This window comes from Streptomyces mayteni (assembly GCF_054783955.1).
On sequence record NZ_BAAGPR010000020.1, the window covers coordinates 1 to 57,671 of the forward strand.

The following is a 57,671-nucleotide window of genomic DNA, read 5'->3' on the forward strand; positions in this document are numbered from 1 at the left end:
TCGACTTCCCACGGCTTCGGCCGCACCACCCCGCACCCCCACATCATCGACCTCGGAGTGATCCAACCACCTCGAAGATCATTTCGTTAGGAGTTCTAAGCGGGATTCCCTTCGAGCCGTCGCACCAGCCCGCGACGCTGGCCGGCCCGCCGGTGGCAATGAGGGTCAGGCCCACGCCTGCAACCAGCGCGGCCGTAGCCGAGGACGTGGAGAGGATGCGACGCATGGAGGATGCTCCCTTCGCCGACGCACGTGCCGTGCGACACGTGTAGTCGCCGTCCGCCACCGTGGTGCCGTCGGAGCAATCCTGGCCAGGACGGCTTGATCACACGGCCGCACACGATGGCCTGAAGACCTTGGCGGACAAGGGCCACCAGGGCGCAGGCGCAAGAGTGCTCGTGCCGGTGAAACGACAGGCCAACGGCATCCCGCTCGAGGAGAACAATCGCGCCTACAACGACCTGCTTACCCGGCTCCGGGTCCTCGGTGAACGAGCCATGTCCCTACTCAAAACCTGCTGGAAAGCCTTATAACACGTCACGCTCGCCCCCAGTCGAATCAGCGACCTAACCCACGCCTGTCTCGTCCTCACCCACTTCGAACACCACCGAACTCACTGAGAAAACCTCACTCAACTAGCAATCCGCTCCATTGGCAACCTTGGAATCAGACCTTCGAGCGCCCTCGTTCAGTGACGAATACAACAGGCTTGAATACTGCCAAATCACCAGTCTACTTCGAGAGCATTTAATCAACCGAATCACCCTCCGAAGTCGCCGGGGATGATGAGGAGGCGAAGACGTGTGGCGGCGTGGGACGAGGAGCTTGCGCGCTACGTCGCAGTCAAGACGCTGACCGGGTCGTTGACCAAGATTCCCGAGAAGCGCAGGCAGCATCGCAGATACGTGCGCTGGCACACAAGGCGGTTGAAGCGGGCTGCGATCTGCCCCGCCGCCAGCCCGCCCATCCTCGTATGGATTTCCCGCCGGGCATCCAGCTGAGTCAGCGCGCGCTACTGCTCCCGCAGCAGTGCTTAAATTTCCGTCCCGAGCGCATCATGCAGGGGCAAGGGCTGTTCCTGCGGGGTCGCACCACTGTTAGCGGCACGGTGGCGCCGACTGCTTGACCCAAGGCCATGGCGCGTAGGAGGTAGGAGGGATCCTCGGCTGTCATTCCCTGCAGGTTCCTGCCGATCACGACGATCAATGACCCGTCAAAAGCTTTCCGATACCAGTGGGGGTAGAAGTTGAGCGGCCCGGGAGGCAGGAGAAGGCCCTGGGGGCAAGTGATCGAGAGCTTGTTGCCTTCGAGTCGCGCCTCGACGCCGCCGCCGTCGATGCGTGGAATGTTACGGAAGTCCAATAGCTGACCATCTTTGAGCTTGAGCATGCTTTGCAGATTGGTGAACCCTGCCTCAAGGTAGGTTTTGAGGATGAGGTCTTCGACTTGCCTGCCGTCGTCGAATGAGCCCAATCCGCCGTAGCAGTCGGCGATGATCCCGGCTCTGTCCTGGCCGAACAGGATGCACTCAATCTCGGTACTCTCTTCTGGCTGCTTGGGTGCTGCGCCTTTCAGCTGGATCACCCCGGAGAGGATGCAGTGAGGGTGCGCCAGACGCAGTAGAATGTGGTCCATCTGTGGGTGCTGCAAGAAAAGCAATTCCGCTTCTCCGGTCTCGTCGATCAAGAGATTGCAGGCTGCGCATGTCTGCCGTGAGTTCCCAAGACGGATAATGAGTGGCTTAAGGTCAACTCCATCCAGTTCCTCCAGCACGGCGCCCGAGACATTGATCTTTCGCATGCCAGCGACGGCGGTCGAACTACCGTTCTCCGGATAGGTTTTGACGACGGAGTCCCCCTCAGACTGGTAAGCGCGGGCGCGGAGGGCCTCCATGACGCGTTCGTCGACTCGCTGCCCATCACCCAGCAGGTCGTTGAATGTGGGCACACCGGCGTCCGGTGCTGCCTCCGATTGCAGCAACCCCAGGAGGAGTAGCGCCTCGCCTGCCTCCGACCAGTTGTCGAGATCGTGGTGAAGGACGAAGGCTTCGCGTGCATGCGCCCGGGAGCTGTCAAAGTCGCCAAGCTCGCGGTCGGCACGAGCCAGGTTGAGTAGACAGTTGGCGCGCATCGGTTTGTCATCGAGCTGTTCTATGAGGCGCAGAGCCGTGCGAAATTCCCTGGCCGCGTTCTCGTAGGCACCGGATCGAGCGTGATGGGCACCGATGTTGGAATGTAGGGCCGCCTTAGCTGACTGCATCCCCAACAGCTCTGCCAGAGGAATGAGCTTGGTCATCGCGGCAACCCCCTGCACCTCCTCACCGATGCGGAGCTGGCAAAGCGCGGCCTGGCTCCGGGCAGTGAGAAGTACATGGAGGTCCTTCTGCTCTCCAGCGAGCTCGGCAGCTTTGTTGTACTGGTCGAGCGCCTCGGACCACTCCTCGTTCCGGGCCTGCACGTTACCCAGAGCCATCCGGCACTGAAGAATTCCCGATGTGTCGCCGGCTCGTTCGCACTGATCGAGCGCCTTGGTGATCGTGGACATGGCTTCCCGGTGGAGGCCCCGACGTGAGTAGAGCATGGCCAGTGCGCGGTAGGCCCGGGACTTGGTGGCAGGGGAGGCATGGTCGGACACTTCGGAGACGACAGACTGCAGGGTCTTGGCGCCTTCTTGCCATCGTCCCGCAACGATGAGAGCTTCCCCTAGAGCTGTCTTGATCTGGGCCATGGCCCGATTCTCCTCGGTGGCCTCCAGGTGGCGAGCCGCTTCGGTTAGATGGCTGACGGCTTCGCCGATTTGACCCCGGTGCCAGAGGTACTCGGCTCTCTTCTGCAGAGTCCTGGCGAGTACGCCGGGGTTTCGCAGATGCCGAGCCGTGTCCAGTGCGTCCGCGAAGCACGTCTCCGCTTCGTCGAGATGTCCGATACCTCCATGGTAGGAAGCTAGGTAGACGAGTGAGCGTGTGGCGTGCTCATAGTCGCCGATCTGATGGGCGAGGTTGGCGCATTCGCCCAGGAGTTCGGCTGCCCGGTGGATGTCTGCTTTATCTGCAGCCCGGTCGCCGAGTCGAAAAAGCGCCCGAATCTGGCCTTGGACGTCGTCTGTGTCGCGGTAGATGGCTAGTGCGGCCTCCAGAGGTTGGGCCGGAGCTGAGTCCGGCCGTTCCTCAACAGGTGTTTCCGCGAGCTCCATCAGCGCCTTGGCTTCCCACTCCCGGCTCCCGACAGCACGAGCTCGCTGGATGTCCTGCAAAGCCTCCCGCGCAGCCTCAGCCATGCGGCCCGTTCGGCGCAGCAGTGCGGCGATTACCCCGCGGTTCGACAGGTCAGCACGACTGCCCGCCTGGGACAAGGTCTGGCTGTTACGAAGGTATTGCTCAGCCCGACGGAGGCGGCCGATGGCCATGTGCGCCTGACCCAAGTTCCCCAGAGCTTGGGCTAGCGCTTGGTGATCCTCGACGATTCGCCAGAACCGCAATCCGCTGCGCAGAAATGGGATTGCGTCACGGGCTCGCCCGAGGTTGATGAGCAGTGATCCCAGGGCCAACTGCGCCAAATACATCTGGTGCGGATTGCTGGCGTCATGTGCCGTTTCGGCGCCGCGCTGATATAGGTCAACCGCGCGCTGGCTGTCGCCTAGATGGCTGGCAACCATTGCCAAGTTATGCAGAGCCGTCGCCATCCACTCGGGTTTCTTGGACTGGGTACCCGCTTCAAGCACGCACTTGTAGACGCGTTCCAGATCGCTCCAATGACTCCCCTGCCACAGTGAATCCGTCAGGTCCGATACAAGCAGGACGAGCGGCTCCCACACTTGGTATTGCCGGGCCATCTCGGTCATGGCAACGGCTCCTGGGCGATCTGCATTGAGGGTGCGCAGGGCGACCACATTGCTCTGCGCAGGTACCGTTGCTTCCTGATCTACAAAGCCGATCGACTCCGTTGCGGACCGTGCCCGGATGGCCAGCATGAGGCATGTCTGGCGGATAGTGGCTTCCCGTCGCTCTGTTGTGATGGAGGCAGACTTAAGTCGCGCGAAGCGATGCAGAATTTTGTGGAGGACGAACCGGTCGTCGTCGATTTGCTCGATGAGGCTGAGTTCGAACAGCGAGTCCAACAGGTCCGTTACTTCGTCGACGTGATCGTAGTCGAGCTCGCTCAGCGACGCTGTGGCGGAGGCGATGACGTCCGTGGTGATGGACATGTGGGGCAAGATGCCAAGCGTGGTGAAGAGATCTGCCTGCTCAGGGCTGAGCGCGGCAAAGCTTCGCTCGAGCACGGGCTCCAGTGCGGTCTGGCCGGCTCGGAGGACCCTGACCCCACGGTCAGGGCTGGTGATGTCATCGAGGAATCGGTCAAAGTTGACCTTGGGGCGGCGTGCCAAGTAAGCGGCTGCGACATGGAGCGCGAGCGGATGCCCGGCACAGGCTTCGACCAGGGAGGTCGTCTGCACCTCCGTCAGACGATCAGGGCCAGCGACCTCTCGCACCAGTTGCTCGCTGTGCTGGGCCGGCAACGTGTCGATCTCGATAAGGTGAACCAACCCGGTGAGCCCGCTAAGCTTGGAGCGGCTTGTGCACACCAGGGCGAAAGGCCCATCCATTCGAAGCACGTCAAGGAGCGCCTGCTCCGAGACGACGTCGTCGATGAGCAGTAACACTCTGCTTTGGGAGAGCGTTGCACGCAGAAGAGCCAGTTGTTGCGCACGCCCTTCGGGCAGCGGCGCACCATCGGGGCACAGTGTGTGTAGGAGCACCGGCACCAAATCTGCATGGTTTCCCTCGCCGGCAGAGAGGGCAACGTCGATATGGAACTGCCCGTCCGGGTAGACGTCGGCCACGAGCCGCGACAGACGCAGAGCAACGACGCTCTTCCCAATGCCTGGCGGCCCGGTCAGCACGACTGCCGCCCTGCCCTCACCATCCCGTTCCTCGACCAACCTCCGCCCTTCGGCGATTTCAGCCTCGCGTCCATACAGCGGACGCAACTCTCTGGGAAGGCCAGGGATCGCGTGAGGGACGGGCGCAGTGCGCGCCGTCTCCAACTGGCTTACAAACTCGTACAGACGGCCAAGTACATCCCCGGACAGTACGGCGTCGGCGTTGGCGTGACGAACGTCCTTGCTATCGTCCAGGAGCCGGCAGATCTTGTCGAAGTGCCAGATCTCCAGTCCTTTCAGCGGAAGGTGGAGTGCTCGCGCGTGTTCCTGCAGTTCCGCCTTGACCCTGTCGATACCCCCGCTGCCGGGGGCCGATGAGAGGACGACATTGCTGGTGATCAGCAGGTAATCCGGCACGCGCCCCTTCCGGACGCGATTTGAGTCCGGGTCGGCCCACGCGCCCAGCTCGGCGGTGATGTGGCGGATCAACCAACGTGCATTGTTGGCGGGTTCCTCCGGGCGCTTGCGGAACTTGGCCTGCAACACCCCGTAGCCACTCCAGGGATCATCAGGCGAAGGAAAGCTGCTTAGACCATGAAAAGAGGCTTCGCGCCCACCGTCAGGGCCGTCTCCGAAGATCTCCACGGATGGCCCCAGCACCCGAAGGGCCAAAGCCTGGGACAGTTCCTCGAACCGGTGCGGCCCAAGATTGGTGAGGGCGTAGTCAGTCACGGCGAACATTGTGGAGTACGGCACTGACAACGAGACGCCATGCTTCGGACGGTGGTGTACCGTCCCCCTGCTGACCTGCGCCAGTCCCGTCTACTCAGGTCTCTCGCGCATGACCTGGGGGAAGGGCTGGTACGCACAGGTGGGATCCGGACAGCGCGCTCTCGGCCAGGCTCGCATGAGGCCGAGGCGGTAGAGGTGCGCGTGGCCTCACTCGGCCAAGAACAGGCACATCGCCAGCACGAAGTGCACCACCACGCGCGCCGGCAGCAGCCGGTGACGCTGCTCGACCCGCGCGCACTCCGCGACCACTTCATCGACTGACAGCGGCCGTGCGAAGCTCCAGGTGGGCGGCCAGTTGAGTCCCGGCCGATGGCCTCCAGAAATCCTGGTGGGCGGCCTTAGAGGTCGTTTTCATCTCTGATGCCCTGCTATTTCCTGGATTTCGCGGTGCCGGGTCGTGGGGCTGATGGGCGTGGTGGTGTGGGTTGTGTCTCGGTGGTTGGGTGGGGTGACGGGTGGGGCGGGAGGTGGCTTGTGCCTGTCTCGTCCCAAAGTGCCGGCGCGGGACTGTGCCCCACGACCGAATCCCGCACGCCTGGGCGCACTCGCTGACGGGCGGTATGCCCGGGTCATGGCTGAGCGTCGCCCGTATCCAAGCGATCTGTCCGATGCCCGTTGGGCGTTGATCGAACCAGTGCTGACCGCCTGGCGGGCCGAGCGGCGCCGGCACGCTCTGAACATCGGCCGCCCGCCCGAGCATGACCTGCGCGAGATCATGAACGCGATCTTGTACGTGGACCGCACCGGCGTCCAGTGGCGCTACCTCCCACACGACTTCCCACCCTGGGAGACGGTGTACGGCTACTTCGCGAGATGGGAGAAGGGTGGCGTGTTCGCCCAGCTCAGCGGCCTGTTACGTGGCCTGGTGCGGCAGAAGGAGGGTCGGAACGGCGAGCCGTCGGCCTGCGTGATCGACGCGCAGAGCGTCAAGACCGCCACCAGCGTTCCCGTCTCCAGCCAGGGAACCGACGCGGGGAAGAAGATCGTGGGCCGGAAGCGGAGCATCGTGACCGACACCCTCGGCCTCCTCCTCACGGTGCTGGTCACCGCGGCCAGCGTCCAGGACTCCGTCGCCGGCACCCGGCTGATCGACCACGTGGCCGCCAACCATCCCGGCATCCACAAGGTCTGGGTCGACGGCGGCTACCGTCAGCACCTCGTCGAGCACGCCGCCGCCCTCGGCATCGACATGCAGATCGTCCAACGCACAGCCGGGACCAGGGGATTCACCCCACTGCCCAAGCGCTGGACGGTTGAGCGGACCTACGGATGGCTCATGCTCCACCGCCGCCTGGCCCGCGACTACGAGACCCTGCCCGCCCGCTCCGAAGCCATGATCCACCTCGCCATGACCGACCTCATGGCCCGTCGCCTCGCCGGCGAGGCGACGACCTCCTGGCGAGACCCGACACCACCGGACCAAGCTCCCATCACGGGATAAAACATCGAGAGAAAACGACCTCTTACAGTAACGCGGAGCGTCTATGCGTGGTCCCCGGGTGGGGGCTGGATCATGCGCACGTTCGAGATGCCACCCTGGTTCACGCAGTCCCGGGCAAGGTCGTGAACGTGCCAGTAGAAGTCAAGATCGGATTCGACGGCATTTACGGTGGTCTCGACCGGTGCGTAGGTGTGCAGGGGAGTCGAGACCCCGTCGTAGGGATAACCGAAGTTGTCCTTCGTCAGGATCTTGAGTGGCTGTCCGCCGGTCCATTCGATCCCGACGCGCACGTCGTACTCGTCGTTGTCGGTTGCTTCCGCCGCAGCTCGGATGAGCGCCATGAAGTCGGCGATGGCGCACTCGATGGCGGAGGACTCGACCTGCTCGCCTCCAAGGTATGCGTCGCGACTCACGGGATGCCCGCCAACCGCGGCCGCCACGGTGACCGAGCCGTCATCGTGGATACTGACCCACGCTTCCTTCCAAGTGGAGTGCTCGCCCGTCGCCGTGTTCGCGGCGACCGAGCGCCGGAGTCCAGGTCGGGGGTTCAACCGGTCCACACTCTCCAGTGGATGGATGCCGCCGCGCCCCGCATACACCAGCGCAAGGTCCGCGGCTCTTGACAGCACGGCTCGGACTCCGTCACGGCTCAGGCGATCCCGGAGGCGAGGGATGCGGGGGTGGGCGACCGCGGTCAGCCATGCTCGTTTGGCGGTGTCGCGGCCGGCGGATGCCTCGGTGAACAGCGCGTCCAGCGCCTCGGTAGCGTGGCGACGTTCCTCGAAACGCGCGCGGTACATGGCCTCGATCTGCCGCTCCTTCATCCACACCGTGTCCGAGTCGTTACGCACGGGCGCGCCGAAGTACTCGTTTCTGTAGATGAGATGTGGCCCGTCGACACTTGCGGGCACCTCGACAACGACGGCACGGTCTCCCCGCGCCCCGAGTCGATGGATACCCAGGCTGAAGACTGGCGGGGAGATAGCGGTGATCGCGGCGCCACGCAGGGCACGCTCGTACGTCTCCCCGAACTCGCCCACGTCGACGCGTCCAGTCGCCGCCTTCTGAGTCTCGCGCACACCGTAGACGATCAGGCCACCGCCGCTGTTCGCCATCGCAGCCACATCCTTGGGAAAATCTGTCTGTGGCAACCCTTTTGCAGGCGGGAGCTCGGCCTTCCAGTCCAGATCGTTCGTCTCCATCACACCGGCAGCCACCGCGGCATCGAGGAGCTCATCGGTCACGGGGCCAGGCGTCGTCCCGAGGGCACGGTGCAGTGCTGTGAAGCTCATGCTCCAAGCCTAGGGATCACCTACGACATCAAGGCGTGCCGCGGACTAACCCCGGGCAGCGGTGTCGGTTCAAGCTCAAAGATACGGACAAAATGACCCGACTCGACCCCTATGACGATCATGCAGTCACAGTGCGCGACCAACAGAAAAGTCGACCTCCTTCCCCGGGACGGCGATTCCCTCCTCGCTAGAGACGGCTCCATCTCGACGCCTCCAGCTCTCCGCAGTCCCCTCCTCGTTCACCTCGGAACGGACCGCGGCCACCAACGCCCGAGATCTCCCGGCTCCCACACCGAGCCGCTTTCGCAGCGTCTCCGCCGAAATCGGCCGCTGGTGGGCCTGCCGATGCCGAGCGTCCTCCTCACGAGCCCGCTCCAGCAGTTCCCTCTCCGGCCGCCCCGTGGTCGATCGCCTCGACCGAGCACGAGGAACGGAAACCGACTCCAACCGCCGTCTCCTCGGAGCCGACCGCGCCCCCGCCGTTCGGCGCGTCAGCCTTTCAACGGGCGCGTCCAGTTCCTTCCCCTCGCGGTCGATGGCGAGCTGCGCGGAGTCGGCGACCAGCTTGGACCCCGTTCTAGACGCATCTTCCGTGTCGGCAATGGCCTGAAGCAGGCCGGGACCGACCTCTGCCCATCCGATCAGCAGCAGTGGACCGACCGCGTCGAACGCCGCCTTGCCGTAGTGCCCCACCAGCAGCGGCTCCGTGACATTCAATGCCAGGGTCATCACGCTGGCCAGCACCAGCAGACGACGAGCCGGACGGATCGCCTCGGGGGCGGCGCCATTCAGCGCGAGGTAACGCACACCCAACAGCAACCCGAGCACCGACAGATCCACAGCAGGAGCCACCAACGGCGCCACGTACGCCGGCACACCCAGCCGCAGCCCCAGCGCCAACACGTTCCCGAACCCGAACAGGAACGTCAGCGCGATCACGGCCGCCATGATCGCAGTCACCCACCGAAGGGTCGCCCGGTACCCGACGGACGCGCCCATCACTCTTCCCCGTTCAGGACAGGTAGCCCACATCGCCTCCCGTTCGGGAGAACGTCAGCACGTGCGCCGGAGCATGTGCTCGCCGCACGGCGCCGCTCCCTCCCCGCCCCCGTGTCCACCGGCCCGAGGCATTGCCTTCCAGCATTCATCGCACATCACCCCACGGCAAACTGCGTTTGCCTGCTCAGGGCGTGGGCGTAGTGGTCGTGTCCGACTCGGACACACTTTTCCCCCGCGAACCGTGTTTCGCGGCCATGCGGAGCCGGCACCCGCCTCCACCCGCCCGGGTGTTCTCGCGTGGCGCGCGGATGCGACACCGGCCCCGATCGCCGTCACCGCACGTCGCGACGTGGCTCTCGCGCCTGGCGATCCAGCAGACGCCGCGGCTCGTCCACAAGCATCCGGTCGATGCGCCGCGCCAGCACGCCGCCCGCACGCAGCGCGGGCGCTATACGTGCCGTCAGGTAGCCGTAGCCGTAGCCGCCGTACGCCTGGAGTTGCGCCTTCGTCCACAGCGATCCGCCCAGGACGTGTCGCGACGAGGAGTGCTCCGCGCAGAACCGGGCGAAGAAGTCCAGGCGTTCGGTGTCGGACGGGTTGCGGACGCGTCCGACGTGGCCGGCCTCCGTACCGAAGCACATCTCGAGCACGGCGCCCGCGGCCGCGAGGTCGGCCCAGTACGCCGCGTCCATGTACTCGTCGGCGTTGGTGAAGACGACCCGCTCGGCCGGCAGGCCCTCGTCCGCGCACAGCGCGAGCACCTCGAGGCCGCGGGTCGCCTCGGGGTCGAGGCGTACCGTGACGGCGGCACCCGCCCGTACGGCGGCTCGCGCCGCCGCACGCAACATGGCGCGCTCCGACTCCGGCAGGTCCGCCGTCGTGCCCATGATGCCGAGGATGCCAGCGCGGTAGCCGGTGCCCGGCACCCGGTCGAGCAGCGCGCCGGCCAGGTGCTCCTCAAGACCGCGCTCGTCGAGTTCGGCGATCCAGCCGGGCAGCGTGGCACGGATGTAGGCGCCGTAGCCGCACACGATCGTCATCCCCGAGCGCCGTGCCAGGTCGGGCAGGCCGGCGTGGTCGGGACCGAGGCCCCACGAGGTGGCCTCGACGAGCGAGCGCTGGCCGAGCGCGACGGCGCGCGCCAGTTCGGCGACGGCGACGCCGGGCTCGTCGAGGCGGAGGTTGTCGGCCAGCGCGAGCATGTTCCAGCGCAGATAGCCGAGTGTCTCGGGGGCCACGCGATCCGCCGAAGGGCCCGGCGGGGCGCCGTCGCGCCGCAGCGTGGAAGCGTCACTGAGGACGTGGTCGTGCATGGACGTGACGCCCAGCCGCTCCGCCGGGATGGGCCCCAGCACGGTCTCGATCACGCTCGTCCCCTCAGTCCCGGATCTCGGCGACGGTGACCATCTCGAACGCGTTGCCTCCCGACAGACTCAGCACGCCGATGCTCGCCGACGTGCCCGCCCGACCTGGTCACCGAAGACCTCGATGAGGGCGGATGCGCGTAGTCGGGGATCACCAGGCCAAGCGCCGCCGCGCGCTGCTCGGGGGTCGGGGTCATCGGCACGGACTCCTCCCCTAGAATGGATCCATTCCAGATGGTATCGGATACATATAGCCTACGGGAGAGTACATGGCCGGTGCGGAGCGGAAGGTCCGAGAGCTCGGGCTCGACATCCCCGACTACGCGCATCCCCCCTACGGCCGGCGGTACGGCCCCATGAAGCCCTTTCACCGCATCGGCGACCTGCTCCAACTCAGCGGGCTGACACCGGAGAACCGGGCCGGCGAGCGCCTGCACCCCGGCGTCGTCGGCGTCGAGGTCACGATCGACCAGGGCTATGCGGCGGCACGGCTGACCGCGATCCACACGCTCGGGATGATCCGCTACGCGATCGGCTCGCTCGACAACGTCGCGAGCCTGTCCCGGGCCCTGTGCTTCGTGGTCTGCCCGCCCGGGTTCGGGCTGCTCCACGAGGTCTCCAACGGCGCCAGCGATCTCTTCATCGAGGTCTTCGGCGCCGAGATCGGGAGCATGGGCCGCGCGTCGATCGGGGCGACGTCGCTCTCGCGCGACAACTGCTTCGAGCTCTGGCTGGACCTGGAGTGCGTACCCGGGTCGACCGCGTCATGACGCCGGAGCGCGACGTCACCCGGACGGTCACCTTCTGGCTCATCTTCGCCGCCTCGGCGCTTGGCGCGATGACGAACGCGGCGAGCACGCCGATCATCCCCGTGTACGTCGAGCGCGTCCTGGACGGCGGCACCACGCTCTCCGGCCTCGTCATCTCGCTCGCGGCGGTCGCCTCGATGGTCGCGATGCCCGTCGCCGGAATGCTGGCCGACCGGCACGGATATCGGGCGGTCGCCCTCGCCGGCGGCGCGGTGGCGGCGCTCGGGATGGTCCTGCTGGCGGCCGTGCCGTCGCTGTGGGGAGCCGGCCTGGGCCGCGTGCTGTTCGGACTGGGCAACGCCGCGGCGATGACGCTCGTCATGACCTGGCTCGTCGCGACGGCGCCCGCGGCGCAGCGCGGCAAGGCGCTGAGCGTCTTCGGCCTGAGCGTGTGGATCGGGCTCGCCCTCGGCCCGCAGATCGGCGCGGCCGTGAACCAGGCGATCGGACCCGCCGCCGTGTTCGTCCTGTGTGCCGTGTTCGAGTTGGCCACCGCCGCGCTCATCGCCTGCCTGCCGCGACCGCCGCGGTCGACGCCGGCCGATCCGGCGTCCCCGAGTCCTCGGCGCGCGGTAGCGGTCCGGCGCGCCCTCCTCGCGGTCTGGACGCCCGGCGTCGTGGCCGCGGCGGCCTGGTGCGGCGAGGGGCTCATGCTCGGCTTCCTCATCGTCCATCTCGAAGCAGGGGGCGTACCGGCGAGCGGCCTCACGGGCGCGGCCTCCATCTTCGTGGTCTTCTCCGTCAGTGTCATCGGGGCGCGCGTCGCCCTCGCGAGCCTGCCCGATCGCATCGGTCCCCTGCGTTCGACCGCGGTCTCGCTGTGCGCGCTCGCGACGGGTCTGGCCACGCTCGGCCTCGCCAGCGGCTTCTGGGTCGCCGCGGCCGGCGTGGCCCTGATCGGCGTCGGCTTCTCACCGCTGTATCCGTCGCTGACGATGCTCGCCACGCGCGGCCTGACCGTCGGGAACAGGGCGCTCGGTCTTGGCATGTTCTCCAGCTTCACGAGCGTCGGCTACGCCGGCGGCGCCCTCATCGGCGGGCTCGTGATCGCCGTCGCCTCGACGACCTGGGCGTTCGTCCTCGTCGCCGGGCTGCAACTGGGGGCGTTGGCAACCGTGACGATCTTCACCCGCGACGGCGCTTCGCACGAGAGCCGCGGCGCCGACGCGCCTCGCGACCCCGCGGCGTGAGCCCGGATGCCGCCCGGTGCCGTCGGAGAGGTCGGAGAGGTCGGAGGATCACGCCGCGACGGGCACCGGCCGCGAGGGCGCGGCGGCGATGACGTGCACGCGCTCGGGGTCGCGGCACGTGACGCGGACACGTGTGCTCACCACCAGGGACGACGCGTCGACGGAGGGGGGCAGCGAGCACACGACCTTGCGCCCCGCGTCGGTCGTCAGCTCCAGGCGGAACCGCGTGCCCTGGAAGCTCAGCAGGTGAATCGTCCCCTCGACGTGCCAGGTGGGACACGGCTCGTCGAGCGGGACCAGTTCGAGGTCCTCAGGTCGCAGCACGGCGGTGCCGTCGACCTCGGCGCCCCGCGGGTCGTCCAGGATGCGCCTGCCGGCCGTGGGCAGCAGATTCGCCTCCCCGAGAAAGCCCGCCACGTACTCGTCGACGGGGTGCCGGTAGAGGTCCTCGGGCGAGTCCACCTGCACCAGGACGCCGTCCCGCATGATCGCGACGCGGTCCGACATCGTCAGGGCCTCCGTCTGGTCGTGCGTCACCGACACCGTCGTGATGCCGACCTCGCGCTGGATGCGGGTGATCTCGACCTGCATCTGCTCGCGCAGCTGCTTGTCCAGCGCCGCCATCGGCTCGTCGAGCAGGAGGACGCCGGGGTTCGCCGCCAGCGCGCGGGCGAGCGCGACACGCTGGCGCTGACCGCCGGAGAGCGACGCCGGGGAGCGGTCGGCCAAGCCCGGCAGCTGGACGAGCGCGAGCATCTCCTCGGCGACGGCACGCCGCTCCTTGGCCGGGCGCCGCGCCGCGAGCAGCGGGAACGCGACGTTGTCGCCGACCGTCATGTGCGGGAACAGCGCGTAGGACTGGAACACGACACCGACATCGCGCTTTTGCGGTGGCCGCCTGCCGACATCCACGCCGTCGAAGGTGAGGCGGCCGCTGTCGACCGTCTGGAGACCGGCGATGACGTTCAGCAGCGTGGACTTGCCACTGCCGCTCGCGCCGAGCAGTGTGACGAACTCGCCCGGCCGGACATCGAGGGACACACCCTTGAGCACATGGTTGTGGCCCAGCGTGACGTGCACGTCCGCGATCGAGAGGGCGATGGTCATGGTGTGACTCCTTCCAGCGCGGCCGACCGCTCGGGGGGTCGCGTGAACGCCACGCGGCCTGCCCGGCGCCGCCTGACGGCATTGCTGACGGGAATGACGGCGAGCACCAGGACGGCGAGGACCGAGACCAGGGTGGAGGCTGCGGTCAGCTCGGGCGAGAATGCCTCCTGCGACGCGTTGAGCATCCGCAGCGGCAGCGTCTGCTCTCCCGGCGGCATGAGGAAGACCGCGAGGACGACCTCGTCGAACACGACGACGAAGGCGAACAAAGCGCCCGACAGCAAGTACGGCAACAGTGCCGGCAGTTCGATCTTCCAGAGGATCAGCGGCCACCGCGCGCCGAGCGTGCGCGCCGCGGGGCGCAGAGCGGGGTCGATCCGGGCGATGCCGCCGGAGACGACGACGAACACGTACGGCAGGGCGATAAGAGCGTGCCCGAGGATGAGTGGGACGAACGTGCCGCGCAGAAAGCCGAGGTCCATGGTGACGCCGTGGAGCCCGACGGCGTAGGCGATCGGCGGCAGGGCGATCGGGAGGATGAACAGCGTGCGGATCCAGCGCCGCGCCAGCGGGTCGCGCACCCTCGTCAACCCGAGCGCACCGAGCGTGCCCAGGACGGCGGCGATGACGGTGGAGACCGTCGCGGTCCACAGGGACAGCCGGAACGACTCCAGCCACCGGCTGTCGGTGAGCACCTCGGCGTACCACTGCGGCGAAAAACCCTCGGGTGGGAACAGGATGAAGCTGCCCTCGGTCCAGGAGGTCGCCACGAGGACGAGGAACGGGACGATCAGGAGCAGGCTCGCGAGCACCGCCACCACGACAACGGGCACCCGGTACCAGCCGAGACTACGGGCGACGATCGTGCTCATCGCATCATCCCCACTTCTCGCTGACCCTGAACAGACGGTCGGCGATGAGGTAGACGATCATCATTCCTCCCACAAGCAGCATGCTCATCGCCGCACCGATGTCCGGCCGGTTGGCCTGGCTCATCTGGGCGTTGATGACGCCGGACACGGTCATGTTGCCGGGCCCGCCGAGCAGCAGCGGCGTGACGTAGAAGCCGAGCGACATGACGAAGACGAGGACGCCTCCGCTCAGCACGGACGGCAGGATCTGGGGCCAGGTCACGGCACGGAACGTCAGCCACGGACCGGCTCCGAAGATCGTCGCGGCGTTGAGCTGCTCGCGGTCGATCGACTGGAGCGCCGACAGCACCGGCAGCACCGCGAACGGCAGCATGACGGCCACCATCGCCGGATACATGCCGAGCGTCGTCTGGTAGAGCTCGATCGGCTCGTCGGCCAGGCCGAACAGGCCAAGAAGCCAATAGATGGCGCCCCGGGGCAGCTCGAGCAGCATCCAGCCGAACGAACGCACCATGATCGACGTCCACAGCGACAGGATCAGCGCGGCGAGCAGCGCGAACCGCAGCCAGGCCGGCGACGCGACGACGGCCAGGGCATAGGCGGTGCCCTGCACCATCGTCAGGACCATGACGACGACGGCCATGATCACGGTCCGGGTGAGCGAGCCGGCGAAGGCTGGCACGTCGAACGCGTCGGCATACGCCGATCCGCCGCCCTCCAGCGACCGGGTGACGAGGGTGACGAGCGGCCAACCCAGCGCGAGCGCGAAGAAGATCAGCGGTGGCCACAGCAACCACCGGGACTCGGCCTTGGTCATACCCGGCGGCCGGCGCGCCGGGGCCTCTCCGCGTACGCGCGGCACGGCCATCACCGGCTTGCTCACGTCCTCACGTTCCTGATCAACGGTGCTCGGGTGTTTCGGGGTGGTCCGCGCCGGCGTCGTCATCGGTGCCTCGTCAGCCGGCCAGCCAGGCCGTATAGGCCGTCAGCAGGTCTTCGTAGTTCTCGCCGCGCCATTGGTCGTCCCAGCGCAGCATCTGATCCTCGTGCTCGGGCGAGTTCACCAGATTCTCCGCGACATCGTCGGGGAGGTGGTCGAAGACCTCGGAGTTCACCGGGCCGTACAGCGTGCGTTCGGTGAAGCTCGCCTGCCGCTCCGGGTCGTTCATCCAGCCTGCGAGCGCGATGACGGCGTCCCGGTCGCTCGACGCGCTGGGGAACGCGAAGCCTGACGGCACGACAAACGCCTGGTTCCACTGGATCGTGACGTCTTCGCCGGCATTCATGAGAGCCGTGTACTGGCCGGTCACGGTCACGGCGATGGCGGCGCTGCCGCTGACCAGCAGCTGCTGCACCTCCGGGTAGGCCTGGTAGAACACGAGGTCGTCGCGGATCGTGTCGAGCTTGGCCTCGGCCCGCTCGATGTCGAGCGGGTACAGGTCCTCCGGCGCCACACCGTCGGCCAGCAGCGCGATCTCGTACGACGCGTCGAAGCTGCCCGGCGCACCCGGCCAGGCACGCGTGCCGGGATATGCCTCGGTGTCGAAGAAGTCCGCCCAGGTCTGCGGGCCGCCGTCGGGGAAGGTGTCGGTGAGCCAGCCCTGCGCGATCCCGAAGACGAAGCCGCCGACGAAGTACGGGCGCAGTTCCTCGGGCAGCAGATCGCCTCGTACGTTCTCGGGGAGCTCGACGAGGTTCTCGACGTGGCTCAGTGTCTCGGCGGCGCTGGACTGGAAGACGTCGTACTCGCCCTCGTCGCCGCTGAGCATGCCCATGTAGATCGCGTCCTCGATCGGGACGGAGACGACCTCGACGCCGGTCTCGTCCTGGAAGTCGTCGAAGTACGCGGCCTGCCGGCTCTCGTTGGTCGGTCCGCCGAAGTCGGCCCAGATGATCTCGCCGCTGAGTCCCGACGCCGTGTCGCCGGAGCCGGCGCAGCCGGCCGCGAGGGCGGTGACCACTACGAGCGCGGTACCGGCCATCGCGGCACGGCGCATGCGGATGATGCTTGCCATGGGAAGCGGGTCCTCCTCGGTGACCAACAGAGCGATGGATCCAATCTAGGTATCGGTGGATCCTTATGGGTGTCCGAGATGTTTCGCCTCTGCAACATCCCCCTGGCTCCGGATCGGGCCGCCAGGCCCGCCCCAGGTCGGGCGGTGGTGAGGTGGCGGTTGAGGCAGCCGGTCCGGGCCCGTCACCAGCCGCGCTGGCGCTTCGCGGGGAGCAGCTCGGCCGCCGTGACGGCCATCGTGTCGTCGCCGCGCGTCACCCACACACGCGCCTCGGGCCAGTAGTCGCTGAGCAGCTCGGCGCACACGCCGCACGGCTCGATCACGTGCTGGGTCCCGATCGGACGACGAAGCACGCTCACACAGCTCACCACCGCCGCCGGGGCGGCGCCGGTCACCGCGGCGTGCGACACGGCGTTCCCGGCGGCGACGCCCTCGGCGCACACCGCCCCGCGCCGCGAGGACGCGTCGACGTGCACGCCGAGATGCACGGACCCGTCGGTGAGCCGCATCGCGGCGACAACCTCGTGCCTGCCGGTCACGTACACCCGGTCGAGGAGGGCGAGGGCCGCCTCCACCAGCTCGGCGTCGTCGTCACTCATCTCCGGCGGTCGAGTCAACGGCGGCCTGCTCACGGGGGTGGCCGCCCTACCCGGTGATGCCGAGAAGCTTGGCGTAGTTGCCACCTTCGACAAGGGCGCGGTCGGCCTCGTCGCGAATGGCCTTCCTGATCTTCAGCCGCTCGATGTCGAAGTCGGAACCGGGCCACTCCGTGCCCATGAGGATCTTCTCCGGACCGAGCCGCGCGTAGGCGCGTTTGACGTCGGCCATGAGCGTGGCCGACGTCTCGAGGTAGACGTGCGGCTGGCGTTCGGCGACGGTGACCGCCTCGGGCACATTCCAGACCGCGCCCATGTGGGCGATGATCGTGGGTACGTCCGCGTGATCCTTCGCGATCTCCTCGATGGCGAAGGGCGCACAGAACGCGTCGTCGAGCGCGTTGATCAGCACGACCATCCCGTGTTCCGCGCACTGACGGAAGACCGGATCGAGCAGGCCATGGTCGGCGACGTGATAGCCATGCAGGCTGGGATGCAGCTTGAGCCCCCGAATGCCCGCCGCGGCGAGGCGGCGGATCTCGTCGAGAGCGTCGTCCGACTGCGGCATGACCTGACCGAAACCGATGAACCGGTCCGGGTACGCATCCTGCATACCGATGATGAAGTCGTTCTCGATCCGCTGCGAGAGCGAGCACACCATGGCCATGTCGACGCCGGCGGCGTCCATGCTGTCAAGGATCCGCCGCGGGTCGAAGGGCACGTACGCGGGCGGCTGCTCACCCGCGCGGACTCCGGTGAGGTAGTCCGAGCGCCCGCGGACATCCTGGGTCGTGTTGTACGCGTCGATGATCATCAGCCGGCCAGCCACTCCGTGTAGGTGTCGAGCATCGCCTGCTTGTTGTCCGCGCGCCACTGCTCGTTCCACGGGATGACGAGACCATCATGCTCCGGCGAGTTGGCCAGGGTCTCGGCGAACTCGGGGTCGAGGACGTCGAACACCGCGGAGTTCACCGGGCCGTACCCCGTGCGCTCGACGAACGTCGCCTGGTTCTCCGCGTCGTTCATCCATTCGGCGAGAGCCGCCACGGCGTCGGAGTCGCTCGACTCCGGTGGAATGACGAAACCCTGCGGCGTCGTGAACGCCTGGTTCCACTGCACGGTGACATCCTGGCCAGCGTTGCGCAGAGCGTTGAACTGGCCGGTCACCGATACGGCGATCGACGCGCTTCCGCTGACGAGCAGTTGCTGCACCTCGGCATAGGACTGATAGAACACGAGGTCGTCGCGGATCGTGTCGAGCTTGGCGATAGCCCGATCGAGATCGAGCGGGTAGAGGTCCTCGGGCGCGACGCCGTCGGCCAGGAGCGCGATCTCGTAGGACGAGTCGTAGAACGCCGGCGCACCCGGCCAGGCACGCGTGCCGGGATAGGTCTCGGTGTCGAAGAAGTCAACCCAGTCCTGCGGACCGCCGTCCGGGAACGTGTCCGTCAGCCACCCCTGCGCCATGCCGAGGTAGAAGCCGCCCAGCAGATAGGGACGCAGCTCGTCCGGCAGCAGGTCGGACTGGGCCGACTCCGCCAACTCCCGCATTCCGTTGGGATAGTTCAGAACCTCGGCGGCGCTGACCTGGAACGCGTCGTAGTCACCGGCCTCGCCCTCGAGCATGGGGTAGGAGATGGAGTCCTCCGTGGTCACCGAGGTCACCTCGGCACCGTACTCGTCGGCGAACCCGTCGAAATACGCGATCTGACGGCTTTCGTTGGTGGGGCCGCCGAAGTCGGCCCAGATGATCTCGCCGCCGATGCCGCCGTCGGCGGTGTCTCCCGACGTACTGGAGCAGCTCACGGTCAAAGCACCGACGCTGATCAGCGTGAGGCACGAGGCGACGAGCCGCCCACGGAAACTGAGGGTCATGTCAACGTGCTCCTCCGAAGCGACCACCGGGAAAGTTGGATCCAAACTACACTCTCTTGGATCCTTTGACTACCGTCGACGTTCACATCGGGGGACGGCGGCCGACGTGGCCGAGCACGGCCTCGATTCCCGCCGTGGCGCAGAGCAGAGCGAACTCACCCCGGTGACGCCCGACGGCCTGCAACCCGACCGGCAGCCCCGCGCTGAATCCACCCGGTGTGACGACAACGGGGTGCGCTGTGACGGTGAATCGGTTCGCGAGCATCTGCCAGCGGAAGTACCGGTCGTACTCGACACCGCCGACCCGGTCGACCCATTCCACCTCGGCGGGCGGGGCGACGACGGGCGTCGCGGGCGCGATGAGCACGTCGAAGTCGTCGAACAACCGCTCCGTACGGCGGAAGATCTCGGTGCGCGCACGCAGCGCGTCCGCGAGTTGGCCCGCCGTGAGCCGCTCGCCCTGCCGGATGTTGCGCAGCAGGTCGGGGCGCATCACGTCGGGATGCCGCGCCGCGTCCTCGCGGCCGAAGGCGAAGAAGTTGAACATCTCGATCGTCTCCCACGCCTCCTCGGCGTCGGCGAGCTCGGGCTCCAGGTCGGTGATCGGATACCCGGCGGCTACGAGCGCGTCGCGGGCGGCCGCGTGGGCGGCGGCGACCTCCTCGCTGATCGGCACGCCGCCCGCCGTCGCACTCCAGCCGATACGCACGTGCGGCGGGGCACTCGAGGCGACGTCAAGGAAACGCGCGGGATCCTCGGGGATCGAGATCGGGGCGTAACGGTCGGCGCCGCTCATCGCCGCGAGGCCGAGCGCCGCGTCAAGGCTCGACCGTGCCATGGGGCCGAGCACGCCGTGTGCGGTCCAACCGTTGTCGGGGCGTCCACTTGCCACCCGGCCGGGTGTCGGGCGCACGCCGACGACGTTGCAGAACGCCGCGGGGTACCGCAGGCTGCCGCCGCTGTCGGAGCCGTCGGCGATCGGCAGCATGCCGACCGCGAGCGCCGCGGCCGCGCCGCCGCTCGATCCGCCCGCGTGGCGCGAGGTGTCGTACGGGTTGCGGCAGACGCCGTGCAGCGGGTTGAACGTCAGGGTCCCGAGCCCTTGCTCGGGCGTAGCGGTCTTGCCGATGATGATGGCGCCCGCCTCGCGAACGCGGCGCACCATGAGGGCGTCCTGGGTCGCTGCCGGAGCGTCGGCGTAGGCGGCAGAGCCGTGGCTCGTCGGCAGCCCCGCAACGTCCATGAGGTCCTTCACGGCAGTGGGGAGCCCGTGCAGGACGCCCACCTCCTCCCCCCGCGCCACCGCGCGGTCGGCCTCGCGAGCCGCCGCCAACGCCTGCGACTCCGGGACCATCGAGACGATGGCGCCTACCGTGTCGTTCGTCTCGGCGATACGGTCCAGGTGGGCGCGCATCACCTCCTCGGCGGAGATCTCGCGGGTGCGGATACCGCGCGCGAGATCTGCGGCGCTCCACCAGTGCAGCGGCCTGTCGGTCGTCCCGGTCGTCATGTGGGTGTATCCGTTCTGTCTAGCCAGCCAGCAACGCGGCGGGGCACGCGATGAGCATGTCGTCGATCCTCCGGGGCGCGACGCCCATCCGGGCGAGGGCGGGAGCGACACGACGAACGACGTGTCCGTATCCCATGCCGCCGTAGCGGGAGAGTTGTCCTTTGGTCCATACGGAGCACGTCAGGGTGACCGCGGCGGAGGGGCGATCGTCGAGGAGGGCGCAGAGGAACTCGACGCGCTCGGCGTCGGTGGCGTCTCGGGCGCGGTCGGCGAAGTAGTGTTCGCTGCCGAACGCGAACTCGACGGTCACTCCGGTGTCGACGATCTCGCGCACGTAGGTACGGTCGAGCACCTTGTCGATGTTGCAGAAGAGCACGCGCGACGGGTCAAGACCCTCGGACGTGAGGATCGCCACGACCTCAGGACCGCGGCGGGCCGCGGCGTCGAGGCGAACGCTCACGGCCGCGTTCGCGGCCGCGGCGGCCCGTGCGGCGGCGCGCAACGCACGGTGCTCGGCCGGCGTGATCTCGGCGCTGGTGCCGAGCAGACCCAGCAGGCCCGCGCGGTATCCGGCGCCGGGGACGGCCTCGGTGAGCGCCGTCGTGAACGCACGCTCCATCCAGGCCTCTGTCTTCGTGGCCCACCAGCCCGGCAGGGTCTTGTCGATGTAGCTGCCGTAGGCGGCGACGATATGGACTCCAGCGGCGCGCGAGATCGCCGGAAGGTCGGCGTGGCGTGGCCCCATCCCCCACGACGTCGCCTCGACGATCGCGCCGAGACCCGCCTCCGCCGCGGCGGACAGTTCGGCGACTGCGGTCTCGGGCGAGTCGAGCGTCAGGTTGTCGGGCAACGACAGATAGCTCCACCGCAGGTCGCCGAGGACCTCCGGGCGCATCGGCCCCTTGAGCGTCCCGCCTTCGCGCGTCGGCCGCACCAGGTGCCGCGCATCGGTGAGCACATGCTCGTTCGTCGCGACCCGGCCGAGCGCCGAGGCCTCGATCGGACCGAGGACCGTCTGGATCACGCGCCCACCTCGTCATACACGGTCTGGCCGCCGACGACGGTGCGGCGTACGGTCAGCACGCGCAGGCGATCGATCGGCACCGCTGTGGGGTCCGCCGACCACAGGGCCCAGTCGGCGAGGCGACCGGCCCGCAGCATGCCACGGCTGGATTCGGCGAAGGCGGCGTACGCCGCGCCGGTCGTGTAGGCGGCCAGCGCTTCCTCGACCGTGATCGCCTCGCCGAGGCTCAGCGGCTCGTCCTCGCCGCGCACCCGCCGGGTGACCGCCTGCCACATGAGATGGCGCGGATCGAAGGCGAAGAATGGCCCGTCCGAGCCGAACGCGACGACGGCGCCGGCATCGAGCCAGCTGCGCACGGGGTTGGCGCGCTCGGCGCGCTCCCCCAGCGCGACGCGCAGCCCCGCGCCGTTCTGCCAGATGATCGACGGCTGCAGTGACGCGATGACGCCCGCGCGGGCGGCGGTCGCGATCGTCTCCGCGCTCGGCTCAAGGTACCCGTGGATGATCTGGAACCGGCGCCGCGCCACCGCGGCGCCCGCGGCGGCGTACTCGCGCGCGACGAAGGCCATCGCCGCACCGCCGACGGCGTGGGTGCCCACGCCCCAGCCGTGCTCGGCGCAGAAGCGCACGAGCCGCGCGAAGTCCTCGTCGGAGATCCGCCGCAGTCCCCGGTAGCCGCTCTCGTCCCACGGCTGGTCGAGCAGTGCCTGCCCCTTCAACGCCTCTCCGTCGGCGTAGACCTTGATCGGGCCGATCCGCAGCTGGTCGTCGCCGAACCCGGTGGACACGCCGGTGCCCTCGAGGTGGGCGATCACGGCGTCGACGTCGGGCGTCGCCGTGGAGCCGATCTCGAGGTAGGGCATCGCGACCGTGCGCATCGTGAGCGCGCCACGACGGTGTGCTTCCTGGTAACCGCGCATCTCGTCGATGGTCGAGGCCGGATCGACGACGCCGGTGAAGCCCAGCTGATGGAAGAGCCGCTGTGCGATGCCGATGGCCTGGACACGCTGCTCGAGCTCGGGCGGCTCCTCGTACGGCCAGTCCTCGTCGTGGAAGGTGCGATCCATCGTCTCGATGAACTCGGCGAGACCCGCCCCCTCCGGCAGGTACGCGAGCGCCTTGAGGCCGCCGCGCTGCATGTGGAGGTGAGCGTCGATCAGGCCCGGCAGGATGACGCCGTCGTGCGTCTCCTCCGGTGTTCCCGAGGGGACGGCCGCGCGCACGTCGGCGAGCCTCCCGGCCGCGACGATCCGGTCCCCCGCGACGGCGAGTGCCTCGGCCCGGGGATTGCCGGGATCCATCGTGAGCACCGGCGCGATGTGGATCCGCGGGTCCAGCGGCGGCGCGCCGATCACGCGACCACCGCCTGGGCCGGCTGCCGCGGGTCGGCGGCGGACTCGAGGAACCCCGTCCTGGCGTTGCGGTAGATCGCCTCGACGGCGGCCGCGTCGCGGGTGTAGGGGGGCCAGCGCCGCACGTCGTGCCCCCGTCGTTCAAGACCCGCGTAGACGGCGGGGTCGAACCGGTCCTCCAGGAAGACGTGCGCCGCGAGGTAGTCGAAGGGCGCGAACGAGTTCGGGAAGCTCCAGGTCGAGAAGCGCGGCGCGTTCACGGCCTCCTGCAGTTCCATTCCGAAGTGGAAGGCGTTGAGGAAGACCTGGAGCATCGCCTGCACCTGCATGTCGCCGCCCGGGCAGCCGAACGGGAGCACGCTGCCGTCGTCGCGCACGGCGATCGCCGGGCTGGGCGTCAGCCGGGGCCGCTTGCCCGGCGCGACGCCCGCCGGATGCGCGGGGTCGGGCCGCGACTGCAGGCCGCGCAGCGAGGGGACGATCCCGGTGCCGGGGATGACGGGCGAGGTGGAGGCGCCGTCGGACGGCGTCGCGGAGAAGGCGTTGCCCCAGCGGTCGACGACGCACACGTAGCTGGTGCCGCCCTCGCCGATGTGGCGTACCTCGTCCGCGCGGATCGCGTCGGGGAGCACCTGCGACCGGCCGAACAGCGCCGGCGGCAGGCCCGTGAAGGCGCGGTCGGGGTCGATCGCCGCCGCACGCGCGGCGATGTGCTCGTCCCCCAGCAGCCGGTCGAGCGGCACGTCGACGAACTCCGGGTCACCGAAGTGGTGTTCGCGATCGGCGAAGGCACCCTTGAGCGCTTCGATGACCGTGTGCGCGTAGGCCGGGCTGTTGTGTGCCATCCCGTCCAGGCCGTGCCGCTCCAGAATGAGCAGCGCCGCCGCGAGGGTGGGGCCCTGACACCACGCGCCGCAGGTCAGGAGCGTGAAGTCGCGCCAGCGGGTCTCGACGACCGGCTCATAGCGTGAGCGGAACTCCGCCAGGTCGTCGTGGCGCAGATAGCCGCCGTTCGCCTCGTGGTAGGCCACCACGCGGTCGGCGATCTCGCCCTCGTAGAACGCCGCGCGGGCGGCCTCGAGACCGGCGACCCGGTCGCCGCCCGCGCGTTCCTCGGCGTCGATCATGGTCTGGATCGTGCGCGCGAGGTCGGCCTGGACGAATCGCTCCCCCACGCGCGGCGGCCGGCCACCGGGCAGGTAGATCGCCGCGTTCGCGGCCCACCTCCGGTAGCCGGCCTGCCGCTTGGCGATGCCGTCGGCGAGCAGCGGGAAGACGGCGAAGCCGTCCCGCGCCAGCCGCACCGCGGCCGCCGCGACCCGGGCGAAGGTCATCGTGCCGTAGTCGCGCAGCGCCGTGATCCAGGCGTCGGGCGCGGCCGGAACGACGGTGCGCAGGACGCCGGTGGGGATGGTGCCGCCGTGCTCGGTCTGGAACAGGTCGGCCGGTACGCGCCGCGGCCAGACCCCGAGCCCGTCGAGGCTCACGGTGGTGCCGTCGGCGAGGCGGATCATGATGGGCGCGACGCCGGCGAAGTTGACCTCGTCGGCGTGCAGCACGGCCAGCGCCATACCCGCGCAGCAGCCGGCGTCGACCGCGTTGCCGCCCGCCTCGAGGATCGCGAACGCCGCGGCGGAGGCCAGGTAGTGCCCGGAGGACGCCGAGTGCAGCGTGCCTACGAGTGTCGGATTCGGTGCCGGCCAGGTGGGTGGCGTCATGATGAAGTCTTCCTTCGGTATCGGGCACGCCCGTGCGGGACGCTGCTCACCAGTCGAGTCCGTGGTCCCGCAGTCGACGTTCGAGGACGGCGTGCTCGGCCGCGCCCCGGTCGGGGTGGCGCCGCGGGTCCACGAGATCCGGCGGCCGCCCCGGGGTCGCCGCGCGGACGCCGACGGCGAAACCGTCCGCGAGCCGCACGATCAGGTACCTGGGCAGGTCGGGGTCGGGCTGGCGGCGCACGAAGTCCAGCACCTCGGCGATGTCCGGGTCGTAGGGCGGCGCGGGCCGGGCGCGGGCACGCTCGACGAGCTCCGCGGTGACCAGCGCCCGCACCGGTGTCCGCACGATCTCGGCGTCCTGGATCGACAGTCGGGTCGGCTCCTCGCTCAGCACGCGGCCGCCTCCTCCAGCAGCAGCTGGGCGACCTTCTCGCCCATCACGACCGCCGGCATCGCCGTCGTGGCGCGGGGGACCTTCGGCATGATCGAGCAGTCCGCGACACGCAGCCCCTCGATGCCGTGCACCCGCGCCCGCGCGTCGACGACGGACAGGGCGTCGTCGCCGGTGCCCATCCGGCAGGTGCCGACGGGGTGCCAGTAGTTGTCGGGGTTGCGGTACAGGTGGGCGACGAGCGCGTCCCGGTCGAAGGTCTCGGGTCCGGGGTGGATCTCCGCGCCGACGAGCGGCGCGAGTCGCGGATCCGCCGCGAGTTCGCGCAGGATCGCGGCACCCTCCGCGAGCACCGCGACATCGACGCCTTCGGGGTCGGCCAGGAAACGGTGGTCGATGATCGGCTTCGCCTCCGGGTCCGCGCCACGGAGCCGCACGAACCCGCGGGACCGGGGTTGCAGCGCCGACACCCCCACGCTCCAGCGCTTGCGCTCGACGAGATGGGTCGGGCTGTACGGCAGGAAGTGCAGGTCGAACGCCTCGGTGTCGAAGCTCGACGCCGCCTTGCCCATCGCCTGCTCGTCGGGACACCAGCCCGCCGCGCGCGCCCGCTCCATCGCCGCGGTCATCTCCTCGGAGCCCGCCCAGCTCATCAGCAGGAACGGCTGGTCGTGCAGGTTCTCGCCGACACCGGGCAGGTGCTGCGTGAGCGGGATGTCCAGAACCGCGAGCTGCGCGTACGAGCCGATGCCCGAGCGCAGCAGGATCGTCGGCGAGTTGTAGGCGCCACCCGCCAGCACGACCGTCCCGGCCCGCACGGTCGCCGTCTCGCCACGGTGCCGGACCACGACGCCGCTCGCCCGCCCGTTCGTCACGATCACGCGGTCGACGAGGGCGTCGCCGACGATCCGGATGTTCGGCAGCGCGCGCACGGGGTCGAGGTAGGCGAAGGCGGTGTTGACACGTACGCCGTCGACGATGTTGACCGCCTCAGGGGCGAACCCCGCCGACTCGTCGACGTCGTTGAGGTCGGTGAGCCGCGGCATCCCGACGGTGGGCGCCGCCTCGTACCAGGCGCGCTGCCACGGCGTGAGGTCGTCGGCCCGGTAGGTGCGCACGCGCATCCGTCGCGTGCCCTCGGCGAACAGCGGCAGCAGGTCCTCGGTGGCCCAGCCGGTCAGGCCCGCCTCGGCCCAGGCGTCGTAGTCGCGCCGGTGCCCCCAGGTCTGGGTACAGCCGTTGACGTCGGAGCAGCCACCGATGGCGCGGGCGCGCTCGAAGCCGACAACCCACGGGTAGCTGTCGCGGGAGTCGTAGCCCCAGTCGTGCGAGCGTCCAAGCCGCGTCGCGTCGACGAGGTCGGCGGGCCAGGCGGCACCGCCCTCGGGCCCGAAGTCGGGGCCGGCCTCCAGGACGAGCACGTCCAGGCCGGCCTCGGCGAGCCGGGCCGCGACGACGTTGCCCGACGTGCCGCCGCCGACGACGACGTACTCGGCCTCCTCCGGGAGCGCGTGCGCGTGGGCGGGGCCAGGGGTCGGTGTGGAGGGTGTCACGGGCGGTCCAGGAGGCGTCGGGGAGTGTGGACGAGGATCGTGTCGACCACGGTGGTGTCGCCGCCGGCCAGCTCGGTGATCGCCGGGGCGATGCGGCGGAAGAGGTGGTCGTAGCCGTTGCCGCCGTTGCGGCGGAGGTTGGCCTGGGTCCAGACGTCGGCGCCGATGACCAGCTGCGAGCCGAATCCCTCGCCGAGGAGCCATTCGACCATCTGGAGGCGTTCCGCGTCGGTCGGGTTCCGCAGCGTCGGCGAGCCGTAGAAGAAGTCCGAGCCGAACGTGTCGTAACCCAGCAGGGCGCCCGCCTGGGCGATCTCGCGGTGGTACCCGCGGTCCCACCGCTCGTCGAGGTGGCCGATGACGACCCGGTCGGCGGGCATTCCCACCTCCACGAGCGCGGCCAGGACGTCCGTGCCGCCCGTGCCGCGGAAGGAGAGGTGCATGGAGACGGCGCTGCCCGTGCGCGCCCCGGCCCGGCCGGCCGCCCGAACGAGCCGCCATTCGGCAGCCGTGATCGGCCAGCTGGTCCCGATCTCGCCGAGCAGGGCCGGCTTGATGCCGCTCGGGCCGACGCCGTCCGTGAGCTGTGCCACGAGGATCTCGGTGAGCTCGTCGGTCCCCGCCTCGCGCACCCACGCGGGCATGGTCTCCTCCACGTAGTAGCCGGCGCCGACGCAGACGTGCACTCCGGCGCGGCGCGAGATCTCCGGCAGGTCCGCCAGGCGCCGACCCATGCCCTCAAGCGTGAGGTCCACGACGGCGGACGCGCCGGCCGCCCGCACGTGAGCGAGTTCCGCGGCGGCGACTTCCGGGTCGTCGAGGACCAGGTTCGCCGGCATCGACAGCGCGTTCCAGCGCAGGTAGGCCGCGAGCTCCGGGCCCATCGGCACGTCGGCGGGGGGCAGTTCCCCGGGCGGCTTCGCCCAGACGCTCAGGTCGCTCAGCAGGTGCTCGTGCATCGACGTCGGCCCGAGTCGCTCCGGGGCGATCGGTCCTAGCACGGTGTGGATGGGCATGGGATCACTGTCCGAAGATCGCGCGGCGGGGATTGGTGGTGTGGATCAGGTCGAGCACCCCGGGGTCGATGCCGGCCTCCGTGGCGAGCCTCCGGAACTCCTCGAACAGGAAGGTGTAACCGGGGCCGCCCAGTGCGCGCAGGTGCGAGCGCTGGCAGACGTCCTGCGAGAGCAGGATCTGGTTCTGGTAGCCCTTCTCGATCATCGTCTTCAGGTACGACAGCCTCCGGTCGATCTGGTGGGCGATCAGGTCGCCGCCGATGCGACACGTCATGAGGCAGTCGAACTGGACGAACGCGCCGCGCCGCATCAGTTCCAGCGAGTAGTCGACGCTCTTGACCGTGTCGGCGTGGCCGATCACGACGCGGGCCGGGTCGACGCCCTCCTCGATCATGATCTCCAGCTGCGCCAGGCCCGTCGGGAACGACGCCGCGTGGGTGCTGACCATGACGCCGGTCTCGCGGCTGGCCCGCGCGGCCGCACGGAACGAGCGCTCTTCGACCGCTGTGATGTGCGAGAGGTCCGACGCGACCTCACCGATGACGCCCGCGCGCACGCCCGTGCCGGGGATCTCCTCCAGCAGGTCGGCGACGAGGAAGTCCGCGATGGTGTTCGTCGCGTTGCGGTCGAACCAGCGCTTGTCGAGGTAGGTGTCGTAGTAGTGGCCCGTGCCGAGGATGATCTGCGTGCCTGTCGCCTCGGCCATCGCCTTCGTCGCGAGCACGTTCGCGATCGAGCGCGACCCCGACCGGGGGTTCTGCTGCATGACGCGCGGGTCGTCGCTCCAGCCGACGGGCGCCGCGTAGTCGCTCAGCTCGCCGTTGGTCAGGTCGATCAGCGTCGCACCGCCGGCCGCGGCGAACAGCCCGAGCTCGGCCTCCGTCTCCGACCACACGTTGAGGTAGCCGTCCTGCGGCGTCGTCTTCGTCATGTTGATGAAGACGTGCTCGTGCGGCAGCGTGACGCCGAGCTGCTCCGGCAGCAGGGGACCCGTGACGCTCTGGACCGTGTCGACCACTTCCCCGTCCTCTCCGCTAGATCGCGATCACGACGCTCTTGGGTTCACAGAAGCCGCGCAGTCCCTCGTCCCCGAGGTCCCGCCCGAGACCCGAGGCACCGACGCCGCCGAACGAGAGGGCCGGGTCGAACACGTTGTAGGCGTTCACCCAGACCGTGCCGGCGTGGATCGCCGCCGCCATCCGGTGCGCCCGGGACAGGTCGCGGGTCCACACGCCCGCGGCGAGGCCGTAGTCGGTGTCGTTGGCGATCCGGATCGCGTCGTCCTCGTCGTCGAAGGGGATGACGCCCACCACCGGCCCGAAGATCTCCTCGCGCGCGAGCGTCATGTCGTTCGTGACGCCGGTGAAGAGGGTCGGTTCGACATAGAACCCCGGGCTTCGCGTGCCGCCGCCGGCGACCAGCGTCGCGCCCTCCTCGGTGCCCTTCCTGATGTATCCGAGGACGCGCTGCCGCTGTTCCTCCGACACCAGCGGGGCGACGGTGACCCCGCCCGCGAGACCGTCGCCGACCGGCACCGACGCGACGGCGCTCGCCAGGCGCCGCGTCATCTCGTCGAGGACGGACCGCTGCACGAGCAGGCGACTGCCCGCCGTGCACATCTGGCCGGAATGCCCGAACGAGGCCCGCATCGCGGTCACGACGGCGGCGTCGAGGTCGGCGTCGGCGAAGACGATGTTGGGGCTCTTGCCGCCGAGCTCCAGCGTGAGGCGCTTGAAGCCGTCCGCGGCGGTGCGCATGACGGCTCGCCCGACCTCCGTCGACCCGGTGAACGACACCTTCGCGACGCCGGGATGGCGGGTGAGCGCCGCACCGACGCGCCCGTCGCCGGTGAGCACGCTCACGACACCGTCCGGGACGCCCGCCTCCCGCAGGATCCGCGCGAGTCGCAGCAGCGTGAGGGGGGTGTCCTCCGCCGGCTTGGCCACGACCGTGCACCCCGCGGCGAGCGCGGGGGCGAGCTTGAACGCCGCGGTCATGAGGGGGAAGTTCCACGGCAGGACGACGGCGACCACGCCCACGGGCTCCAGGGCCGTGTAGACGTGGTGTCCCCCGCCGTCGACGGGGATGACGGTGCCGACCAGGCGGGAGGGCGCCCCCGCGAAGTGGCGGAACGTGCGCGCGGCCATGGCCGTGTCCGCGCGCGAGCGCTCGATGGGCTTGCCGTTGTCCCGCGTCTCGAGGATCGCGAGCTGCTCCAGGTCGTCCTCGATGAGTTCGGCGACCCGGTTCAGGATCCGTGCCCGTTCCAGGGGATCGAGTCCCCGCCAGCGACGGTCCGCGTGCGCGGTCGTCGCGGCCGCGACGGCCGCGTCCACGTCGGCGTCCGTCGCCTGGGCGACGGTGGTGAGCACCTCCTCGGTGGCCGGGTCGACGACGGCGCGGGTTTCGCGGTCGCCCTGGGCGACCCACACGCCCCCGCACAGGAACGGCTCGTAGTCGGGCAGCGCCGTCACGGCGGTCCTGGTGGTCATGTGCGTCCTTCCGGTGGGCGCGGGATCAGAAGATCCCGAAGTACTCGCGCTGCTCCCAGTCGGAGACATGGCGGAGGTATCGGTCGAATTCGGCGCGCTTGATCGTCGCGTACCACTCCACCACCGTGTCGCCGAGGGCGGCCCGGAAGGCCGCGTCAGCCCGCAGGGCGTCGACGGCCGCGCCGAGGTTCGACGGCAGCCGGTCGGCGTGCTCGGTGTAGGGCTGGAGCGTCGGCGCCGGGGGAACGAGGCCGCGGTCGATGCCGTCCATCCCGCTGACGAGCTGGGACGCGATGTACAGGTAGGGGTTCGCGGCAGGCTCGCCCGAGCGGTTCTCCAGCCGCGTCGCGGGGTCGCCAGGGCCTCCGACGGCGCGGATCATGGCGCCCTTGTTGTCGATGCCCCACGCGATCCGGTCGGGCGCGAGCGAGTACGGCTGGTAGCGCTTGTAGCCGTTCACGGTCGGCGTCGTGAAGGCGGCCGCGGCGAGCGCGTGCGCGAGCAACCCGGCCAGGTAGCCGGCCCCGACGAGCGAGAGCGTCGCGCCGGGCGCGTCGGGGACGAACGCTCCGACGCCCGTCGCGAGGTCGTGGAGCGACTGGTGCAGATGCCACCCGGTCGAGGCCCCCTCGGCGCCCTGCGGCCGGGACATGAACGTGGCGTGGTAGCCGAGGCCGGCGCTGATGCGGCGCACGGCGGTGCGGCACAGGACGATCGCGTCCGCGACCTCGGCGGCGTCACCCGCCTCCATCGTCAGCTCGAACTGACTCGTCCCGAACTCCAGCTCGATCGAGCGCAGCGGCAGGTCGAGCAGCGTCAGGCCGCGGTAGAGGGCGTCCACGAGCGGCTGCATCGTGTCGAGGCCCTCGTCGTGCAGCAGCTGCGCGCCACGGGTGGTGGGCAGGGCGGCCGACGCGGCGCCGGGCCGCCCTGGACCACTGACGTGCTCGGGACCGACCCCGGCGGCCACGTCGCGAAACACGTGGAACTCCAGTTCGGCGCCCACCGTCATGCCGTAGCCGCGGGCGGCGAGCGTCGCGAGCGCGCCGCGCAGGATCGACCGTGTGCAGAACGGGACCGGCGCGCCGTCGGGGAACCGCACGTCGCACAGGAGCATCGCGGTCCTGTCGGTCCACGGCAGAACGCGGAAGGTCGTCGGGTCGGGGACGAGCACGATGTCGCCCGCTCCGCTGAATCCATCGACGCCCACGCCGGTGTCGGCCGCGAAGACCGAGAAGACCGACTGTCCTGAGGTGTCCTTCAGCAGCAGGGAACTCGGCGCCGTGACGCCGGACCGCAGCGCGGCCGACACCGCGGCCCGAGCGAGCGTCTTGCCGCGCAGGATGCCGTGCTGATCGACGAACGAGAACCGCACCATCTCGATGCCGAGCTCGTCGATGACGCGACGCATCTGGCCGGCCGCCGCGTACTGGGCCTCACTCCACAGGTCGTGCCGGTCGATGAAGCCGCCTCGCTCCTCCCGCAGCATCGGCCGGGCCGACACGCCCCCGCCGGCCGCCGCGACGGACCGCTCGTCCGCGTTGCGCTCACGCATCGGCCGGGGTCTCCGCCCGCGCCGTCCCGGCGGCCCATGGCGAGTCGCGCCGCCGCTCCCGCTCACGCTCGACCCACCGCGTCTGCCACACGTCGTTGGCGGCGACCGTGTCGACGGCGAGCGGTCCGGTCAGGGCCGCCGCCTCCGCCTCGCTGACCGGGTGCGCGGGCGTCCTGGCGCCCGCGGCGAAGGCGTCGATGGCTCGCAGGAGCAGGCGGCGGTTCGCCGTGACGGCGCGGTCGGAGACGCCGAGACGCTCGACCGTGCGGTCCTGGATGGGGCCCATGCTCTCGACCGCCCACTGGTCGTGGACGTTGATGTCGAGGCCCATCCCGGTGTAGGTGAGCTCCTGCTGCTCCCGCGGGTCGAAGCCCCAGTCGTTCCCGCGGTTCCGCAGCGGCCGGTAGTCCGGGAGGCTCACGCCCTCCAGCCGCTGCTGGAGCAGGGTGTCCTTGTCGGTCCGCTCGGCGAAGTCGTACCAGATCATGTACCAGTAGTGGTTCTCGTCGTCGATCGGCACGTGCCACTGGGTGAAGACCTTGGAGTTGCCGAAGGGCACCACGAAGGCGTTCGGGAAGAGCAGGTTCGTCACGCGGACGTGCCTGACGTCCTCCGTCAACTGCCGCAGCGCGAAGACACGCAGGCCGTGGTCGGCGCTCTCCACCTCGATGTCCGGGCGGTGGTTCTCGCCGACGAGCATCGAGAGCTTCCTGCCGGTGCCCTCGACCTCCTCGCTGAACTGCTGGCCGTAGACCTCGCGCGGGTCCTCCTGGAGGAAGCGGTGCAGGAACGAGACGTGGCTCGGGTCGATGCCGCCCTCCAGGCCCTGCAGCCAGTTGCACTCCCACCGGCCCTTGAAGGCGAAGGTGTACTCCTCCGGCGCGACGAAGCAGTCGTAGTGGGGAAAGGGCGGCGGGTCGCCCGCCCCCAGGTAGGCGAAGACGATCCCGTTCTTCTCGACACACGGGTAGTTGGCGATCCGGATCTTGCCGAGGAACTGGCTGTGCTCCGGCTCGGCCGGCTGTTCGACGCAGCGCCCTTCGCCGTCGTAGAGCCAGCCGTGGTAGAGGCAACGGATGCCCTCGTCCTCAAGCCGCCCATAGGACAGGTCGACGCCCCGGTGGGCGCAGAACCGGCTGATCAGCCCCCAGCCGCCGGGCTTCCGGAACAGCACGAGGTCCTCACCGAGCAACCGGATCGCCTTGACCGGGCGTTCGCTCGGCATCTCGGAGACGAGCGCCGCGGGCTGCCAGTAGGAGCGGAGCAGTGCGCCGAGCGGCGTGCCGGCGCCCGAGCGGGTGATCTTGTCGTTGTCTTCCTGCTTCAGCATGACGCGCGACTCCCTCGCTTCCCATCTCCGATTCAGTATCCCAAATTCAGCTTATTGTATCCAACCAGTCGAGGACGAGCAACGGACCAGCGGCTCGGGAGACGCAGACCATCAGGCAGTCGTTGCGCGCACGTTCCTGCGGCGTGAGCACGAGGTCTCGGTGGTCGACGTCGCCCTCCAGCACGCGGGTCTCACAGCTGCCGCAGATGCCCTCCTCGCAGTCCGAGAGCACGTCGACCCCCGACTCCCGCACGACCTCGAGCAGCGTCCGCTCGGGCGGCACCTCGAGCTCGACGCCCGACCGCGCCAGGCGGACGACGAAGGCGCCGCCGGGCTCGTACGCCGTGGTCGGCGCCGAGAAGTACTCGCACCGCAACCGCCCGCCGTCGGGGATCAGCTCGCGGAGCGCCCTCAGCATGCGCTCGGGCCCGCAGGCGTAGACGAGCGCGTCGGGGCGGGCCGCGACCTCGCGCGAGAGGTCGGCGCGGCGCTCCTCGTCACGCGCGACGACGGCCACGTCGCCACCGAGCGCCGCGAGTTCGTCGAGGAACGGCATCCGCGCACGCGACGCGCCCAGGTACAGCAGCCGCCAGCGCGCTCCCTCCGCCACGGCGCGGCGCACCATGGGCAGGAGCGGCGTGATGCCGATGCCGCCGGCGATGAACAGGAACTCCCGCGCGTTCTCGAGGGCGAAGTGGTTGCGGGGACCGCGCAGGTTCACGACGTGCCCGGGGCGAAGCGCCTCGTGCACGTGGCGCGACCCGCCCCGGCTCGGATGCTCCCGCAGCACGGCGACGCGGTAGCGAGGCGCGTCGGGATCGCCGCACAGTGAGTACTGGCGCACCGGCGTCCCGGGGGCCACCAGGTCGATGTGCGCGCCCGGCTCCCACCGGGGCAACCGTCCGCTGATCGCCTCCAGCTCCGCCGAGAGCACGCCCTCGGCCTCGATCGTCATCGACCGCACGCGGACGGGCAGCCCGGGAGCCTCGGCCCGAGGTGGCATCTGCGGCTCCTAGTGGCAGCCGTGGTGGGGGGCGTGCCCCCGCGCACCGTCCGTGGCCGGCGCCGGGGAGGCGTGGCAGTGCGCGGCGGGCTGTGACGGCGGGACGTCGAGTGACGGATTGCGGTCGAAGAACCCGTCCGGCTCCAGCCGCAGCCCGATGCGCTGCACGGGCATGATCGGCCAGTCCTCGGGGCGCGCGTAGTGGTGCGAGGCGATGACGGGCCACAGCACCAGCTGGGCCCCGTCGAGCGGGCGGTCGGCGAGCTGCCACGCCGTGATGCCGTCCTCCCCCAGGGGCGCCTGGTTCGGGTACTCCCCCGCGATGAACCGTTCCGCCGGGTCGTACGCCGTCGCCCACAGGTGCTTCGCGATGAAGGGCGCCTTGCGTTCGACGACGCTGCCTGGCCGCGCGAACAGGCGTGTCGTGTTCGGCAGCGCGAGCCGGAACGAGGTGGGATCGCCGAAGCGGTTGGTGCGCTCCGTGCTCTCGACGCGCCAGTGCACGGCCCGCGACGGGTCGTTCGCGCGGGCGGCGGCCCGCTCGGAGGGGATGACGGTCGGCACCATGCGGCACGCGTTGCCGTAGGGGTTGAGCTCCTCGTCCTGCTCGGCCTCGGCGTGCACCTCGACGAGGCGGTTGAGCGGGCCGTCGACCGCCGTGTCCAGACGGATCGCGAAGTAGTGCTGGTGCGTCGGCGCCTGCACGTTGGGGCTCACCAGTCGGCCGAACGGCGGCGTCTCGCCGTCGGCGATGCCCGACACCGAGAGGATGCCCGTGAGCTTGACCTCGAGTTCGATCGAGCCGTCCTGGTAGAGGGACCAGTAGAAGCCGTAGTCGTAGTTCGCGACCGTCGCGAAGAAGGAGATGACCAGCCGCCGCGAGCGGCGGACGTCGGCCTCGCCGGTACGCGTGTTGACGTGCTTCCAGAGGACGGAGAAGTCCTCCTCGTGCATGCAGACGCCGTTGGTGATCGTCTTGACCTCGCCGAGGCCGTCAAGCACGTGCGCGTCGAAGTAGCGGATCTCCCCGAGGCAGTCGCAGCCCAGTTCCAGCGACGCGGTGAGCGGACCGGCCCCGTACTCGCCCCAGTCGAAGAAGTTCTTGCGGTAGGCCGTCGGGTCGGAGTCGAGGTACGGGACGTACATCTCGTTGACGGCGGCGCGCCGCAGCACCGGGCGCACCGTGTCACCGTCGCGATAGACGAGGTCGTGCAGCACGAGCCCCTCGCGGTGCGTGAAGCCGACGCGGAACGACCAGTTCTGCCAGCTGACCTCGTGACCGTCCACCGTGAAGCCCGGGCCCTGGGGCTGCGTGATCTCCAGCGGACTGACCTCGCGGTCCGGACCCCACGTGCCCGAGCGGTACACGCCGGTCTCGCTCGCCATCGGGACCACGCCGTGGTCCTCGATCCGGACGATGTCGAGCGTCTCGAGATCGAGGAGGGGTACGAGCCCGGCGACCGGGCGCGCGTAGCCGTTGTCGTCCTCCGACTCACGGTGCCACACCGTGCCCCACGACAGGCGTCGGTCGGCGAGGTCCTCGGGCTCGAAGCCCGTGATGGACTCCGGGTCGACCCACACCAGGGAGGTGTCGGTGATCCCGCGCTTGGCCAGTGCCTCCTTGAGCAGGGGGTGGTCGCGGGCCGCCCGCGCGACCAGCCGGGCCTCCTCGGAGGAGACGCCGGGCCGCTTGGCGTCCACGGACCGCCACGCCGCCAGGGACGCGGGACGGTCGGAGCCGGCCGTCCAGGCGGTGACCTCCCAGGCCTCGTGCGCGTCGGGGTTCATGACGACGAGCCGCACGGGGCGGCCCTGGCCCGGGGCGAGACCGCGGGCGAGCCCCTCCTCGACGGCGATCCCCCAGAAGCGGGGACGTGCGCCGATGCGTTCGTCCTGCCGCACGAGGGCCACGACGCCGGCGATCTCCTCCGGGGTGAGCGGGTCGCTCCACAGCCGTGTGGCGGTCATTTCTCCTCCTTGGTGGTGGCGCGCTCAGGGCGAGACGACGACGCCCGCGCCGTCGGCGCGGGGGTCGCTCGCCGCCTCGAACGTGACTCCGGTGGGTCCCGTGCGTCGTCGCACGACCTGGACGTGCCCGGCGGCGTCGGCCCGAGCGGGGTACCGGGCGACCGGCAGGCCGGCCGTCCGCGCGGCCGCGACGATCTCGTCGCCCACGCCCGGCTCGGCGACGAGCGTGAGCTCCGCGTGGCCCAGGTCGACGTCGCCGACCACCCAGCGCGGGCGGGCCAGAACGTCGGCCAGCGGCCGGACCACGTCCGTCATCGCGGGCACGAGCTGAGCCAGGATCCAGGGTTGGGCCCGCCCGCCCTGGCAGCCGACGACGACCGTGGCCTCGTCGGAGTGGACGATGACGGGACACAGCGTGTGCGGGGGCCGCGCCCCGCGCCCGAGACGCGCGGGCGAGGCGGGGTCGAGGCTGAACGCCGCGCCGCGATTGTGCAGCACGATACCGGTCTCGGGGTCGAGCAGCCCGGCCCCGAAGCTCTGGAAGACACTCTGGACGATCGTGACGCTCCAGCCGGCGTCGTCGCTCGCCGTCACCGCGGCCGTGTCGCCGGTGGCGCGCGGTTCGAGCCGGTGAACCGTGGGCACCGCGTCGAGCCGCAGCAGGGCCTCGAGGTCGCCGCCGCCCGAGCGCGGGTCGCCGAGGTGCGCGGCCCGTGCCGCGACGCCGGCCAGGCTGGCTTCGAGCACGCGCACCGGGTCCGGCTCGCCGGCCGCGCCGGCCGCGCCGGTCGCGGATCGCGCAACGCCCAGGAGCACCGGTCCGACGGAGGGCGGCGGTGCCACCGACCAGGAGCGCCCGGCGATCTCGCGGGTCACGGCGGGGGACGTCTCGGGCCGGTAGTGGGCGAAGTCCGCGAGCGTGTGCGTACCGCCCCGAGCGCGGAGCATCGCGACGACGGCCCGCGCGGTCTCGCCCTCGTACGCGTCGCGCGGATCGCCGGCGAGCCGTCGCAGCGTCGCCGCGAGCGCCGGCTGGCGCAGCAGCGACCCGCGCCGCAGGAGATCCCGCTCGGGCGCGAAGACCGCACGCAGTCCCGGGTCGGCTTCGACCGCCTCGCGGCGGGCGTCGAGCGCCCGCTCCAGGCCCGCGCTCACCCGGGTGCCGGCCTCGGCCGTGATCGCCGCGCCGCGGAAGGCCGCGCCGAGCGGCAGGAGGGCGCCGACGCGTTCCAGCTCGAGCCAGCCGGCGACGATCCCGGGCACGGTCACGGTGTGCGGGCCCTGCCGGGGCATGGCCGGCCACGTGGCCGACACCCGGTCGATCCCCCGTGGCGCGGTGCCCGCCGCGACGACGGCCGTCGTCGCTCCCGCGGGCGAACGGACCAGCGCGACGAGGTCGCCGCCGAGCGCGCACTGGTGGGGGTAGACGACGGTGAGCATGACGGCGGCGGCGAGTGCCGCGTCGAGCGCGTTGCCGCCCGCCGCGACGGCGCGCTCGCCGGCGGCGATCGCCTCGTGGTGGGGTGCTGCGAGGGCGACGGTCACGTCACAGTCCCCGCCGTGCCGTCGAGACGAAGTCGAGGTCGCCCCGGTGGACGCCGTCACACAGGTCCGCGACCGCGTCGCCGACGGCCGGCCCGAACTTGAAGCCGTGCCCGGAGCAGGCCGCCACGACGACGACCGCGGGAGCGTCGGCGAGCGGGCCGATGACGAACCGTCTGTCCTCCGTCATCGTGTAGAGGCAGGAGGTGGCCTCGACCGGCGTCGTGTCGAGGCCCGGCACGTAGGACTCCAGGAGTGCGCGCAACTCGGCGGTCTCCCGGGGGCTCGGCGGGGCGGCCGGCTCCTCCGGATCCCAGCTCAGGCCCACGTCGACGCCGACCTTCACCCCGTTGCCGCACGCGTCGGGGATACCGAACACGAGGCCCTCCGGGCGGTCCACGGAGAACGCGCCGAGGCTCGGCGGCATGCCTGCCCGCTGGCCGGAGGGCACCGTCACCGTGAGGATCCGCCAGACGTCAAGCCAGGGCGCCAACGACGGCACGAGCGCACCGGTCCAACTGCCGGCGGCGATCACGAGGCGGGCCGCCGACAGCACACCCTCGTCCGTCGCGACACGGACGCCCGTCGGCGTCGACTCCCATCCGCGCACGTGCACACCGTGCCGCAGCTCCGCCCCGTGTGCCGCGGCCACGCCGCGCAGTGCCCTGAGCGCGCGTGCGGCCTCGATGACGCCGGCGCCAGGGTCGTAGACGCCCCCGTAGCCCTCCGGCACGGCGAGTCCCGGCATGCGGCGCGCCAGTTCGTCCGGATCGTCGACGACGACACAGCCGGGCCCCTGCAGCCCCGACGTGCCGCGGTGCGCGTAGAGCCCGGCCGTGCGGTGCACGAGCCGTTCTCCGGACTCGGCCTCGAGCGCGGCCCAGGCCGCGAAGGCGCGATCGACGAAGTCGTTCCACACCGGTCTTGGGTAGGCACGGCGGATCATGCGGGTCGTGCCGTGCGAGGATCCCCGGTCGTGCCCTGGCGGGAAGCGGTCGAGCGCGATCACGCGGCGCCCACGGCGCGCGAGGCTGGCGGCGGCGGCGCTGCCGTGAACGCCGAGGCCGATGACGATGACGTCTGTCTGGTCCGCGTCGCGCGTCATCGGCTCGCCCGCCCGTCGCGGCCCGCGGCGACCGCGCGTACGCCGTCGACGAGCGCGCCGAGGTCCTTGTCGTCGTTGTAGACGTGGACCGATGCCCGCACGACCGAGGGCAGCGCACGTGCGCCGAGGTCCCACTGGCCGTGTGTCGCGGGGACGGAGACGACCCGGACGTTCCGCGACGCGGCGAGTGCCTCGACGACCACGCGGGAGTCCACGTCGTCGACGACGAAGGTCACGATCGCGGACGCCGCGCCCTCCGGGTCGGCGATCGTCACGCCGGGGATGTCCGCGAGGGCGGACCGCAGCAGCCGCGCACGCGCCAACAGCCATCGCTCGGTGCTCTCCGGCGAGCGCGCGATGGTCTCGCGGAGCGCCACGCCGAGGCCGAGACGGGCGGCGACGGGGCTCTCCCACGACTCGAACCGCCGCGCGTCCGGGCTGAGCTCCCAGCCCGACGGCGACACCCACTGCGCTCCGCGCACATCCGGCGCCGTCGGTGTCAGCCGCTCCAGGAGCGACTCCCGGACGTAGGCGAAGCCGGTGCCGCGCGGGCCGCGGAGGAACTTGCGGCCGGTCGTCACGAGCGCGTCGCACCCGATGGCCTCGACGTCGACGTTCAGGTGCCCCACGGACTGCGTCGCGTCGAGGATGTAGGTGGCTCCGTGGCGGCGGGCGATCCGGCCGATGCCCTCGGCGGGCTCGACGGACCCCGACGACGTGGGGATGTGCGAGACCGAGACGATCGACGGCCGCCCGTCCGCCAGCAGGGCCTCGAGCGCGCCGAGGTCGACCCGCCGCGTGTCGTCGACGGGCGCGACGACGAGGTCGACATCGTGCTCCCGAGCGATCGTCATGAGGTGCATCGCGTGGCTGACGTAGGTCGTACTCGACGCGACGACGCGTTGGCCCCGCGCCGGCCGAAGTGCGTCGACGAGCACCCGAAGGCCCGTCGACGCGCTGTCGAAGAGGGCGATTTCGCGAGGCCGGGCGCCGATGAGTGTCGCCGCCGCCGCGTAGACGTCCTCGCCGCGCTCACGGGTTGCCGCCGACGCCTCGTAGCCGCCGTACCGCTCCTCAAGGCGCAGGTGGTCGACGACGGCCGCCGTGACGCCGCGCGATGGCAACGCGGCGCCCGCGGCGTTGAAGTGGTGCGAAAGACCCGCACCGGAGGTACGCGCGCGCTCGGCGTCGACGTCGATCTCCGCCCCTGCGCCGAGGGCGGCGCCAGGTGCCGCATCGATCGAATCCATCTCGCAACACCCTTCCCGTTAGGATCCAAGACTAGCATAAGTGGATCCAATCTGGCGGCACACCAGTCCGCGCGGCAGGATGTCAGGTGATGGGGCAGGCGTCGGAACTCGGCCGTCACCGGTCACCACCGGAGCCCGATCGCCGTGGCTCGCACGGCGATTGGGACCCGACGGGTGGGAAACAGGCTCGGTTCAACCGCGGAAGACCGTGGACGAGCGCTTCTCGTACCACTCGGCCAGCTGATCACCGGCCTGGACGACGTGCTCACGCATCGCGGCCGCCGCGGCCTCGGCTTCTCCCGCGGCGAGCGCGGCGACGATCCGCTCGTGTTCGCGGAAGTTCTCGTCGCGATGACGCGCGTCGTTCACGATGAGCTGGGCCGAGACGTTGCGCGGAAAGGTCTCGTTGATGTCGTTGACCACCCTGGCCAGGCGGGCGTTGCCCGAGATGTCGGCGATCAGGGTGTGGAAGCGGTCGTTGTCCCGCTGACTGGTCGGGAGGCTGACCGGCTTCCCCCTGCTCTCGGCGAGAGAGTGGTCGTACATCTCCTGATTGGCCCGGCGCAGCTCCTCCAGTTGCTCGCCGGTGACCCGACTGACGGCCCGCGCGGCGGCGAGCGCCTCGAGCTCCGCCCGCACCTCGTACGCCTCGCGCACCTCCCAGGGCGCGGGAACGCGCACGACGGCACCGCGGTTGGGGAGCACCTCGATGAGGCCACCGCTCTGCAACTGGCGCAGCGCCTCGCGCACGGGTGTCCTGCTGACGCCGAAGTCGGCGGCCAACTCGGCCTGGCGCAACTGCGCGCCGATCGGGATCCTGCCGGACATGATCCGATCGCGGATGCGGCTCGCGAGGTCGTCGACGAGCGCACGACCACTCTTCTCCTCCACGTTCAGGCCGGCGGTGTCTACCATCCGCGGACTCGCTCCCTTCGTCGCTCGCATGGCTTGGGCACGGCAGCAGGACGGATCGGGTCAGGGACCCGGTGATACTCCGTCCGGCCACGAGGAAAGCCTAGCGAATCCGAAATCACACGTCTTGGATCCATGCGTCGGCGACGTTCGGCAGGGCGGGGTGGCGCTCGCCGGCACGGTCCGCCGATGAGCCCTTCGCGCGCGGGGCGTCGGGGTAGGCGCTGAGGGCGTCGGCGGCGGAAGCGGTGATCCCCGGGACGCGGGCCTCCTCGACACCGAGAAGCCGCAGAGTGCCCCGCACCACGGATGCCGCGTAGCGGGCCCGACTCTCCTCCCCGCCCCACTGGCGTTGTGACACCGCCGCCTCGACGAGGGCGAAGACGAGATCCAGGTCGTGGGCGAGGGTCTCCACCCGGTCGGGCGGGTGCAGGGCGTCCAACGCCGCCCGGCCGAACCGGCGATAGGTGTCGCGCAGGGTCGCCTGGGCCGAGTGGGTGGCCTCGAAGTCGTCCGAGACGAGCCCGGGCAGGTGGTAGAGCACGTGGAGATTGAGCCGGTCCCGCAGCAGGGTGTCGAGGTCGTAGCGGACGAGCGCGCACAGCCGGACCTCGGGGGTGAGGTCCTGCGCCTCGAGCCACCGCGCGCAGCCGAGTGCCGGCGTCACGGTGCTGGACAGCAGGGATGTGAGGATCGCCCGCTTGTCGGCGAAGTGGTAGTACAGAGTCGCCTGCTTGATGCCGACGGAGTCGGCGATCTGCCGGGTGCTCGTCGCCTCGTACCCCTGTGTGCCGAACAGGTTGGACGCGGCCTGCAGGATCTCCTCGCGTGTGCTGAGGCCGTTCTGCCGCTTCGGCGCGGCGCGCGGGCGTCCGGGCCTACGGCGCCGCTGGCCCGCCGCCGGGCGTTCCTGGGGCTCCGGGTCGGTCACGCGGCCCGCCTCACGTCCTGCTGGGAGAACGGGTCGAGGCGCCGGGTGTCCTTGACGATCCGGCCGCCGAGCAGGACCGTCTCCACGGCGTTGGGATCGCCCAGTGCCGCGATGTCGCCCAGCGGGTCCACACGCGTGATCAGCAGGTCGGCGCGCAGCCCTTCGCTGACCGTCCCCACCTCGTCGTCGACCCGGCACATGCGGGCGGCGACACCGGTCCCCGCGGCGATCGCGTCGAGGGGGTCGAGCCCCAGCCGGACCAGCAGTTCCAGCTCCCGCAGGTTCCGCCCGTGCGGGGCGATGCCGGCATCGGTGCCCAGGGCGACGGACACGCCGCTGGTCAGCGCGATCCGCAGGCGCTCCAGGGCGGTTTCCTGGAGTCCGCGACGCTTCTCCACCGCCCAGGGGGCGCCGTCGTGACGCACCGGCCGGGTCAGGGTGGCGAGCGTGGGCACGAGGTAGGTCCCGCGCTCGCCCATCTCGTCGAGCGTCGCGTCGTCCACCAGGTAGCCGTGCTCGACGCTGCGCACCCCGGCGCGTACGGCGGCGGCGATTCCGGCAGTGCCCTGGGCGTGGGCGGCGACGCCCACCACGCCGTGTCGGGCGGCCTCCTCGACGACGGCCCGCAACTCGGCCTCGGTCAGACCGCCGGTCTCCGGGGCGCTGCGCGGGCTGCCCATCCCCCCGGTGGCGGCGACCTTGATCCAGTCGGCGCCCTGGCGTACGACCTCCCGGGTCGCCCTGACGAACTCGGCAGGCGAGTCGGCCACCACACCGGCGCCCGGACCGGTGTCCAGGGGGGTGCCGTCGATGGCCCGCCAATCGCCGTGCCCGCCCGTGATGCTGAGGATCCGCAGGGCCACCTGGAGGCGCGGACCGCGTACGTAACCGGCCTCCACGGCTTCCCGGAACCCCGAGTCCGCCCCGGCGAGGTCGCGCGCGGTGGTGACGCCCGCGTCGAGCGTGGCGGACAGGGCCGGCACCGAGCGCAACGTGAGCAGGCTCTCCGGAGCGAGCACGGTGTCGAAGGGGGTGCCGTCGGGGCGGGCGCTCACGTGGACGTGGCAGTCGAAGAACCCGGGCAGCACGGTCATCCCGGCGGCGTCGAGGGTGCGCAGCCGCTCGGGATCGGGGCGGGCGGGCAGCTCGAGCGTGCCGGTGGGCGCGATCGCCTCGATGCGTCCCCCCGCCACCAGGACGTCGGTGCGGAGTCGCGCCGGAGCCCCGGTGCCGTCGATGACGGTGGCGTCCCGCACCAGGAGCGCGGGGCCCGGGTCGTGCTCGGCCTGCGGCATTTTCCCTCCCGGAATCTGTGGCGACGATGCGCGAGCGCGCCGGGACAGTCGGTGGCGTCGCGTCGTCGTGATCACCGTACCAACAGGGCCCCGGGGTTTCTATCGTCGACAGAATTTACGCCCCGGCAACGAGGGACAACCCGGCGGAAACCTCCTCCGCGCACCTCCGGGCCTAGGTTTCGGTCACCGACAGGAACCCTCCGCCCCCTCCTTCGTCTGCTCTTCCTCATCGAGAGGTCTCCCGATGCGATCCAGCTTTCGACTCGGCCTGGCGGCCGTCGCGGCCGCCGCACTGGCTCTCACCGGATGCGCCGCCGACCGGCCTGGCGCGTCGGGTGGCGGCGGTGACGTCTTCACCGCGGCGATCGTGCAGACCTACACGACGCCCCCCGACCCCGACGTCAACTACGACGGCCCCGGCCTCAACATCATCCAGAACGCCTACGAGGGCCTGGTGAAGTACCAGGACGGCGTGGACGAGGCGGACGTCGTGCCGTCGCTGGCCACCGACTGGACGGTGTCGGAGGACGGCCTCACCTACGCGTTCGCCCTGCGCGATGACGTCACGTTCCACGACGGCACCCCGCTGACCTCCGCCGCCGTCGCGGCCTCGGTCGAGCGCCGAGCCCAGGTGGACGGCGGCCCCGCCTACATGACCGCGGACGTCGTCGATGTCGCCACCCCGGATGACCACACCGCCGTCCTCACCCTCGCCGCGCCGAACTCCGCCTTCCTGGACTACCTCGCCTCGCCGTTCGGCCTCAAGATCATCAGCCCCACGGTGCTGGACGAACAGGCCGGCGACGACTTCGCGCAGGCGTACCTCACCGCGCACGACGCCGGCACCGGTCCCTACGAACTGACCGCGGCCGAGACCGGCGTGCGCTACGAGCTCACCGCGTACGACGACTACTGGGGCGACGCACCGGCCTTCACCACGGTCCAGCTCAAGATCTCGGAGAACGCGTCCGCCACCCAACTCGAACTCGAACGCGGTGAGATCGACGCCATCCTCGGCAATCTCAACAAGTCCGCCTTCGAGTCGTACGCCGACAGCGAGGACGTCGAGACCAGCACCTTCCCCAACTTCACGACACAGATGGTCTACGCGAACCCGGAGTCCGAGATCTTCACCACCCCGGAGGACCGCGCGTCGCTGTACTCCGGGATCGACACCGAAGGCATCGTCTCCGCCGCCATGGGCAGCCTGGAGGAGCCGACGACCCAGCTGTTCCCGCAGGGCATGCTGGACGCCGGACTCGACGACCAGGGCATCGCCCACGACGAGGGCGCGCTGGAACGGATCGCGGCGTCCGGAATCGCCGACGGGAGAACCGTCCGGATCGGTTACGCCGGCAGCAGCGCCGACGGCAGGGCCGTGGCCGAGGAGCTCGGCGCCCGGCTGAGCAGTGCGGGGCTGCCGGCCGAGGCCGTGGCCTACGCGGCCGGCACCATCTACACCCTGGCCGACGACCTCGCCGCCGCACCGGACCTGGCGGTCCTCTCGGTCTTCCCCGACGCCGGCCACCCCGACTCGTGGGCCCGCATCATCTACACCCCGGGCGGCGGTCTCGACCTCTTCGGCGCCGAGGTCGACGGGCTCGACGCGGCCCTCGACGACGCCCTCGGCACGACGGACATATCCGCCTACGGCCCCATCGCCCAGTCGGTCGTCGACTCCCGCCACTGGTTCTCGATCGGATCGCTCAACACGACGCTCCTGACCACCCCGGACATCACCGGAACGCGGGAGGCGCAGAACCTGCTCGAGTACAACGTGCTGCACTTCGCGGCCCTGGACCGCGCGTAGCCCGACGAGGACAGGACGAGGAGCAGACCCGTCATGACACCACGCGAACCCGCCGTCCCGCCCCCGGGGAGCACTGCCGCCAGCACTCCCGGCCAGCAGTCCGTGCTGGACGTGCGTGACCTGCACGTCCGCCTCACCCGGGACCGACGCGTCGTCCACGCCGTGCGGGGTGTCAGCCTCGCCGTACGGCCCGGCGAGATCGTCGGGATGGTGGGGGAATCCGGCTCCGGCAAGAGCGTGCTCGGCCTGGCCACGATGGGTCTGCTCCCGCGGCGGTCCCGGCCGCGGGTGACCGGGACCGCCCTGATCGGCGGCACGGACATGGTCACCGCTCGCGACGCACCACGCCGCGCGGTCCGCCACAAGCACATCGGCGCGGTCTTCCAGGACCCGATGACCTCCCTCGACCCGACCATGACCATCGGCGCCCAGTTGGCCGAGGTCACGCCCGACCGCGCCACGCGCGTCCGGCTGCTCGGGGACGTGGGTGTCCCCGACCCCGCGTCGCGGCTCAGGGCGTTCCCGCACCAGCTCTCGGGCGGGCTGCGGCAGCGCGTCATGATCGCGCTCGCCGTCGCCCGCCGCCCGTCGCTGATCGTCGCCGACGAACCGACCACCGCCCTTGACGTCACCGTCCAGGCCCAGGTGCTCGACCTGCTGCTCTCGCTGCGCGACGAGGTCGGCTGCGGCGTGCTCTTCGTGACGCACGATCTGGGGGTGGCCGCCCAGATCAGCGACCGCATGGTCGTCATGCACGAGGGGCGCCTGGTCGAACAGGGCGACGTGGGGGACGTCTTCGACCGCCCGGAACATCCCTACACCCGGCGCCTGCTGCGCTCCCGAATCGACCTGGCCACCCCGCGGGACCGCCCGCTGACGCGCGGTCTTCCGCGCCCGGAGAACGTCGATGCCGAGGCGGAGCCGCCCGGCGGGACCACGGCGGAAGCGGCGGCCGTGCCCGTGACCGGACGTGCCGACGGCGCCCACGGCCGCGCCATCGGCGCGGACGGCGTGCTCGACGCCGGGCACGCGGCCCCCGCCGACCAGCACCTGCCGGAGCACTGGCCCGCGCCGGACATCGCCGACACCCACGCCGTACGGCTGCGCGGTGTGACCCGCACCTTCCGCTCCGGCCGGCTCTGGGCCCGCGACGAGACACCGGCCCTGCGCGGCGTGGACCTCGATGTCGCGCAGGGCGAGGCCGTCGCCCTGGTCGGGGAGAGCGGATGCGGCAAGTCGACGCTGCTGCGGATCGTCGCGGGCCTGGAGACCGCCACGGCCGGCCGGGTCGACGTCGCGGGCACCACGCCCCAGATGGTCTTCCAGGACGCGGGTTCCTCCCTCACTCCCTGGCTGACCGTCGGGGACATGCTCGGCGAACGCCTTGCCGCGCACCTGTCCGGCATCACCCGCGCCGCGCGCCGGGTCGCCGTGGAGGACGCCCTGCGGACGGTCGGACTCGACCCCGACGCGGCGCACGCCCGGGGGGACCAGCTCTCCGGCGGCCAGCGCCAGCGGGTCGCGATCGCCCGCGCCGTGATCGTGCCGCCCCGGGTGCTGCTGTGCGACGAACCGACCTCCGCCCTCGACGTCTCGCTCGCCGCGACCGTGCTCGACCTGCTCGGGCGGCTACGGCGCGAACTGGGCATGTCCATTCTCTTCGTCACCCACGACCTCGCCGCCGCGCGCATCATCGCCGACCGTGTCGCCGTCATGCGTGCCGGCCGGATCGTCGAGCTCGGGCCCACCGAGCAGGTGTGCTCCGCGCCCGCCGAGGAGTACACGCGCACGCTCCTGGCCGCCATCCCCGGCCCACGGCACCGCCGGTCGCCCCGCGACGCCACCGTCCCCGCAGGAGAATCCCGATGACAACGCTCGGTCCGGGAACCGGCCGCGCCGCCGCCCGACGCCGCTGGGCCGCGGTCACCGCCGTCCGCGAACGCAGCACGACCGCCGACCGGATCGCCCTCACCGCGCTGGCCCTGCTGGTCGCGGCCGCCCTCCTCGCCCCCGTCCTCGCGCCACACAGCCCCGTCCTGCGCTCCGGCGAGGCGTTCCTGCCGCCGGGCAGCGCGGGCCACCCGCTGGGCACCGACGCGCTCGGCTACGACCTGCTCTCACGTGTCCTCTACGGCATGCGGTCCAGCCTGCTCGCCGCGGCGATCGTCATCGCCTCGGGCGTGGTGATCGGAACCCTGGTCGGGGTGCTGGCCGGCGCGCTGCCGGGTTGGGTGGACAACCTCCTCATGCGCGTGACCGACCTGTTCCTCGCCCTGCCGGGACTCGTCATCGCCATGGCAGTCGCCGCGTCGCTCGGCGCGGGCTACACCAGCGCGCTCATCGGCATCGCCATCGTCTGGTGGCCCATGTACGCACGGCTGGTGCGCGGCGAGATACGCGCCTGGGCGGCCCGGCCGCACCTCGAGGCCGCCCGGCTGGCGGGCGTCCCCTGGGGACGCCGCGTCACCCGGCATCTGCTGCCCGGCGTGCGCTCCACGATCGTCGTCGCCGCCAGCCTGGACGTCGGCGGGCTCGTGGTCGCCCTCGCCTCGCTGTCCTTCATCGGCCTGAGCTCCCCCGCGCCCGCGCCCGAACTGGGGGCGATGGCCGCCCAGGGCATGCAGTACCTGCTGGAGTCCTGGTGGGTGCCCATCGTGCCCGGCATCGCGGTCACCGCCCTGGCGCTCGTCGCCAACTACGCCGGTGACGCCGTCCGCGACATGCTGCGGCGGCGGTGACAGCCATGCCACATCGGCACACTCGTCCCGGAAAGGTCTGACATGATCCTGTTCATCGTGCGTCGCACCGCGGCGATGGCCGGGGTGCTGCTCGCCCTGACCGTGGTGCTCTTCGGACTGCAGGAGGCGTCGGGCGTCGACCCGGCCAAGGCGTACGTGGGTGCCAACGCCTCCCAGGAGGCCGTGGACGCCGCCCGGCAGCGGCTGGGCCTGGACGAGCCGTTCATGAGCCGCTACCTGCACTACCTTTCGGGACTGCTCCACGGCGACCTCCAGAACTCGCTGCGCACCCGTACGCCCGTGGCCCAGGACGTCGGCGCGGCTCTGCCCGCGAGCCTCGAACTCGGCGCCTGCGTGCTGTTCGTGGCGGTGCTGCTCGGCGCGGGCTTCGCGTATGTCGCCGCGATCCGCTGGCGCGGGGCGCCCGTGCTGCGCACGGTGCTGTTCTCGGGCGCCGCGGCCCCCACCTTCCTGCTCGGCATGCTCGCGCTGCTCGTGTTCTACGGCGACCTCGGCTGGCTGCCCTCCGGCGGACGGAGCGGCTTCCCCGACTCCCCCACCGGACCCACCGGATTCCTGCTCCTCGACAGCCTGCTCGCGGTCCGGTTCGACGTCTTCTCCGACGCCCTCGCCCATCTCGTGCTGCCGGTGCTGTGCGCGGCCGTCGCGCCCGCGATGGCGATCGGCCGCGTGCTCGTCGACGGTCTTTCGGTCAACCTGGAGGCCGACCACGCCCGCACGGCCCGCGCCGCCGGTCTGTCGGAGCGCGCCGTGTTGCTGCGCCACGCGGTCCGCAACTCGCTCGGGCCGACGCTGTCGATGATCGGCATCCAGGCCGGCGCGCTCCTGGCCGGTCTGGTCGTCGTCGAGAAGATCTTCGCGTGGCCCGGTGTCGGCTCCTACCTCGACAAGTCGGTCGCGGCCAGCGACCTGCCGGGCATCACCGGCGTCGCCCTGCTCATGGGGCTGGTCTACGTCCTCGTCAACGCGGTCGTCGACATCCTGCAGGTCGTCGCGGACCGCAGGATCGCCCTCGCCTAGGCCCTGTCCTGCCGCTCTCCCCACCGAACACACCCCAACCCACCCCATGGAAGAGGACCAACGTCATGAACGTCGTCGGCAACGCTGTGTTGATCGTCGTGGACATCCAGGGCGGCGGTGTCGAACTCGCCGAATCCCGCACCGAGATCCCCCACATGCCCGGCCGTGGTGAGCGCGCGCCCCTGCAGCGCGAACTCGTCGACCGAGCTCGTGAGCGCGGCATTCCCGTCGTGTGGATCCAGGAGGTGCACAAGCCGAATCTCGTCGACATCGGCCGCGAGCTGGACGGATCCGAGGGGCCGCACTGCGTCGAGGGGTGGCCGGAGACCGAGCTCGCGCCCGGACTCGAGCCGCGCCCCGACGAGTTCCTCATCCGCAAGCGCCGCTACTCGGCGTTCTTCGGCACCGAACTGGAGATCGTGCTCAAGGCGTACAAGGCCGAGACGGTGATCCTCATCGGCGGCCTGACCGACGTCTGCGTGCACTACACCGCCGTCGACGCCCACCAGCACGACTACCGGGTCCGGGTGGTCACCGACTGCGTCGGCGGCTCCACCCAGGAGGCCCACGACGCCGCCCTGCGGGCGATCCACTACCTGCAGCGCGACGCGCTCGTCGAACAGGCTGAGGCGCTCGGCTGGTTGGCGACCGCGGCCGCCAACCCCGAGGTCGCCCGGGCCGATCGCACGCACCTGGCCGCACGGTCCGCCTGAGGACGGCCCGAGGACAGCCGGGAGAAACCGGCCCCGCCTCGGTCGGCCCCGCGAGATCGCGGCGAGGAACCGGCCGGGTCCGAGGTCGTCGACCGGCTCCGCCCCCGCGCGGCTACCGGCGTCCACGGCATCACCGCCGGCCTCCGGGATCACGTGGACCGCGGACGCGGCAGGGCCGTGGCCTGATGACATCGGCCGGCCGTGTCCGGTGGACGGTCCGGTCGGGCGTCCACCACGCCGGCTCGGACACCTCGCCCTTCATGAGGACGGCGGTCGGATCCTGTCACTCCGTCAGCAGCCGTGCGAGCGTCCGCAGCGCGGCGTCGGCGAAGGCCGGGCCGAGGAACATGACGCCGAACGGGCGCCCGGCCACCGTCTCGGCGGGCGCGGCGACCGCGCAGAGGTCGAGCAGGTTCGCGCAGTTGGTGAACCGGCCCAGCCGGGCGTTGACGCCCAGCGGGTCGGCCGCCACCTCGGCCGACGAGGGGTGGTCGGGGGCCGTGGGCAGGAGCAGGGCGTCCATCCGCTCGAACTCCCGTGCGGCGGCGGCGCGCAGCGCGTCCAGCTCCGCGAGGTCGGTGAACAGCGCGTGGGCCGGCAGCTCACGGCTGGCGGTGATGATGGCCGCCACGGTCGGGTCGAGATCGGGCGAACCCCGGTGCGCCTGGATGAAGTCTCCGACGGCCGCGTAGCGCTCGGCCACGAACGCGCCGTCGTAGAGCAGCGCCCCCGCGCGCAGAAACGCCTCGAGGTCGACGGGCACGACCGTTACGCCGGCGGCGCGCAGCCGTTCCACCGTCCGCTCGTAGGCGTCGGCCCAGCCCGGGGCCAGCTCGCCCAGCGCGGCCACGGCGGGCACGCCCAGCCGCGGCGGCCCCGACCGCGGCGTGGCCGGCGGGGCGGTGCGGGAGAGCGGATCCGCCGGGTCGGGCCCGGCCAGCACCGTCAGGGCGGTCTCGGCCGGCGCCAGGGTGCGGGCGAAGACGGTGACGCAGTCGAGGCTGCGGCAGGCGGGCACCACTCCGCGAGTGGGCACCACGCCGCGGGTCGGCTTGAGCCCGAAGACGCCGTTGAACGCTGCCGGCACCCGCCCGGATCCGGCCGTGTCGGTGCCGAGCGCCAGATCCACGAGACCCAGTGCCACGGCCACCGCCGACCCGGAGCTCGAACCGCCCGCCACCCGATCCGGATCGAACGCCGCGGCCACCGCGCCGTAGGGACTGCGGGTGCCCACCAGGCCGGTGGCGAACTGGTCGAGATTGGTCGTTCCCACCACCACGGTGCCGGCGGCCTTCAACCGTGCGACGGCGGGGGCGTCTTCGTCCGGAAGGTAGGCGTAGGAGGGACAGCCGGCGGTCGTCGGCAGCCCGGCGACGTCGATGTTGCCCTTCACCGCCGACACGGTGCCGGCCAGCGGCAGCACTTCCCCGGCGGCGCGGCGGGCGTCGACGCGTTCGGCGTCGGCGAGCGCCGCCTCCGGCGACCGCAGGTCGATCCACAGCTCGGGCCGCCCTGCCGCCGCGATCCGGCGATACGTCTCGCGGACCCGCGCCACCGCGCTCACCGGGGCTCCTCGCCGGGCCGCGGCGCGTGCACCGCGGTCTCCATCGTCGTCGCCTCCAGGGCCGGTAGGGGCCGCACGCCGGTCGCGGACCGACCGGGGCGGACGTCGCCGCGCCGGACCGCCGCGGCACCTCGCGCCTCGCCCCGGTCGCCGAGAACCGCGGCGTCGGAGTGGACCGCGACCGTGCACAGGCCGAACGCCCGGGCGGTGGTGGTGATGCGCATCGCTGTCCCACCGTGGTGGGCGACGAGCAGGCTGCCGAGGGTCATGCGGGCTCGTCCCCGGTGACCAGCATCCGCACCGGGGTGGGGTTGAAGCCGTTGCACGGATTGTTGATCTGGGGGCAGTTGGAGACCAGGACCAGGACATCGGTCTCGGCCCGCAGCGCCACCGTGAGCCCGGGCGCCGAGATGCCGTCCACGATGCCGAGGGTTCCGTCGTCCTCGACGGGCACGTTCATGAACCAGTTGACGTTGCTGACCAGGTCCTGCTTGGCCAGGCCATGGCGTGCGCCTTCGAGGAGGAAGTTCTCCACGCAGGCGTGCTGCGCCCAGGTGTGGTGGCCGTAGCGGAGGGTGTTGGATTCGCGGCTGCACGCGCCGCCGATGGTGTCGTGCCGGCCGCAGGTGTCGGCGACGACCGTCATCAGCGGGGTGTGCTCGCCGGAGAGCAGGACGCTGCCGGTGGTGAGGAAGATGTTGCCCTGGGCGTGGATGGTGTCGGGCGCGCTGTAGCGCACCGACGTGTCATGAGCGTCGTACACCAGGAAGTCAACCGCCTGGTTGCCGCCCAGGTCGGTGACGGTGAGGGTCTGCCCGGCCCGGATGACGCCCGACCATGGCGCCCGGGCGGGGACGGTGGTGTCGCTGGTGATCGTGGCGGTCATGCCATCCCCCTGGCGGTGAGGTGGTCGGTGGTGTTGAGGAACGCCCGGCGTCCTTCGGGGGTGGCATCCCACAACGGGTCGCCGGGAGCGGTGGGGCGGTCGCGCCAGGCCAGCACGCGCAGCGGGGTACAGGTGTAGGCGGGGCGCGGGTCGAGGGGGTGCGGGACATTCGCGATCAGCACGATCAGCGGCGACTCGGCGCGCAACGTCACCCTCCTCCCCCGGCCGGCTGAGCCGAGCCACTCCAGCCCTCCATCAGGGCCGACGCGGACCCCCTTGAAGAAACTGAGGCTCGGCGGGAGGTCCCGTGGACCGAGGCCGTGCTTGGCGGCGGCGAGCTTGAACAGCTCCCGGCCGGCGGGGCTGGGGCCGTGGGCCGATCCGTCGCCGTAGCGCGCCGCGTTGCGGGCCAGCGCGGAGGTGCCGCACAACGCGTCGTGCCGGCCCGAACTGTCCGCGGTCACCGAGGCCAGCACGCGGCCCTGGTCGGACAACAACAGACGCCCCGCACCGAGGTAGGCGTTCCACTGGATCTTGACCGTGTCGGCCGCGTTGAGCCGTTCCCAGGGACGGTCGGCGCAGTGCAGCAGCACGTGCGCGCAGGCGTCACCGTCGAGGTCGGTCAACTCCAGCGCGGTGCCCCGGGCGAGGACCTGGTGGCTGTAGTTGCCTCCGCCGATGGTCTCGGCCCAGGTCAGGCGGGTGGCGGACACGCCAGGCGGCGGCTCGGGCCAGTCGGTGGCCGGCACCGTCGGCATGTCGGCGGCGTGGGCGCCCTCCTGGGCTCGGGCGTGCGCGCGGGCGGCGTGCGTGGTGGCAGTCGTGGTCGGCGAGGTGGCGGCGGGGTCCGGGCCAGAAGCGGGTGCGGCCATGGCTTCTCCAGCAGGGGAGGGGATTTCTTTCGGTCGATCGATAGAAATTGGACGACGGCCACGTCTCGAAGGTGTGTGCCGAACGTTAAACGGGGGTTTCGGCGGAGACCGCGGCGTGTGCCACCACCAACGCCGAGCCGACGGACGACACACCCTGCGCGGCGTCCAAGCGCCGCCCGGCCTGGTGCGCCCCGCGCGAAAACGACTGGACGGGTCGGCCGCACGCCTCGCCTGGGCCGGGTGCGCCTGCGGACGACGGGCTCACGCCTGGCTCAAGGCCGTGGGCTGGTCGTCGCGGAAGACGACGTCTACCGGCCGGCCTCCACCCAGCCGACGAGAAGCAGCGGACCGACCACGTCGCAGGCCGCCTTCCCGTGGTGCCTCGCCAGCAGCGGCTCGGTCCCGTCCGATGCCAACGTCGTCACGCTCGCCGCGAGCACGTCGCCGAAGCCGAACAGGAACGTCAACCCGATCACCGCCCCCATGACCGACGTCACCGTCCGCAACACAAACGTGTGTCCAGCAGGAACACCGCGACCCGCACGTTCCGGCAGGCGTCCCTCCGCCATCCTGCGCAGCCCTCCACGAAGACCACTCCCCACAAACCAGCATCACCTCGACACCCGCGGCAATGGATCCCCTCACAGCGAGGCATGCCACCATCCGTCCGAGACTTCCACTCACCGGCCCCAGATCGTGCCTCACGCCATTCATCGCCTCTCACCCCACGGCAAACCGCGTCTGCCTGCTCAGGGCATGGGCGTAGTGGTCGTGTCCGACCTCGGACACACTCTCCCCCCGCAGGACCCGTTTCCAGGGCCTGCGGGGGCGGCGCCCGCCTCCGGCTGTCAGTCGGAGGCGGGCGTTTCTCATCTCCGACGTGTCCTGGCTCTTCTCCTTTCGTCGTGCGGTGCGGGACGGCCAGCCAGCGCGCAGGTACGGCCCGGTCCCGTGGATGGCTCGGACCATCCAGCGGCCGGGCCCGAACTGCTCACACACCACACCGCAACGGTCTTCGGGACCCGCACCGGTATCCCGTCGGCGGCGCGACGCGTCAGACGGTACCGAGCGATTCGCGGTAGGCGCGCCATCCGCCGAAGCCGGTGATGTCCTCGGCGCCCCCGAGTGCCCGTGGCTCGCAGCCGAACCCGACGACGTTCTCTCCGTCGGCCAGGGTGACCGAGCCGAGCGTCATGGGCGGGGGCAGCGTGCCCAGGAACGCGCCGAGGCCGGCCGGTGAGATCGACCAGAGCTCGCCCGCGATGGCCGACCCGCCGGCGCCCACCCGGACGAGACCTGGCTTCTGTGGTGTGGTGTCGAGCGCGTAGAGCCGGTATTCGTCGGCAGTCAGGACGTCCCGGGCGAACCTCGCCCCGAGCGCCACGAGTTCGCCGTTGAGCGGTTGTCCCCGCAGGTGCGCGCCGAACACTGCGACGTGCGGCCACGTTTCGGCGTACGGCTCCGCCGGGACACCGAGGAACCGGGCGGCGGCGTCGACCGCGAGCTGGTCGTCGAAGGCCCTGGCGATGAAGGTGACGCCGAACTCGCCGTGGTCCGTCGACGCCGCCGGCACCGAGGCCGCGGACATGTCGAGCAGGTTGACGAAGTTCGTGAAGGTTCCCATGCGCGCGTTGAGCGCGACGGGGTCCGCCCGTACGGCGGCGATCGTCGGATGCGCGGGGGCCGTCGGCACCACGAGGCACTCGCACCCGGCGAGCAGCTCACGGGCGAGCACCGCGACGCGGTCGAGTTCCGCCCGGTCGCGTACGTACTCCCAGCCGGCGACGTCCCGGGCGCCGCGCACGATGCCGGCGACCGTCGGATCGAGGCCGGCGGCGGCGTCGCCGGACGCACGCTCGACGTGTTCCCCGGCCGCGTGGAACCGCCCCGCGACGATGGCGCCCTCGTAGAGCAGTCTCGCCGCGCCCAGCAGCGGCGCTATCTTGACGGGGCGGAGTTCGGCGTGCTCGGCGAGCCGGTCGAGGGCGTCCCGCCAGGCCGCGAGCGCGAACGGTTCGAGCGAGGCGAGATCGTCGTCGGTCGGGACGCCGAGCACGGGACGTGGCGAGCCGGCGAGCCGGACGTCCGGCGGCCAGTCGCGGGAGAGGGGATCGGTGGCGTCGGGACCGGTCATGGTGCGCGCCGCGCGGACCGCGGTGGACAGTTCCTGAGCGAACACGGTGATCGTGTCGTACGGGCGGCAGGCGGGCATCATGCCCGTGGCCGAGACGAGTCCGAGGGTCGGTTTGATGCCGACGATGCCGTTGAGCGCCGCGGGGACGCGACCGGAGCCCGCGGTGTCCGTGCCGAGGGCGATGTCGACGACGCCGAGCGCCACGGCCACCGCCGAACCGGAGCTCGATCCGCCGGAGATCAACTCGGGACGCCGCGCGTTGCGCACCGCTCCGTACGGGCTGCGGGTGCCGACGAGACCGGTGGCGAACTGGTCGAGGTTCGTCTTGCCGATCACGACCGCGCCGGCCGCGCGGAGTCGTGACACGGCGGTGGCGTCCGCCTCGGCCGGACGGGAGGCGCCGGGGAACGCGCCGGTCGTGGGCAGGCCGGCGACGTCGATGTTGTCCTTCACGGCGAGCACGACGCCGTGCAGTGGCGGCGTCTCCCCCGCCGCCGCGCGGGCGTCGAGGAGTTCGGCCTCTCGCTCGGCGTCCGCCTGGTCGCGTAGGGAGATCCACACCTCCGGCCGCTCGACCTCGGCAAGTCGTCGATAGGCGCGTCGCACGCGCTCGACGCTCGGTCCCATGTTCGTCGCTCCCGTCTGTCTCCGGTGTCGTCGCTCAGCGCGCGTCGTGCGCTCTGACGACCTCGATGCCCCTGCCCTCGAGGGCCGTCAGCGTCTCGTGCCCGCCGCGCGCGTCCGTCACGACCGTGGTAACCGCGTCGAGCGAGCTGACCGGGGAGAAGGACTGCGCGCCGAGGTGCCGGCTCTCGGCGAGCACGACGACGCGGTCGGCCGCCGTGACCATGGCGGCCTTGAGCCGGGCGTCGCCCTCGTTGTAGTCGGTCATCACGTTGGTCTCGACGTTTATGCCGGCGACACCGACGATCGCGACGTCCCAGCGGCGCGCTCGGAAGAACTGCTCGGCCGCCGATCCGTGCAGGCTCAGCTCGGCTGGCTTGAGGTCACCGCCCGGCACCATCACCCGGATGTCGGGGTCCTGCCCGAGCACTTCGAGAACCTGCACGCTGGTCGGCGCGGCGAGCACCTGGAGGTGCCGCCGCCGCATCTCGAGCGCGATGTAGTAGGCCTTGGTGCCGAAATCGATCGCCACGTTGGCGCCGCGCGGGATGAGGTCGACGATCGCGCTGGCGATGGCCTTCTTGCCCTCGACGTTCGTGTTGAGCCGCATCGCGAACGGTGGTTCGAAGCTCCGCCCGGCGTTCAGCACCGCCCCGCCGTAGACGCGCCTGACGATGCCTTCGGCGTCGAGCTGCTCGATGTCGCGACGGATCGTCAGCTCCGTCACCTCGAGCTCCTGGCTCAGGGCGGCGGTCTCGACTCTGCCGTGCTGCTCGAGCAACTCGATGATGCGCTGCAGGCGTCGTTGGCGCTTGCCGGCCATGGACGTTCACCTCTCTGTGGCGGTCATGATGCGTGGGGCACACCCTAGGGATTCGCGCGGTGCTCGGTTCTCTCAGAGTTCAGCGCTCGAAGTTCGGGGTGTACGTCGCTGACGCCGAGGATCGTCTCGAGTTGTTCGCCGATCGCCAGCAGCTCGACGTCGCGGCCGTATCGGCCGACGATCTGCAGGCCGACGGGCAGCCCGTCCGAGAACCCGGCGGGCAGCGCGAGCACGGGATGCTGCGTCACCACGAGAGCGCAGGCGAGCCGTTGCCAGAGGAAGTAGCGGTCGAACGTCGCGTCGCCGATCCGCGCGACCCACTTGTCCTCGGCGGGCGGCGCCACCACGGGTGCGCCGGGACAGACGAAGCCGTCGACGTCGGCGAGGAGTTCGGCGAACTCGACGAACAGTCGATAGCGGCGGTCCTCGGCCTCGACGAGCTCGGTCGTGGAGAAGGCGGACGCCTCGCTGACGTTGCGGACGAAGTCGTCGCGGTACTTCTCGGGATGGTCGATCGGGTCGCGGCCGAGCAGCGAGAACCATCCGGTCAGCTCGATCACCTCCCAGGCGCGGCCGACGCCGGTGAAGTCGATGTCGACGTCGACGATCTCGACGCCGGCCGACTCGAGCCGGGCGCGGGTGTCGGCGAACACCGCCTTGACCTCGTCCGAGATGGGGAGTCCGCCGAGGTCGGGGCTCCAGGCCAGTCGGAGCGGCGCGGTTCGCGGCTCGCCCAGTTCCTTCGTCGGCGCCGCGCCGACCGAGAGCGGGCTGAGTGGGTCCTCGCCGGTCATGCCGGCGAGCAGCAGTGCGGCGTCGCGGCAGGTACGCGCGACGGGTCCGTTCACCGAGTGCGGCGACCAGGATCCGCCGCCGGCGACCGCGGGCACGAGCCCCGGGGTGGTGCGGAGCCCGACCACGTTGCAGAACGAGGCGGGATAGCGCAGGCTGCCGCCGGAGTCTGACCCGTCGCAGAACGGCAGCATGCCGGCCGCGACCGCCGCGGTGCCGCCGGTCGACCCGCCGGCGTGCCGGCTCAGGTCGAACGGGTTGCGCGTGATGCCGAACACGTCGTTCCAGGTCACCGTGCCGACGCCGAACTCGGGCGCGTTCGTCTTGCCGACGAGCAGGGCGCCCGCGGCGCGCAGCTTCGCCACGTGCGGAGCGTCGCTCGGCATCGGGCCGCGGTCGGCGAAGGCACGGGAGCCTCTCGACGTCGGCATCCCGGCGACGTCGACGAGGTCCTTGATGGCGATGGGCAGGCCGTGCAGCGGTCCGAGCGGCTCCCC

At 70.8% G+C, this 57,671-nt stretch carries 46 protein-coding genes and 2 pseudogenes (1 of these 48 running past the window's edge); 9 read left to right on the top strand and 39 right to left on the bottom strand.

Annotated elements, in window-relative coordinates; genetic code table 11:
- Window positions 1–290 precede the first annotated feature (290 nt).
- On the top strand, window positions 291–533 hold the full coding sequence (locus tag ACYVPE_RS12010; RefSeq protein WP_461033564.1) for a transposase family protein: 243 nt from the start codon (window positions 291–293) through the stop codon (window positions 531–533).
- Window positions 534–1,002: 469 nt separating this feature from the next.
- Here the strand turns inward: ACYVPE_RS12010 and ACYVPE_RS12015 are convergent, their stop codons facing one another.
- Both ACYVPE_RS12015 and ACYVPE_RS12020 read right to left on the bottom strand, forming a co-directional pair.
- The gene (locus ACYVPE_RS12015) at window positions 1,003–5,610 is read right to left on the bottom strand and encodes a tetratricopeptide repeat protein (protein WP_461033492.1); all 4,608 of its coding nucleotides are present in this window, start codon (window positions 5,608–5,610) and stop codon (window positions 1,003–1,005) included.
- Window positions 5,611–5,829: 219 nt separating this feature from the next.
- Window positions 5,830–5,934, bottom strand: a pseudogene (locus tag ACYVPE_RS12020) (transposase domain-containing protein); the annotation flags it as partial.
- A gap of 307 nt (window positions 5,935–6,241) precedes the next feature.
- On the opposite strand from ACYVPE_RS12020, the gene ACYVPE_RS12025 reads away from it, so the two are divergent.
- Complete coding sequence (locus ACYVPE_RS12025) at window positions 6,242–7,111, top strand: IS5 family transposase (RefSeq protein ID WP_461033493.1); 870 nt, start codon at window positions 6,242–6,244, stop codon at window positions 7,109–7,111.
- Window positions 7,112–7,152: 41 nt separating this feature from the next.
- Here the strand turns inward: ACYVPE_RS12025 and ACYVPE_RS12030 are convergent, their stop codons facing one another.
- The 3 genes from ACYVPE_RS12030 to ACYVPE_RS12040 form a co-directional block, all read right to left on the bottom strand.
- Window positions 7,153–8,403, bottom strand: coding sequence for an AlbA family DNA-binding domain-containing protein (locus tag ACYVPE_RS12030; RefSeq protein WP_461033494.1), 1,251 nt, complete (start codon window positions 8,401–8,403; stop codon window positions 7,153–7,155).
- A gap of 126 nt (window positions 8,404–8,529) precedes the next feature.
- Window positions 8,530–9,363, bottom strand: coding sequence for a DUF2637 domain-containing protein (locus ACYVPE_RS12035; protein ID WP_461033495.1), 834 nt, complete (start codon window positions 9,361–9,363; stop codon window positions 8,530–8,532).
- A 371-nt stretch (window positions 9,364–9,734) separates the two neighbouring features.
- On the bottom strand, window positions 9,735–10,769 hold the full coding sequence (locus ACYVPE_RS12040; protein WP_461033496.1) for a phosphotriesterase family protein: 1,035 nt from the start codon (window positions 10,767–10,769) through the stop codon (window positions 9,735–9,737).
- A 266-nt stretch (window positions 10,770–11,035) separates the two neighbouring features.
- Between ACYVPE_RS12040 and ACYVPE_RS12045 the strand changes: the two genes are divergently transcribed.
- Together ACYVPE_RS12045 and ACYVPE_RS12050 are read left to right on the top strand one after the other, a co-directional pair.
- On the top strand, window positions 11,036–11,536 hold the full coding sequence (locus ACYVPE_RS12045; RefSeq protein ID WP_461033497.1) for a RidA family protein: 501 nt from the start codon (window positions 11,036–11,038) through the stop codon (window positions 11,534–11,536).
- On the top strand, window positions 11,509–12,765 hold the full coding sequence (locus tag ACYVPE_RS12050; RefSeq protein WP_461033498.1) for an MFS transporter: 1,257 nt from the start codon (window positions 11,509–11,511) through the stop codon (window positions 12,763–12,765). Before ACYVPE_RS12045 ends, ACYVPE_RS12050 begins: the two co-directional genes overlap by 28 nt.
- Before the next feature lie 48 nt (window positions 12,766–12,813).
- On the opposite strand, the gene ACYVPE_RS12055 is transcribed toward ACYVPE_RS12050, so the two are convergent.
- The 26 genes from ACYVPE_RS12055 to ACYVPE_RS12180 all read right to left on the bottom strand — a co-directional run bounded on the left by ACYVPE_RS12055 (window position 12,814) and on the right by ACYVPE_RS12180 (window position 43,177).
- Complete coding sequence (locus ACYVPE_RS12055) at window positions 12,814–13,872, bottom strand: ABC transporter ATP-binding protein (RefSeq protein WP_461033499.1); 1,059 nt, start codon at window positions 13,870–13,872, stop codon at window positions 12,814–12,816.
- Window positions 13,869–14,744, bottom strand: a complete 876-nt coding sequence (locus ACYVPE_RS12060) for an ABC transporter permease (protein ID WP_461033500.1) — start codon at window positions 14,742–14,744, stop codon at window positions 13,869–13,871. The genes ACYVPE_RS12055 and ACYVPE_RS12060 overlap by 4 nt, the downstream gene beginning before the upstream one ends.
- Before the next feature lie 4 nt (window positions 14,745–14,748).
- Window positions 14,749–15,690, bottom strand: a complete 942-nt coding sequence (locus tag ACYVPE_RS12065; RefSeq protein WP_461033501.1) for an ABC transporter permease — start codon at window positions 15,688–15,690, stop codon at window positions 14,749–14,751.
- A gap of 10 nt (window positions 15,691–15,700) precedes the next feature.
- The gene (locus ACYVPE_RS12070) at window positions 15,701–16,759 is read right to left on the bottom strand and encodes an extracellular solute-binding protein (protein WP_461033502.1); all 1,059 of its coding nucleotides are present in this window, start codon (window positions 16,757–16,759) and stop codon (window positions 15,701–15,703) included.
- A gap of 182 nt (window positions 16,760–16,941) precedes the next feature.
- Window positions 16,942–17,358, bottom strand: coding sequence for a cytidine/deoxycytidylate deaminase family protein (locus ACYVPE_RS12075; protein WP_461033503.1), 417 nt, complete (start codon window positions 17,356–17,358; stop codon window positions 16,942–16,944).
- 46 nt (window positions 17,359–17,404) lie between these two features.
- Window positions 17,405–18,169: an amidohydrolase family protein gene (locus ACYVPE_RS12080; RefSeq protein WP_461033504.1), complete on the bottom strand. Its 765-nt coding sequence runs from the start codon at window positions 18,167–18,169 to the stop codon at window positions 17,405–17,407.
- Window positions 18,169–19,230: an extracellular solute-binding protein gene (locus ACYVPE_RS12085; RefSeq protein WP_461033505.1), complete on the bottom strand. Its 1,062-nt coding sequence runs from the start codon at window positions 19,228–19,230 to the stop codon at window positions 18,169–18,171. The genes ACYVPE_RS12080 and ACYVPE_RS12085 overlap by 1 nt, the downstream gene beginning before the upstream one ends.
- Before the next feature lie 82 nt (window positions 19,231–19,312).
- Window positions 19,313–20,740 (bottom strand): amidase, encoded by a 1,428-nt coding sequence (locus tag ACYVPE_RS12090; protein ID WP_461033506.1) that lies wholly within the window; start codon window positions 20,738–20,740, stop codon window positions 19,313–19,315.
- Window positions 20,741–20,759: 19 nt separating this feature from the next.
- Complete coding sequence (locus tag ACYVPE_RS12095; protein WP_461033507.1) at window positions 20,760–21,764, bottom strand: phosphotriesterase family protein; 1,005 nt, start codon at window positions 21,762–21,764, stop codon at window positions 20,760–20,762.
- A complete protein-coding gene (locus tag ACYVPE_RS12100) occupies window positions 21,761–23,119 on the bottom strand; it encodes an amidohydrolase (RefSeq protein ID WP_461033508.1) in 1,359 nt (452 codons plus the stop codon). The genes ACYVPE_RS12095 and ACYVPE_RS12100 overlap by 4 nt, the downstream gene beginning before the upstream one ends.
- Window positions 23,116–24,834, bottom strand: a complete 1,719-nt coding sequence (locus ACYVPE_RS12105; protein ID WP_461033509.1) for a gamma-glutamyltransferase family protein — start codon at window positions 24,832–24,834, stop codon at window positions 23,116–23,118. The genes ACYVPE_RS12100 and ACYVPE_RS12105 overlap by 4 nt, the downstream gene beginning before the upstream one ends.
- Window positions 24,835–24,880: 46 nt before the next feature.
- On the bottom strand, window positions 24,881–25,228 hold the full coding sequence (locus tag ACYVPE_RS12110) for a hypothetical protein (RefSeq protein WP_461033510.1): 348 nt from the start codon (window positions 25,226–25,228) through the stop codon (window positions 24,881–24,883).
- Entirely contained in the window at window positions 25,222–26,778 is a 1,557-nt protein-coding gene (locus ACYVPE_RS12115; RefSeq protein WP_461033511.1) for a GMC family oxidoreductase, read from the bottom strand. Before ACYVPE_RS12115 ends, ACYVPE_RS12110 begins: the two co-directional genes overlap by 7 nt.
- A complete protein-coding gene (locus tag ACYVPE_RS12120) occupies window positions 26,775–27,794 on the bottom strand; it encodes a phosphotriesterase family protein (RefSeq protein WP_461033512.1) in 1,020 nt (339 codons plus the stop codon). Before ACYVPE_RS12120 ends, ACYVPE_RS12115 begins: the two co-directional genes overlap by 4 nt.
- A gap of 4 nt (window positions 27,795–27,798) precedes the next feature.
- Window positions 27,799–28,812, bottom strand: a complete 1,014-nt coding sequence (locus ACYVPE_RS12125; protein WP_461033513.1) for a phosphotriesterase family protein — start codon at window positions 28,810–28,812, stop codon at window positions 27,799–27,801.
- A 16-nt stretch (window positions 28,813–28,828) separates the two neighbouring features.
- Entirely contained in the window at window positions 28,829–30,286 is a 1,458-nt protein-coding gene (locus ACYVPE_RS12130) for an aldehyde dehydrogenase family protein (RefSeq protein ID WP_461033514.1), read from the bottom strand.
- A gap of 25 nt (window positions 30,287–30,311) precedes the next feature.
- Window positions 30,312–31,841 (bottom strand): glutamine synthetase family protein, encoded by a 1,530-nt coding sequence (locus ACYVPE_RS12135; protein ID WP_461033515.1) that lies wholly within the window; start codon window positions 31,839–31,841, stop codon window positions 30,312–30,314.
- Entirely contained in the window at window positions 31,834–33,171 is a 1,338-nt protein-coding gene (locus tag ACYVPE_RS12140) for a Rieske 2Fe-2S domain-containing protein (protein WP_461033516.1), read from the bottom strand. Before ACYVPE_RS12140 ends, ACYVPE_RS12135 begins: the two co-directional genes overlap by 8 nt.
- Window positions 33,172–33,217: 46 nt before the next feature.
- Window positions 33,218–34,174: a PDR/VanB family oxidoreductase gene (locus ACYVPE_RS12145; RefSeq protein ID WP_461033517.1), complete on the bottom strand. Its 957-nt coding sequence runs from the start codon at window positions 34,172–34,174 to the stop codon at window positions 33,218–33,220.
- A 9-nt stretch (window positions 34,175–34,183) separates the two neighbouring features.
- Window positions 34,184–36,142 carry a primary-amine oxidase gene (locus ACYVPE_RS12150; RefSeq protein ID WP_461033518.1) on the bottom strand — a complete coding sequence of 653 codons (1,959 nt, stop codon included), beginning with the start codon at window positions 36,140–36,142 and terminating at the stop codon, window positions 34,184–34,186.
- A gap of 24 nt (window positions 36,143–36,166) precedes the next feature.
- Entirely contained in the window at window positions 36,167–37,687 is a 1,521-nt protein-coding gene (locus tag ACYVPE_RS12155) for a gamma-glutamyltransferase (RefSeq protein ID WP_461033519.1), read from the bottom strand.
- Between the two features lies 1 nt (window position 37,688).
- Window positions 37,689–38,789, bottom strand: a complete 1,101-nt coding sequence (locus ACYVPE_RS12160; protein ID WP_461033520.1) for an FAD-dependent oxidoreductase — start codon at window positions 38,787–38,789, stop codon at window positions 37,689–37,691.
- Window positions 38,786–40,039 carry an aminotransferase class V-fold PLP-dependent enzyme gene (locus tag ACYVPE_RS12165; RefSeq protein WP_461033521.1) on the bottom strand — a complete coding sequence of 418 codons (1,254 nt, stop codon included), beginning with the start codon at window positions 40,037–40,039 and terminating at the stop codon, window positions 38,786–38,788. The genes ACYVPE_RS12160 and ACYVPE_RS12165 overlap by 4 nt, the downstream gene beginning before the upstream one ends.
- A gap of 192 nt (window positions 40,040–40,231) precedes the next feature.
- Complete coding sequence (locus ACYVPE_RS12170; RefSeq protein WP_461033522.1) at window positions 40,232–40,954, bottom strand: GntR family transcriptional regulator; 723 nt, start codon at window positions 40,952–40,954, stop codon at window positions 40,232–40,234.
- A 115-nt stretch (window positions 40,955–41,069) separates the two neighbouring features.
- Entirely contained in the window at window positions 41,070–41,882 is an 813-nt protein-coding gene (locus ACYVPE_RS12175) for a TetR/AcrR family transcriptional regulator (protein WP_461033523.1), read from the bottom strand.
- Window positions 41,879–43,177, bottom strand: a complete 1,299-nt coding sequence (locus ACYVPE_RS12180) for a metal-dependent hydrolase family protein (RefSeq protein WP_461033524.1) — start codon at window positions 43,175–43,177, stop codon at window positions 41,879–41,881. Before ACYVPE_RS12180 ends, ACYVPE_RS12175 begins: the two co-directional genes overlap by 4 nt.
- Before the next feature lie 244 nt (window positions 43,178–43,421).
- Between ACYVPE_RS12180 and ACYVPE_RS12185 the strand changes: the two genes are divergently transcribed.
- The 5 genes from ACYVPE_RS12185 to ACYVPE_RS12205 all read left to right on the top strand — a co-directional run bounded on the left by ACYVPE_RS12185 (window position 43,422) and on the right by ACYVPE_RS12205 (window position 49,479).
- A complete protein-coding gene (locus tag ACYVPE_RS12185; protein WP_461033525.1) occupies window positions 43,422–44,987 on the top strand; it encodes an ABC transporter substrate-binding protein in 1,566 nt (521 codons plus the stop codon).
- Window positions 44,988–45,020: 33 nt separating this feature from the next.
- Entirely contained in the window at window positions 45,021–46,856 is a 1,836-nt protein-coding gene (locus ACYVPE_RS12190) for an ATP-binding cassette domain-containing protein (protein ID WP_461033526.1), read from the top strand.
- Complete coding sequence (locus ACYVPE_RS12195) at window positions 46,853–47,725, top strand: ABC transporter permease (protein WP_461033527.1); 873 nt, start codon at window positions 46,853–46,855, stop codon at window positions 47,723–47,725. Before ACYVPE_RS12190 ends, ACYVPE_RS12195 begins: the two co-directional genes overlap by 4 nt.
- A gap of 42 nt (window positions 47,726–47,767) precedes the next feature.
- On the top strand, window positions 47,768–48,766 hold the full coding sequence (locus ACYVPE_RS12200; protein WP_461033528.1) for an ABC transporter permease: 999 nt from the start codon (window positions 47,768–47,770) through the stop codon (window positions 48,764–48,766).
- A gap of 65 nt (window positions 48,767–48,831) precedes the next feature.
- Window positions 48,832–49,479 (top strand): cysteine hydrolase family protein, encoded by a 648-nt coding sequence (locus tag ACYVPE_RS12205; protein ID WP_461033529.1) that lies wholly within the window; start codon window positions 48,832–48,834, stop codon window positions 49,477–49,479.
- Window positions 49,480–49,771: 292 nt separating this feature from the next.
- Here ACYVPE_RS12205 and atzF (ACYVPE_RS12210) read toward each other — a convergent pair.
- The 8 genes and pseudogenes from atzF (ACYVPE_RS12210) to ACYVPE_RS12245 form a co-directional block, all read right to left on the bottom strand.
- Window positions 49,772–51,043 (bottom strand): annotated as a pseudogene (gene atzF, locus ACYVPE_RS12210) (allophanate hydrolase); the annotation flags it as partial.
- On the bottom strand, window positions 51,040–51,312 hold the full coding sequence (locus ACYVPE_RS12215; RefSeq protein ID WP_461033530.1) for a hypothetical protein: 273 nt from the start codon (window positions 51,310–51,312) through the stop codon (window positions 51,040–51,042). The gene ACYVPE_RS12215 and the pseudogene atzF (ACYVPE_RS12210), both read right to left, overlap by 4 nt.
- Window positions 51,309–51,929, bottom strand: coding sequence for an urea amidolyase associated protein UAAP2 (locus tag ACYVPE_RS12220; protein ID WP_461033531.1), 621 nt, complete (start codon window positions 51,927–51,929; stop codon window positions 51,309–51,311). The genes ACYVPE_RS12215 and ACYVPE_RS12220 overlap by 4 nt, the downstream gene beginning before the upstream one ends.
- Window positions 51,926–52,801 carry an urea amidolyase associated protein UAAP1 gene (locus ACYVPE_RS12225; RefSeq protein ID WP_461033532.1) on the bottom strand — a complete coding sequence of 292 codons (876 nt, stop codon included), beginning with the start codon at window positions 52,799–52,801 and terminating at the stop codon, window positions 51,926–51,928. Before ACYVPE_RS12225 ends, ACYVPE_RS12220 begins: the two co-directional genes overlap by 4 nt.
- 308 nt (window positions 52,802–53,109) lie before the next feature.
- Complete coding sequence (locus tag ACYVPE_RS12230) at window positions 53,110–53,298, bottom strand: hypothetical protein (protein WP_461033533.1); 189 nt, start codon at window positions 53,296–53,298, stop codon at window positions 53,110–53,112.
- 557 nt (window positions 53,299–53,855) lie between these two features.
- Window positions 53,856–55,562 carry an allophanate hydrolase gene (gene atzF, locus ACYVPE_RS12235; protein WP_461033534.1) on the bottom strand — a complete coding sequence of 569 codons (1,707 nt, stop codon included), beginning with the start codon at window positions 55,560–55,562 and terminating at the stop codon, window positions 53,856–53,858.
- A gap of 34 nt (window positions 55,563–55,596) precedes the next feature.
- On the bottom strand, window positions 55,597–56,382 hold the full coding sequence (locus ACYVPE_RS12240; RefSeq protein ID WP_461033535.1) for a DeoR/GlpR family DNA-binding transcription regulator: 786 nt from the start codon (window positions 56,380–56,382) through the stop codon (window positions 55,597–55,599).
- 44 nt (window positions 56,383–56,426) lie between these two features.
- On the bottom strand, window positions 56,427–57,671 hold the 3' portion of the coding sequence (locus ACYVPE_RS12245) for an amidase (RefSeq protein WP_461033536.1). Its footprint extends 210 nt past the window's final position; only the last 1,245 of its 1,455 coding nucleotides appear in the window; its start codon lies off the right edge, out of view; it ends in the stop codon at window positions 56,427–56,429.

What these genes read in the sequence shown, in the direction of transcription:
- ACYVPE_RS12045 (WP_461033497.1), top strand. Translation starts at nt 11,036, where the DNA reads ATGGCCGGTGCGGAGCGGAAGGTCCGAGAGCTCGGGCTCGACATCCCC.
- ACYVPE_RS12135 (WP_461033515.1), bottom strand. Translation starts at nt 31,841, where the DNA reads ATGCGTGAGCGCAACGCGGACGAGCGGTCCGTCGCGGCGGCCGGCGGG.
- ACYVPE_RS12170 (WP_461033522.1), bottom strand. Translation starts at nt 40,954, where the DNA reads ATGGTAGACACCGCCGGCCTGAACGTGGAGGAGAAGAGTGGTCGTGCG.
- ACYVPE_RS12090 (WP_461033506.1), bottom strand. Translation starts at nt 20,740, where the DNA reads ATGACGACCGGGACGACCGACAGGCCGCTGCACTGGTGGAGCGCCGCA.
- ACYVPE_RS12195 (WP_461033527.1), top strand. Translation starts at nt 46,853, where the DNA reads ATGACAACGCTCGGTCCGGGAACCGGCCGCGCCGCCGCCCGACGCCGC.
- ACYVPE_RS12105 (WP_461033509.1), bottom strand. Translation starts at nt 24,834, where the DNA reads ATGACGCCACCCACCTGGCCGGCACCGAATCCGACACTCGTAGGCACG.
- ACYVPE_RS12215 (WP_461033530.1), bottom strand. Translation starts at nt 51,312, where the DNA reads ATGACCCTCGGCAGCCTGCTCGTCGCCCACCACGGTGGGACAGCGATG.
- ACYVPE_RS12030 (WP_461033494.1), bottom strand. Translation starts at nt 8,403, where the DNA reads ATGAGCTTCACAGCACTGCACCGTGCCCTCGGGACGACGCCTGGCCCC.
- ACYVPE_RS12130 (WP_461033514.1), bottom strand. Translation starts at nt 30,286, where the DNA reads ATGACCACCAGGACCGCCGTGACGGCGCTGCCCGACTACGAGCCGTTC.
- ACYVPE_RS12070 (WP_461033502.1), bottom strand. Translation starts at nt 16,759, where the DNA reads ATGGCAAGCATCATCCGCATGCGCCGTGCCGCGATGGCCGGTACCGCG.
- ACYVPE_RS12025 (WP_461033493.1), top strand. Translation starts at nt 6,242, where the DNA reads ATGGCTGAGCGTCGCCCGTATCCAAGCGATCTGTCCGATGCCCGTTGG.
- ACYVPE_RS12080 (WP_461033504.1), bottom strand. Translation starts at nt 18,169, where the DNA reads ATGATCATCGACGCGTACAACACGACCCAGGATGTCCGCGGGCGCTCG.
- ACYVPE_RS12055 (WP_461033499.1), bottom strand. Translation starts at nt 13,872, where the DNA reads ATGACCATCGCCCTCTCGATCGCGGACGTGCACGTCACGCTGGGCCAC.
- ACYVPE_RS12190 (WP_461033526.1), top strand. Translation starts at nt 45,021, where the DNA reads ATGACACCACGCGAACCCGCCGTCCCGCCCCCGGGGAGCACTGCCGCC.
- ACYVPE_RS12220 (WP_461033531.1), bottom strand. Translation starts at nt 51,929, where the DNA reads ATGACCGCCACGATCACCAGCGACACCACCGTCCCCGCCCGGGCGCCA.
- ACYVPE_RS12150 (WP_461033518.1), bottom strand. Translation starts at nt 36,142, where the DNA reads ATGACCGCCACACGGCTGTGGAGCGACCCGCTCACCCCGGAGGAGATC.
- ACYVPE_RS12225 (WP_461033532.1), bottom strand. Translation starts at nt 52,801, where the DNA reads ATGGCCGCACCCGCTTCTGGCCCGGACCCCGCCGCCACCTCGCCGACC.
- ACYVPE_RS12205 (WP_461033529.1), top strand. Translation starts at nt 48,832, where the DNA reads ATGAACGTCGTCGGCAACGCTGTGTTGATCGTCGTGGACATCCAGGGC.
- ACYVPE_RS12140 (WP_461033516.1), bottom strand. Translation starts at nt 33,171, where the DNA reads ATGCTGAAGCAGGAAGACAACGACAAGATCACCCGCTCGGGCGCCGGC.
- ACYVPE_RS12145 (WP_461033517.1), bottom strand. Translation starts at nt 34,174, where the DNA reads ATGCCACCTCGGGCCGAGGCTCCCGGGCTGCCCGTCCGCGTGCGGTCG.
- ACYVPE_RS12180 (WP_461033524.1), bottom strand. Translation starts at nt 43,177, where the DNA reads ATGCCGCAGGCCGAGCACGACCCGGGCCCCGCGCTCCTGGTGCGGGAC.
- ACYVPE_RS12160 (WP_461033520.1), bottom strand. Translation starts at nt 38,789, where the DNA reads ATGACGCGCGACGCGGACCAGACAGACGTCATCGTCATCGGCCTCGGC.
- ACYVPE_RS12120 (WP_461033512.1), bottom strand. Translation starts at nt 27,794, where the DNA reads ATGCCCATCCACACCGTGCTAGGACCGATCGCCCCGGAGCGACTCGGG.
- ACYVPE_RS12085 (WP_461033505.1), bottom strand. Translation starts at nt 19,230, where the DNA reads ATGACCCTCAGTTTCCGTGGGCGGCTCGTCGCCTCGTGCCTCACGCTG.
- ACYVPE_RS12060 (WP_461033500.1), bottom strand. Translation starts at nt 14,744, where the DNA reads ATGAGCACGATCGTCGCCCGTAGTCTCGGCTGGTACCGGGTGCCCGTT.
- ACYVPE_RS12165 (WP_461033521.1), bottom strand. Translation starts at nt 40,039, where the DNA reads ATGGATTCGATCGATGCGGCACCTGGCGCCGCCCTCGGCGCAGGGGCG.
- atzF (WP_461033534.1), bottom strand. Translation starts at nt 55,562, where the DNA reads ATGGGACCGAGCGTCGAGCGCGTGCGACGCGCCTATCGACGACTTGCC.
- ACYVPE_RS12065 (WP_461033501.1), bottom strand. Translation starts at nt 15,690, where the DNA reads ATGACGACGCCGGCGCGGACCACCCCGAAACACCCGAGCACCGTTGAT.
- ACYVPE_RS12240 (WP_461033535.1), bottom strand. Translation starts at nt 56,382, where the DNA reads ATGGCCGGCAAGCGCCAACGACGCCTGCAGCGCATCATCGAGTTGCTC.
- ACYVPE_RS12185 (WP_461033525.1), top strand. Translation starts at nt 43,422, where the DNA reads ATGCGATCCAGCTTTCGACTCGGCCTGGCGGCCGTCGCGGCCGCCGCA.
- ACYVPE_RS12200 (WP_461033528.1), top strand. Translation starts at nt 47,768, where the DNA reads ATGATCCTGTTCATCGTGCGTCGCACCGCGGCGATGGCCGGGGTGCTG.
- ACYVPE_RS12075 (WP_461033503.1), bottom strand. Translation starts at nt 17,358, where the DNA reads ATGAGTGACGACGACGCCGAGCTGGTGGAGGCGGCCCTCGCCCTCCTC.